The sequence below is a fragment of the Streptomyces flavotricini genome (assembly GCF_020639365.1).
Taxonomy (GTDB): Bacteria; Actinomycetota; Actinomycetes; order Streptomycetales; family Streptomycetaceae; genus Streptomyces; species Streptomyces flavotricini.
On the sequence record NZ_JAINUL010000001.1, the window covers coordinates 1 to 45,078 of the forward strand.

Genomic DNA, 45,078 nt, shown 5'->3' on the forward strand with positions numbered 1-45,078 from the left:
GCCAGGGTCCGTACTCAGGCGGAACGTCCCGTCACGGAGCTCCCGTCCGTACCCGCCACCGGATTCCGTCTACCAGCCTCCGGCGCGACCTCGCGAGACGTCCCACGCCAGCAACCGGCAACAACGTCTCCAACACGGCCCACTGGTCATCAGACAGATCCCCACGCCCCATTCCAGCAGCCTGGCATCAAGCCGGATCACTTTCTGAAACACGGGTAGGCGGCGCCCCTGGGCCGGCTCTGCACAGCTCAGTCCCGCCACCGGGTGCCACGCCATCACCGGAGCGGCGCGTGACCCTGCTCGGCGCACCACGAGACCGAGAGGCCGTCGCACTCGCTCGGGGCGTATGCACGGCCTCTCCGTCGTGCATGCGGTAGGCCGGCAGCGGCCGGTGCGCTGTGCGAAGCGCTCGCCGATCCACGCCGCCGCGGTGCGCTCCTGCTCCTGTGCCAGTGGCCTATATGTCAGGCATTTTCCGGGTGTCCGGAATCGAGTTTTGACGCAGCCGACGATCGCGGCGTGCGCGAGCCGGTTGACACCGAGCTGTTCCAGCGCCTTCGCGCGGTCGCCGAGGTCCAGGTCCCGAGGCACGCTCAACCCCTCGGTCAGCGGGCCCCAGGCACGCTTCGCGTCCGTACTCGCGGGCGGCGCCGACGCCCACGCGTCGGTCCCGCCTAAGACCTCGGCCAGCTCACGCTTCGCCCTGCGCAGGGCGGTGCTCGCCCGGCGACCGCGCCAGCGCCGCCCGCACGAACAAGTCCGCCAATGCCCAGCAGCCCAGCAAGGGCACGGGCTCCCGGCCGGCGGCATCGCGCGTCCGTCGGATGAAGAGGCGTCCGGCCCCGCCGTGCGATGGAACCGGGCGCGGTCGGCGTATCCGGGTCAGCTTGTGGACGTTGCCGTGTCCGTTGGGGTGCAACACGACCTTGGTCCAACCTCCGCGATGATGCAGGAAAACTGCTCGGCAACCTCGACCTGCATAGCGGCCAGCGGCTCAGGCACCCAGGGGATAGTTACCCCGTCTGACCTGCAAAAACGAAGTCGCGTGAACTGGCAAGTTTCGCGCGAGCCGTGGTGCCTGAGCGCCCACGTTGGCCTTAGGGGGCATGCGGCGAAGGCTCGGAGCGCTGCTGAGACCCCCAGACGCATCCCTGCATCACCGCCGTAGTGACCTCGCCTTCGAAGCCTGTTGCCGCTGTCAGCCGGTCCGTACACCAACGAGAGACGTCGTCAGCCATGCCGGATGTCAGGTCTCCTTGCTCGGCCAGAGCGGCAGCGAAGTCGTAGCCGCGCTTGTATTGGACGTCAGCAACCGATCCGGCCTCGTACGGGTTCCCGTAGACGGTAGGCGGCGACGGCTCGGAGACACCACCCCGGCTGATGAGCAGGGCGATCACCAGCACAGCGGGCAGACCGACCAAGCCCGAGGCGAACAACAGACCCATTCTCCTGGACGTCCTTCTACCGACCGCGTACGACAGCAGCGCCAGCGCAATGACCAGAACGAACGCCAGGAACGGGATGAGCGCAGCACCACCTGCCACAGGTACGCCCCCCGTTCGCGTATCAGGCCACGTCGACCCGTGCGTTGGAAATCCAGCAGTTCGACGGTACGGAGACCTCACTCACATTCGCCGCCCACGGCCCGTAGAAAGTCGCCGTGTAGGGGTAGCGATCAGAGTTGCAGGTGGCGATTACTCGCATAGGCCCGTTCCCCTGACAGTCCGCATGGGCCCAGTGGTAGTTCCAGCTCGTGTTGCAGCTCCAGCTCGAAGCAGAGGCAGGCGTAGCGAATCCCAGAAGGACCGCGAACGTTGCACCAGCGGTAAGCGCCGCTCCAGCCTTGCGAAGCATTGAGTCCCCATTCCGTGATGGACAAGCCTCTCCGACACCTCGAAGAGAGTTCTCCATCATGATCACTCCTTCCAGGAACGTCAACTTCCTTTTAAATAAGCCGGGTTACTTCTCGGTCGGGCAGATCCAGTCAGGTACCCGGCGGGTGAGCCAGGTCCGCGATCGGGTTCGCGCCACTCCCCCACTTGCAGCAAGAACCAAGCTCACTCATTCAAAAAACAGGCAGTAGCCGCGTTGCCGTAGTCGGCTCACCAGGACACCGGGACCAAGCCGCAGCAGTCGTGCCGGGCGCAGGCGCGACCGTCGGCCAGGCCGGCTAACGACACCCCGTGACCCACCACCCGCCCGCCCGGCCTTCGGCGACGGCGCCCCGTGCCGGAGCCGGCCACTCCAGCGTCACCCGCAGACCACCCGACCCCGAACAGACCCGGCCAATCACCCACACCTCCCGAGCACCGCCAACAGCCCCGCACCGGGCGCGATCAGCCGGCACAGCGACGCACCCGCCTCCCCCGCCGCCGGTGCCGGTGCCGGTGCCGGTGCCCCGAGCATGTCGGCGTCCTCGTCGGTGGACCAACCCGACAACGAGTCCTCGCCGTCGGCTGCGCGTCAGCCAGAACCAGGTGCGGGTCATCGAGGCGGAACCGGCGCGCAGCTGGCCCGGTCCCGGCCAGTGTCAGGTAGGCGACCGTGGGGCCGGTGGGTACTTCAATCTTGTCGTGGGCCAAGAGCCTCGCTCCTGGAGACAGGCGGGTGTCCGTCGGCCATGTCCATAGACGGCGTGCGGACTGGAACCCGAACGCGAGCACGTCCAGGGCCTGGATCCAATCGACCTCGGCGGCAGCGATACGGGCGCGGATCGCATCCGCGCTGTCCGGGTCGGCCGCGAGACTGCCCGTCCGGTTTGGGGCAAGGGTGGGTGGGTAGCGGCAGGCTCGGAGTCGGGCCGAGCCCGCCGGGCGGTGTAGAGGCGGTAGCCGGCCTCCACGGGTACAGCACGAGGCAGCATCGCGCGCAGCACGGTATGGACGGGCAGGGGCGGCTGCTCACCGGGTGGTCTGCGTGCAGACCGCAGGCGCTGCTCTTGCCTGGCCGAGGGTGACCGGTCGGCATTCTCGATGCGGTCACATGCCGGGGGACACGCCCAGATCGGCTCGGGCCTGTCCGTGGTAGGGCTTCGGCATCAACGGGCGATGGCGACCCGTGAGATCGATGATCCAGCGCTCACCGCCGCCGCGTTCGCGGGAGTTGAGCCATCCGGTCACCGCTAGCGGGGCACCCAGGGAACGGACCAGGCCGGCTCGCCGCAGCAGACCGCTGATCAGCCAGGCCCACGTCGGGGCGCCCCTGCGGCCCGGCCGCCAGTGCTTTGACCAGGTCGAGGGCCTGGGTCGCCTCGGCGTCGCGCCGCTCGACTACGTCGGGCTCGAAACGGATCAGCAGGCGGTCGAAGCGCGGGTCGACGTATTCGATGCCCCACGGGTGGAGCGTGGTGATCTGCCGCCAGGCCAGAGCGGCCATCACCCGCGCTTCCAGCCTGAGCTGGTCGGCATCCGGCTCCGGGATGGTAGGGAGTCGGGTACGGCAGCTTCGACCCGCGCGAGCGCGGTCTTCCAAGGTAGCCCGGTGTACAAGCGCAGCAGCTCGGCACGGGCGGGCCCACCGTGAATGCCTGGGAGGCGAAGCTGGCCGCGTACGGGACGCAGTACATGTCCATGGGCGCGGCCGACATCCAACGCCGCATGGCCGGGGAACTCCTCGTCATCCAGCAACAGCTCGACCGGCCCCGCCTATGATCGGCCGTCGCACGGCTCATGACGCTCTACGCCAAGACGATCCCCCGGCTCCGACGGGGCAGCCGCAGTCGCGGCGTCCCATCAGTGGGTGCTCTCGCCATCCGGCATCTGTCCGAACTCCTCGGCGGTCAGCCAGGTCTATGGGCTCACGAACAACGTACCGGCTTGGTGGGAGCAAGTGGTACAGGCGGTCCGGCGCCTTAAGAGGCGGGCAACGCCACGCCTTCAGAGGTCCAGAAGTTCCCGCTGCCGACGTGAGGTTTCCCACCGTCAGTAGCGTGCAACTATCCCATTTACGCACAATATTTCTATATTGCGTGTGCACTTTGATGCGGTTTGTCCCTTCGCGTGAAGGTGCGCCATTCGGACGAATCTTGTGAGTTTCCTGTGTGCACAGATAGGACGTCCCTACTGATCGTCTATGTGGGGGATATCCGTGCGCACAGCGCGACCACTAGTATTTCTAGTGGCATTTGTCGTGGCCGTTCTGGCAGGTACAGAGCAGGCCGCCCTCGCGGTGAACCAGTGGGTCATCGCGAAGACCGGCGTCGGAGCCGGAGAAAAGCCCAAGCAAGGTTGGGGATCGGCGCGCGGGAGGGGCCACAGTGCCTCCGGTGACGCCACTGATGCCGCGGCCGGTGGCGGTCGTTCCGGTGCTTTGAAGGCACCGGGCGAGCTGTCCGCCGATGTCGCCGCGTCGCCGCTGCGACTTGGTGGTGCGGCCGAGCAGGTGAAGGTTCCCTTCTCGGAGGTGGCCGCGCCGCCGGCAGCGAAGCCGGAGGGCTTCGACGCCAAGTCGAGCGCCGAGGTGGTGGACAAGCGCACCGAGCGCGGCCGGACCTTCCTGAACAAGGACGGGACGTACACCACCCGCTTCTACAACGAGCCGGTCAATTTCCGTGGGCGTGACGGGAAGTGGAAGGCCATCAACAGCAGCCTGGCTTCCGGCGCTAAGGACGCCAATGGTTCTGTCTGGCAGCCGCGGTCGGTCGAGAAGCAGGCTGGCTTCGCCGAGTTTGCAGACGCCCGCACTCTGGTGAACCTCGGAGTCGATGACGGCACGTCGATCGGCTACGGGATCGAAGGCGCGGCTCACTCCCCGGGCAAAGTGGATGGCAGCGCCATCACGTATCCGGAGGTCCGTCCTTCCGCCGATGTGGAGCTCATCTCCGGGGGCGACTCCGTCAAGGAGAACATGGTCCTCAGGAGTGCTGCTGCACCGACCCGGTGGCGGTTCCCACTGGTCCTGCAGGGCGTAACGGCCAAGCTGGACACCAACGGCGGTGTCTCGTTCACCGACGCAGGCGGCCGCCAGAAGGCTTGGATGCCGCCGGGCTGGATGGAGGACTCCGCCAAGCCGGCGAACTCCAACCAGGGAGCGGTTTCCTCGGGCGTCTCCTACGCGCTGGAGGGTGCCCCGGGCCGCCAAGTGCTCGTCGTGACGCTCGACGGGGCCTGGCTCTCGGCGCCGGACCGGGTGTTCCCGGTGAAGGTCGACCCCTCGGTCACCCGTGGTGGTGCGACGTCGGGCACCTATGTGCAGTCGCCGTACAACCAGAACTTCTCCAGTGACACCGTTCTCAAGGTCGGAACGTCCAACGGCGGCACCAACAAGGCCGCCTCGTTCCTGCGCTTCGACGGAATCAACGGCTCGCTGAATAACGCATGGATCCTGGACGCCCGGCTCCAGCTGTTCAACACCTGGTCGTACTCGTGCACGGCCCGGCCTGTGACGGTCCACCCCATCACCTCGAACTGGGCCGAGGGCACGACTTCATCGTGGCCCGGGCCCGCCACGGGTGATGCCCTTGGCTCGAAGAGCTTCGCGCACGGCTGGCGTCCCGAAGGGCAGACCGGCTATCCCTGTGGCGGTCCGGCCTGGGAGGCGATCGACCTCGGCGGCTCCGGTCGGCAGCTGATCGACGACTGGACCCACGGACGCAAGCCGAACTACGGCCTGGCCGTCAAGGCCTCCACCACCGACTCCACGGCGTGGAAGCAGTTCGGGTCGGACGACTACCCGAATGGCAATCCCAGCCTCGACGTCACATGGAGCAAGTACGGCGCCGCCTACAAGCTGGGCGAATTCGTCCAGCCCATGACGGCCACGACGGAGGGGACCTTCAAGGTCACCGTCACCAACCAGGGCCAGCAGACCTGGGGCAAGAACAGCAACTACAAGCTCCGCTACCTGCTCTACGACGCCGCCGGCAACCCGATCGGCGGTGCGGACAAGGTCCGCTGGACGCCCATGCCCCAGGATGTGGCACCGGGGCAGACGATCACGCTCGACGCGAAGATAGCTCCGCTGTCGCCGGCCACGTACACGCTCGTGTGGACCATGGACGACTACGGCACGGCCACTTTCGTCGATGACGGTATACCCGGCGCAGGTCTTCGGGTCGAGGCGGTCAACATCCCGCCGCAGCTTACCGGTGCCGCGCCCGCCAGTGGCAGCATCCCGGACACGCTGACTCCGACGCTCTGGGTGTCGGCTACGGACCGCGACCACTACCCGAGCCCGCTCGCGTACCAGTTCGAGATCTGCGAGGTGGAAGGGAAGGACACCCGGAAGAACTGCCGGACCAGTCCCTCGTCCGCTTCACAGAGCTGGACTGTCCCGTCCGGCTGGCTGAACTGGGGCAAGGCGTACGCCTGGTATGGCTATGCAAGTGACGGTCAGGCGCAGTCTGCCCGGACCGCCCCTTCCATCCTGACCATGGAAGTACCTCAGCCCGTCATCACCTCCCATTTGAGCAGTGCGACGCCCGGGCGTCGCTTCGACGAGAGGTCCGGCAACTACGCCACCTCCGCCACTGATGCGGCGGTGCCCTCTGTGGGGCCTGCCCTGGCAGTGACTCGTACCTACAACTCGCAGGACCCACGCACCAGCAGCGTGTTCGGGGCCGGATGGGCCACCCGGTGGGACATGCGCGCCCTCTCCGAGCCCGACGGCAGCATGCTGATCACGCTGGAGAACGGCAGCCAGGTCCGCTTCGGCAAGAACAGCGACGGCACCTACAGTGCGCCGTCCGGCTCCATGGGGGTGCTGGCTTCCGTCTCCGGTGGGGGCTGGACCCTGCGCGACGCCACGGCTGCCTTGTACACCTTCGACGCGAGCGGCCTTTTGATCAAGGTCACTGATGGCCAAGGGCGCGAGCAGCAGCTCACCTACACGGGCGGCAAGCTGTCCAAGGCCACCGACTCCATCTCCAAGCGGGCGCTGTCCTTCGCGTGGAGCGGTTCGCACGTCGCAACGGTGTCCACCGATGCGGTGGGCCCTGGCGCTCCCGCGCTGACCTGGTCGTACAGCTACACGGGTGATCTGCTCGCCAAGGTCTGCCCGCCGTCGTCGACGACCGAGTGCACCTCATACGAGTACACAGGCGGCTCGCAGTACCGCAGCATGGTCCAGGACGCCGGCCCGTCCGGTTACTGGCGGCTGGGCGAGGCCGACGGCGACAACGCGCTCAGCGAGGCGGTCTCGCGCATCGGCATGAACGCCGGGCACTACCGAGATGTGACGCTCGGTGAGACCGGTCCGCTGGCGGGCACAGGCAACAAGGCTGTGTCGTTCAACGGCACGAACTCCTACCTGGAGCTGCCCGGCTCGACCCTGGCCGCCTCCACCGTGCTCTCGGTCGAGCTGTGGTTCAAGACCGACAAGCCTGGTGGTGTTCTCGTCGGCTTCCAGGACAGCCCGCTGGGGCCGGTCAACCCGGCGCACTTCAACCCGGTCCTGGCAGTAGACGCGGCGGGCAAGCTCCGCGGCGCCTTCGAGGTCTCGGACGGCTACGTAACCCCGCTGGTCTCGCCGGCCCCGGTCACCGACAACGCCTGGCACCACGCCGTGCTCACCAGCACCGGCACCAGCCAGGCGCTGTACCTCGACGGACAGTCCCTGGGCAGCCGCACGGGTCCTGTGACCCACTCCGTCAAGACCTTCACTTACCTCGGTGCTGGCTTCACCGCCGACGGCTGGGACGGCGGAGGCTACACCGGAACCCGTTACTACAAGGGCCTCATGGACGAGGTCGCCGTCTACCAGCGCGCCCTCGACTCCGGCTCGGTGCGCGCGCACTACGCCGCCCGCGGCGGAGCTGCGAAGCTCTCGAAGGTGACCCTGCCCTCGGGCCGGGTCAGCGCTTCAGCCGAGTACGACGGCGACAGCGAACGCGCCACCAAGGTCACCGACGAGAACGGCGGTGCCTGGCAGATCTCCGCACCCCGCTACTCATCCGGATCCCAGGCCTACGCCGACGCCGTACGCGCGGCGGCTCCGGTCAACTACTGGCGTCTGGGCGATGGCAGCGGCGCTGCGGCGGCAGACGAGATATCCACCGGCGGAAACGGCTCCTACCGCGATGGGGTGGCCCTCGGCGGTGTCGGCGCCTTCCTCGACGGGGACGACGGCGCGGTCACCCTCGACGGCGCCAAGGGTGCGATAGCCGTACCTGCGGAGTCGGTGAGCAACGCCACCTCGCTCTCAGTCGAGCTGTGGTTCAGGACGGACAAGCCCACAGGAGTACTCCTGGGGCTCCAGGACGTGGAGGTAACCAACACCTCACCTTCCATGTTCAACCCGAGCCTGCTCATCGACGGCGACGGCAAGCTGCGCGGTCACCTGTGGGACGGCCCCGGCAGCTGGCCGGTGATGGGCGGCACCAAGGTCACCGACAACAAGTGGCACCACGTCGTGATCACCGGTGGCCCGACCGGTCAGTCGTTGTACCTCGACGGCGCGAAGGTCGGCTCCAAGGCCGGCGTGGTCAAGCCGGAGACCTTCGCCTACGCCTACCTCGGTGGCGGGTACTCCAACGAGGGATGGGACGGTCAGGCCGGCGGCGTCCGCTACTTCAACGGTCAGCTCGACGAGGCTGCCTTCTACACGAAGGAGCTCGACGCCCAGACGGTCGCCGAGCACTTCAAGGCCCGAAACCGGCTGACTGCCGGAACCGGTGACCAGTACCAGGGCACGGTGATGGCCGACGCGCCCGCCGGATACTGGCGGCTGGACGAGGCCAGCGGCACCCAGATGACCGGCAAGATCGCCGCGAGCGGGGTGAACGGCACTTACACCAGGGCTACCCTCGGCGCACCCGGGGCCTTCGGCTTCGGTGATGCCACATCGGCGCGGTTTGAGGGGAACGGCTACGCCAAACTCCCCGGCCTGGGCGTGACCACGACGGACCAGTCCGTCGAGCTGTGGTTCAAGACGACCAAGCCGGGTGTGCTCTACAGCGACCAGGAACTGGTGATGCCCGACCCGGGCGTCAGCACCTACACCCCGGTCCTCTACGTAGGCACCGACGGCAAGCTCCACGGCCAGTACTACACCGCCAACACCGCCGCCACCAACGTGTCGGCGACCACGGTGACCGATGACGAATGGCACCACGCCGTCATCACGGCCCAAGGCGGCACGCAGACCCTCTACCTCGACGGCGCGCAGGTCGCACAGGTCCTGAACAAGCCGATCAGCCTCCAGGCGAATAAGCACACCTATATCGGTGCTGGCTTCGCCAACGGCTGGCCCGCCTCCCCCGGCGCCGTCAGCTACTTCACCGGGCAGATCGACGAGGTCGCCGTCTACCGGCGGCCTCTGACCGCCACCCAGGTCAGCGCCCATTACGGGGCCCGGGCTCAGGCGAGCAGTTCCTCGATCTCCTCGACGATCACGGTCACCGACCCGACGGGCGCCAAGACGTCCAGCATCTTCGATGCGGTTCGCGGTCAGCGCCGCACCGCCACGACGGACGCGGACGGCGGTGTCACCACCTTCTCGTACGACACCGGCGGCTTCCTGCACACCGTCACCGACGCGAATGGACACGCCACCACCACCGGCCACGACGAACGCGGAAACACCGTTTCCACGACCACGTGCCGGGACGCCAACTCCTGTTGGACCTCGTTCGCCGACTACTACTACAACGCAGCGGACCCCTTGGACCCGCGCAACGGCAGGCAGGTCGCAAACCGCGACGCGCGATCGGTAGATGCGGCCGACACCCGGTACCGCACGACCACGTCCTACACGGCCATGGGCCTGCCCGACACGATCACGCTTCCGGACGGCCGAACCACCACGACCACGTACACCACGGGTTCCGAGCCCGCGGTCGGCGGCGGCCTCACTCCGCCGGGACTGGTCGCCACGACCAAAACCACCGGCGGCCTGACGGTCTCCTACGCCTACTTCGCTAGCGGTGACCGGGCCAAGTCGACCACGCCGTCCGGGCTGGTCACCACGTACGCGTACGACGGCATCGGCCGAAAGCTGACCGAGACCCAGGTCTCCGACGCCACTCCCGACGGTGCGACGACCACCTACGCCTACAACGCCATGTCCAGGGTCTCCTCGGAGACCGGTCCGGGTGTGAAGAACGAGATCACCGGGGTCACTCACACGGCGAAGATCTCCCGCAACTACGACGCGGACGGGCAGCTGCTCACCGAGTCCACGGAGGACACCACCGGCGGCGACGCCACCCGGACCAGCACCTACCACTACGACGCCCTGGGCCTGAACGACCGCGTCACGGACCCGCTCGGCAACGAGACGGCATTCGGCCATGATGCGCTGGGCCGCGTGATCCGCGAAACGGATCCCGAGGGCAACGTCGTCACGCACGCGTTCACCAAGCGCGGACAGCTGGCCGAGTCGGTCCTGAAGGACTGGAGGGGCGATCCGTCCGGCCAGACCCGCGACCTTGTCCTGGTCTCCCACGCCTACGACCCTGCCGGCCGACTGGCCACTACAACCGACGCCATGGGCGCCACGACCGCCTTCACCTACTTCGACGACGGCCTCACGGCCACGACGACCGCGAAGCAGGTCACCCAGGCGAACGGCTCCAAGAAGGACATCGTCCTGGAGTCGAACTCCTATGACGGGGCGGGCAACCTCGCCACGCATACGGAGAGCGGCAACCGCACCACCGTCAACACCGTCGACGCCACCGGACGCGTGACGCGCTCGGTGTTCGACCCCGCTGGACTCAACCGTGTCACCACCGCCGCGTACGACTCCGAGGACCGCCTCACCGAACAGACGCAGTCGATCGACGGCTCCGGCAAGAAGCTCACCTCGACGACCGAGTACGACACGGTGGGCAACCCGAAGAAGGTGACCGTCACCGACGGCACAGGTACACGGGTCACCTCCGGCACCTTCGACCAGCGGGGCCTTGCCATCACGCAGGTCACTGCTCGGGGCAATGTCTCCACCAACCGCTACGACGCACTCGGCCGTCTGGTGGAGACGACACAGCCTCAGGTGCAGGCGGAGGAGAACGGAGGAACGGCCACCGCCGTCACGCCCAGGGCTCTCACCGGCTACAACACCTTCGGCGAGGCCACCGAAACCCGCGACGCACGCGGCCTGGTGACCCGGATGGAAATCGACAAGCTGGGCCGCCCCACCGCGATCACGCTGCCGGACTACACGCCGCCAGGCGCCACAGCGGCGATCACGGCAGTAAGCCGCACGACGTACAACCAGCTCGGCAAGCCGGCATCCACCACCGACCCCCTGGGCCGCACCCGCTACTACCAGTACGACCAACTGGGCAATCTGGCACGCTCCACCGACCCGGCGGTCGGCGGCGCGCAGAGCCTGCAAGCCCCCGGCAGCAACTCCATCAGCGGCACCTCAACCGATCTGAACGGCGGCGGGGTGGCCACCTACACCTGGACGGCGACCGGCCTGCCGCTCTCCGCTACCGACCCGACCGGAGCACGCCTCGAATCCACCTACGACGAACTGGGGCGCAAGCTCACGGCCACCGACGTTGAGCGCAAGCCCACCCTCCAAAACCTCGTCTCCCGCTACACCTGGGACGACGCCGACAACCAGACCGAATCCACCACGCCCAGCGGCCGCCGCACCACAGCTACGTACAACGCGGCCGGCGAGGCATTGACGGTCACCGATCCGCTCGGTGGCACCACCCGATCCGCCTACGACGGACTCGGCCGCCTGAGCGAGTCCCAGGACGCCACCGGCCGCAAGACGGCCACCGTCTACGACGTCACGGGCAACCCCGCCTCGGTGTCCGACTACGGGACCGGAGCGACGGTCCTGCGCTCGGTGTCGACGGAATACGACAACGACGGCAACCCCACCGCCTCGGTCTCGGCCACCGGCGCCCGACGCACCTACGCATACGACGCCCTCGGCCGCCTGACCACGCAGACGGAACCGGTCACTGGCACGGACTCCATCACGACAACCTTCGGATACGACGCGGCGGGCCATCGCACGCGCCTTACCGACGGCCGCGGAAAGGCCACCTACTACACCTTCAACGCATGGGGCCTGCCGGAATCGACCATCGAGCCCAGCAGCACCGAACACCCGGCACTCTCCAGCCGCACCTGGACCAACGTCTATGACGCGGCAGGGCAGATCGTCACCGAGCTGCTCCCCGGCAGCGTCAAACGCCAAAAGACGTACGACGGCCTGGGGCGGCTGATTGGTGAAACCGGATCCGGCACCGCTGCGGCCACCCGTCCCCGCTCGCTCTCCTACGACCTGGCCGGTCGTCTGACCGGAGCCGGCGCCGACGGAGTACTCGCGGGCAACACCTACTCCTACAACGACCGCGGCCAGCTGCTGAAGGCTGAAGGCCCCTCCGGCAACTCCGCCTACGCGTACGACGCGGACGGTCAGATGACCTCCCGCACAGACCCCGCCGGCACAACGGTCTTCACCTACGACCAGGCGGGCCGCCTCGACACCGCCACGGATCCGCTCACCGGCACGGAGACCTGGACAGACTTCGACGCCGCCGGTCGCATCACCCTTGAGCAGTACGCCCGCAAGAACGGATCTGTCTACCAGATCGCCGCAAAGCGCACCCACGCCTACGACAGCCTCGGCCGACTCGCCGAGGACAGCGTTCAGCAGAGCGGCACCGGCACGGCGGTCCAGGGCTCGGCCTACGGGTACGACCTCGACAACCGCCTCGTGAGGAAGACCACCACCGGCACTGCCGGCGCGGGCACCGAAACCTACGCCTACGATCTCGCGGGTCGCATGACCTCAGAGACCAGTGGAGCAACCACCACGGCCTTCGAGTGGGACAAGGCCGGCAACCTGACCAAGAAGGGCGACCTCACCGCAACCTACGACGCCCGCAACCGCGTCCAGACTTGGGGCACCCAGACCTTCGACTACTCCGCCCGAGGCTCCGTCCAGTCGATCACCGACGGCGGCACTACCCGGACCGTCAAGACCGACGCCTTCGAGCGCACGGTCACCAACGGCACAAGCACCTTCACCTACGACTCACTCGACCGTGTCCTGACAAGCGGCGGAACAGGTTTCAACTACGACGGCGGCTCCAACAACCTCGTCAAGGACGGCACGTCCCTCTACAGCCGCAACCCCAGCGGCACCCTGCTGGCCAGCGCGACAACTGGAACGCCGGACTCTGCTCGACTCGCGGTCACTGATCAGCACAGCGACGTGGTGGCCGGCCTCTCCGCTGACGGCACAGCAGTCACCTCGTCCCGCGCCTACGACGCATTCGGCAACGTGACCGCGTCGGCGGGCACCAACCCTTCTCTCGGATACCAGTCAGGCTGGACGGACAGCTCTACCGGCGAGGTCAACATGGCCTCGCGCTGGTACCAGCCCGGCACCAGCGGTTTCACCAGCCGCGATACGGCACAGCTGGACCCGACACAGTCGGGCCAGCGAGCCAACCGCTACTCGTACGGCTTCGGGTCGCCTCTCAACGGAACCGACCCCACCGGGCATTGGTGGCTGGATTGCGGCTCGATGTGGTCGCCCTTCAAGCTGAACCCCTGGTGCGTGGGATTCAGCGCGTGGTACTCGGGCGCTGACAGCATTCGCGCCCAGGGAGACACATGCACCGTCCTCCAATGCAGCATGACCAGCATCCTCGCGCAGGTGCGGGCCCAAGCAGAGTTCGCCCGGGAAGCCGCCGACAGGCCTGCCCCCGCCTACAGGGGAGGTGGCAGTAGTTACTCTGAGCGACACTACGCTCCCTACGCCCCTCGCGGCCACGGTGGCGGCGGTGGCGGTGGCAATGGCGGCGGTGGCGGTGGCGGTGGCGGTGGCGGCAAGAAGGTGCCGCCGCGACCGACGAAGCCGCCCAAGCCGCTGATCGACACCAACCCGTACAACGGCCACAACCCACTCATCGCGCCGGACCTGCCGAACCCCATAGCTGTCGTTACGTCGATCGTAGGCACGGCTGCAACCGCCGCCGCCGGCGCAGCGGCTGCCACCGTCACTGCACAGGCACTGTTGGACACGTTGGCGATCGCCATCTTCGCGCCGGTCGTCGCCGGAGCCTCGGACCCCCGGCTCGACAAGAATCCGGGCGGCGACAACAAGTGGCGTAACCGAACAGACGGGAAATGCGACGATGGCCCGGGCAGAAGCGACAATGGCCATCAGGTCTACCTGCCGCGCGAGCGCTACTACGACACTTTTTCCCATCGGGAGGAATGCCGCGCAACTGGTGTCTATGGAATCCTGGACATGAAGGACCTCACAACCAAAGCGCATCCAGGACCTGGAAGTTCTACGGGCACAAGCCTCCGCCCTCCCGGCTATGATGAAATCAACAGTCAGCCCGGCCAGCGTGCGAACAACGGCCATCTGGTCCCCAACCTTGGCGGAGGAACCGGTACCGACCTCCGAAACCTCGTGGCCCAGTACCGATGGGTAAACTCTCCTTACATTCGCGACACGATTGAATTGGACATTCGCACCAGCCTCGAAAAGGGCGAGCGGGTCACAAACTCCATCGTTCCCCACTACGACAATGCCGGCTCAGGAATCCCCACGAGGATCGAATACAACTATTCGACCGTAGGAAGCGGGGAATGGAAGCAGTGCTTCGTACACAACACACCAAGCAAGACTGCGACAACAACAGGTACACCAAACTGCCCACAGAAGAAGTAGACGGAAAGCCATGACGGATCGATACGTGCAGGCGACAATGGATGTCCTCGGCGCGGCCAGGGATGTCTTCTCCGGGCATGACACTTGGCGCCCTCTTGAGGAAGCCATCGATGCACAACTGCCGGACGACTACAAAGCCTTGATCGACGCATACGGACCAGTCCAGGTAAATGGGCACCTCTACCTCGAACATCCCGCCAACCCCTTCTACCCTCTCAGAACGTGGATCTCTGAGACCATCGAGGACTTCCGTGACGTGGATTGGGGGGAGGAGGATTCTCCGCAATTTGGCGGGAAAGCCGGACTCATTCCAATCGCCAGCACAGACAGGGGTGAATACGCGTTCCTGGCTCCGGGCAACGATGGCGGCCAATCGCGTATCTTCTCCTGCGGCCGGGACGAGCCAGACCTGTACGAACACCGGATGACCTTTGCAGAATGGCTGTATAGGTATTTGGCAGGAGAGGAGATGTTCAGCCCCGGACACCGCGACTTCTACCCCGGGCCGGTACGCCTGGAGAGTCTGCCCACTGCCGCAGGCGACCGCAGCTCGAAATGGTACGGACAGGAGAGAAGCACCTAAGAGTCACTTCACAAATTGAATAAACAAGGGCCGTGCTCGATAATCCCGAGCACGGCCCCTCCAATTCAGTCGTCAGAGGCGCCATCGGCATTGCGTGACCGCTGACAGTCCCGGAGGCCCACGGTGGCTGGGGCCGGCATTCCTGGCAACGTCAGGCGCTGCGCCGAGAGCGGTGCGGGCCAGGTATGCCAGGAGCCGGGCCCCAAAGGGGCGCCGGCTCCGATGGCACGCTCGTGCGCCAGCACGATCGTGCGGATTTGCCCCTGAGGGTGCCGCGGTTGGAACCGGTAGCAGATCAGGGTCAGCCGCCAAGGGGGGCCCTGGCGTCGCGTTGATGGTCGCAGTCGGGCGCAGGGTAGGGCAAGGACCTGCGGGACGCGTACGAGCCAATCCCCCTCCGCCTGATCGCCCGTATCCCTAAGAGCGTGTCTCACGTGGTGATCTTTGCGAGCCTCTTGTAGCAGGTCAGGGCTGCGGCGAGGCCGAGGAAGGCAAGGAAGTGACTGCCCTTTCGTTCGTACCGGATGGTGAGGCGGCGGTAGCCGAAGAGCCAGGAGATCGACCGCTCGATCTTCCAGCGGTGCCGACCGAGCCGCTCGCCGGACTCGATACCGGGACGGGCGATCCGCGCGAGGAGGTTCCGGCTGCGGAGCTAGCGGAGGTGCTCTGCGGAGTAGTACGCCTTGTCCGCGCGGACCTTCACCGGCTTCCTCCGGCGCGGTCCGCGCCGGGAGCGGACGGCGGGGATGCCGAGAATCAACGGCTTCAACGCCTGGCTGTCGTGCAGGTTGGCGCCCGACACCGCGACGGCCAGCGCCAGGCCCTGAGCCTCGGACAGCACGTGTAATTTGCTGCCCTTCTTACCGCGATCGACCGGATTCGGCCCGGTCAGCGAGCCCCCCTTTTCGCCCGCACCGAAGCGGCATCGACGATCGCGGACGTCCAGTCCAGCTCGCCCCTGGCGCCAAGCTCGTCCAGCACCGCCCGGCGCAGCCTGCGCCACAGCCCGGCCTCGGTCCACGCGGTGAACCGACGGTGCGCAGTGGCCGGCGAGACACCGAGCGACTCCGGCAGATACCGCCATGCGCACCCGCTCGTCAGCACGTACACCACGGCCGTGAATACCGCCCGCTCGTCCACCGGGGCAGTACCCCCGCCCTGCGGACGGGACGTGAACCTCGGCATCAACGGAGCTGCCAGCCCCCACAGTTCGTCCGGCACCAGACGACGCGACAGATCAACCCTCACGGTGCAGCATCATGCCGCACCACCGAAGCACCACGTGAGACACGCTCTAGAGCCTGTGTGATGTCGTGATCAGTTTCTGGGTTCTGTCTCTTTGCGGGGTGGAACCCGGTAGGACTGATGGTCGTGACGCGCAGGCAACTCACCAATGCTCAGTGGAAGTTCATCGAGCCGTACCTGCCGATCGGTAGGTACGGGCCGTACCCGGAGCGGTTGCGGGAGCAGTTCGAGGGTGTGATCTGGCGGTTCCGCTCCAGTGCTCAGTGGCGGGAGATGCCTGCCGAGTTCGGCCCCTGGGCCACCGTCTACGGACGCTTCCGCGTCTGGCGCGATGCCGGCGTCTTCACCGCCCTGCTCGAAGGCCTGATCGCCGAGGCGGCCCTCGCGGGAAGAACAGACTTGTCACTGGTCAGCGTGGACTCCACAACAGTCCGCGCCCACCATGATGCCGCAGGGATGCGCGTCAGCAAGCACCTCATGGAAGCCCTGGAAGAAGCCGCGCAGGAGCAGGAAGCGGCCCGACAAAAAGGGGCGGACCGGAGGAACAGAACGGACAGGCCGAGCGCCGACGCATCCGGCGCAGACACAGGCTCCGGCTGAAGGAAGCCCTGCTCGGCAGGTCCCGTGGCGGACTGACCAGCAAGATTCATCTCGCCGCGGACCGCAGGTGCCGTCCGCTCGCGCTGGTCCTGACCGCCGGGCAGGCCGGGGACAGCCCGCAGTTCATCCCCGTGCTCGCGAGGGTGAGAGTCCGCCTGCCTGTCGGGCGTCCCCGCACCAGGCCCGGCGCGGTCGCCGCGGACAAGGCCTACTCGTCACGCGGCAACCGCTCCTACCTGCGTAGACGCGGCATCAAGGCAGTCATCCCCGAGAAGAAGGACCAGGCCGCCAACCGGAAGAAGAAGGGCGCAAGAGGTGGCCGGCCCGTCAGTCACGACGCCGATCTCTACAAGGAACGGAACACCGTCGAGCGGCTGATCAACAAGCTGAAGGCCTGGCGCGGCATCGCCACACGCTACGACAAGACCCCGGACAGCTACCTCGCCGGCCTCCACCTCCGCGCCGCCATGATCTGGATCGACGACCTCCTGAAAGACGCCGACTGATCACAACATCACACAGGCCCTAACCCATCGACATGCCTGGGCAGCTTCCGCGTGACCCTGACCACGTCTGTGGTCGGTGGGGGATGGAAGGGCGTTGCCATACTCGACAGTCCCATGTCGGCGTCCGACTGGGAAGGCTTTGACTTCCTGATGCAGCTCGATCCGGTCTTCACTCTGCGCTTCGCGGACGACAGTACCGTGTGGGTCGACGTTATCGCCGAAGGGGCCGACGAACCTCTCGTCCTCAGCCCCTTCGAATCGGGTGAACCCGCCGGCTCCCGGGCAGGATCGGAGTTGTAGTCAGCACGCTCGAAGCCTCCTGCAGTGCAGCCCGGTCGGGCCAGGGCGGCGGTCAGGTCAGGTCAGGTCAGGTCAGGTCAGGTCAGGGAATCCTGACGAGCGATGGCGTTTTCCGTGAACCGGTACGCCCGGCAGGCCTGGGCGTACGGCCGGCGGGGGTGACCGGCGGGGCCGGCGGCCGTTGTTGCGGGTATGGACGAGCCGCTGGACCTGCTGGACACGCTCCTCGACGGAGTGAGCGAGCCACGGCTGAAACTGATCAGCTCCGACGAGGCGCGCGCCCTGATCGTGCTCCTCGGGCTGCTCGAAGAAGGCGAGCAGCCCGAGGACGTACGCCGGGCCGCGGGCGACATGCGATTCCGCCTCGGATCCCGCCTCGCCTGACCAGCATCCCGCCGTACCGCGGCATGCCTGACAGGCGGCTGCCCGGGTCGTGGCAGCCGGATCCGTGCGGAGCGCTCCACGCCGTTCAGCAGACGCCGCGGAGAGGCATGGCCGGATGCGTGTCTCTGCGCGTCGGTTCTCACTGTTCCCCGCGGCTCCTTGCAAGGCGTCGCGGCTGGGGGCGGTTCGCCTGGGTCCAGTCGGCGAACCACCAGGCTGCGGTGACAATGGCGGCCCAGAGCAGGCCTTGCAGCACGGCTTGTGGCCACGTGGCCGACTCACCCCACCGCTCGACTCCCGTCAGCGCCCCCCAGGCCACCACGAGGACCACGGCCGTACGTACACGTCGATGCTTGAACATGCGCACAACCTGCCCCGGGGCGCCGAAGGCCAACAGAGATCAGTACGGCATTGTCAGATGAGGCCGTGGTGAAAAAGTGCGTTGGTCCCCTCGCTGGCCGCGTAGAGCCACGGATCCCGGTCAGGTGCGCGAGTGAGCGACCGACGACGTGAACGGAGGCGGAAACCGCCGTCGCAGGCTTGCTCACCGCCGCGATCGAGGACTCAGACGACGCCGTCCGAGAGAGCGCCCTCAACGCCATCTGTAACGCCTTCGAATGCAGAGACCTGTCGCTCCACCTGGTCGCCGGGCTGGCACCGTGCCTCCACACGATGACCGCACCCCTTCTCGAGCACGCCCTCGGCATTCTCGGCTCCACCCGTGACCCCGACGCCTACCCGATGATCGAGCCCTACCGACAACACCCCGTGGACTACGTCCGCGAAGCCGCCGTCATGGCGCTCGCAGACCTGTCCGCCCAGAACACTCCCGCAGTGACGGACCGCAACTCTTGAAGATTCCTCGGCACCTCGCGCACGGGCCGACCTGGGCGGGTGCGCAGGTCAGTACGGGCTGTCTCACGGGCGGCCCTCCGCCCCTTCAGCTTGGTCCGCTGGAGGGGCGGTCGTGGAAGTCCGAGACACTCCCTGGTCCGTTCCCGAGGAGTACGGGCTGACCACTGTCAGGGACAAAGCGGCGGACCCGGGACGCTGCGGGTTGAACGGGAGCGCCTCACCGTCCGGATACTCGGCCGGAAGCGTGGGGCCAGTGCCGTAGGGTGGTGTTCACCAACGCGGGGTGGAGCAGCTCGGTAGCTCGCTGGGCTCATAACCCAGAGGTCGCAGGTTCAAATCCTGTCCCCGCTACCAACGCAACAGCCCCCTCGACCACCAGGTCGAGGGGGCTGTTCGCATTCAACGCCCGCGTGTGCCGTGGAGACGGCCGGGTGCATGCGAATCGGGCGGTTCTACTCGCCGGGCCGCACCTTCACGATCTTGATGTCCGTGGCGCCCTCCGCCTCGAGATCTGCCTTGCGGTGTTCGGCGCTGGGCTGGTCGTAGCTCACCGTGGACACCATGGTCTTGCCGTCGCGCGCGCGTACCCACTTCACCCGGTAGTTGACCATCGGTACGCTCCCTCGTCCGCTCCGCACTCGTCGGCCCGGATCAGCAGGCCATGTCTTTGCATCCGGTACGGACATCCGCCCGCCCCAGGTCGACCGGATCTCATCCAACAACTTCGGGTAGTGCTCTCCGTGCGTGTTCAGCGCATGCCACACCGCATCCAGAGCTGCTTTGAGCGGGTCGGGTTCGGCAGCAGCGAGTACGGCGGGGAGAGCGAAATGCGGCTGTGAGATGGGCCCACGGACCTGCGGTGTGCTGGCAGGGAACACGAGCTCGGTGAACACCATCGGTGCCTGGCTGCCCGGTAGCCGGTCAAGCTCGTAGCTCGTCTCCCCGTCGCTCTCTTCTGCGGTCTTGACCCACATCAACCCTGCCGGCGGCTGGGGAAAGTACGGCCGCCGCTGGGGCGGTACTGCCCCGAGAACATCCGGGCCCGGTTCGAGAGGGGTGGACCGCAGAGCCTCCCGCATCCGGGCCGCGTCGTCGAAAGGGGGCGGTAGCGGATGCCCCTGCGTCAACGCGGCGAGCGCCTCAGCGACCCACGGCACATCGGTCAGGCCCGCCACCTCGCAGGCCCGCTGAGCGGCGAGCACCGCCACGGCACGCTGGACGTCGGAATCCGCGGCGCCGAGGTCGTGGACCAGGTCACTGTCGAAGTCGAGCAGCCCCAAGACGTTGCTCTCGCGGACACGGCGCAGCGACTCACTCGGCAGTCTTCCGCCCCACCGCCACCTCTCGTAGTGCAGCTGCGGATCCTCCGTGACCCCTACCCCATCTGAGACCAGCTTGTGCACAACGCCCCCCGTTCGGGACGGCCTCTGAAATCCCTATCGGATCTGCCGTCACGTCTCCCGCATCATGCCGCAGGCCACTGACACACCCGGGACACGCGCCGGGGTGACGCCGCCGGCGCTCGTTCATGTCCGGCCGCCGTGGCTCTCGCGTACGGTAACCACCGCCCACCTACTGACGCCGACTGGCCACAACGCCGTTCAGATCGGCTCACCTTGACTAGCGCAGAGAAGCCACGCTCCGACACCTGGGGACGGCACCCCGGGTGTACCGGCCCGAGGCCGGTGGACCCGGGCCCGGGCGGGGGAAGATCACGCTCTGCGCCGCGGCGGCACGAGGATTGGCCTGCGGCGGCGGTGGGAAGTGGGCCGGTATGCACCCCTGCGCAAGGGCAGGGGCCAAGGGAGGGAACTGGCATGAGCAGCACGGACGGTACGGGCGGGGAGTGGATGGACCTGGCGGATGCGATCACGCTGCTGCGCGATCAGATCGCCGAGTCTCAGCGCCGCATCACCGACCCCACGGGCAGGGGTGACAAGGGTGTGCGGTTCACGATGGGGGAGATCACCCTGGACCTCGGCCTGGAGCTGACCGGCACTAAGGGCGTCAACGGTGGGCTGAAGTGGAGCGTGATCAGCCTTGGCGGGAAGAAGGAGAGCGGCACCAAAGCCACCCACACCCTGCATGTGAAGCTGACCCCCCAGCAGACCGGCGGTGGCGACGTCGAAGTCGGCGACGAGGAGTAACCCGCCTTCGGGGCGGGGGCCAGGGGGCAAGGGCAGGAGATAGAGGGGGAGCATTCGTGGAGTTCGACCGCCGGGTGCAGATCCGGGTGGCATGCAAGGGCAAGGACACCAAGGGGTTTGGGACGGGATACCTGGTCACACCCAGGCTGGTCCTGACCGCCGACCACGTCCTGGACGATTCGGACCCGGACGGCGGGCCGGGCGCGGTGACGGTGTGTCGGCCCGATCACAGCGAGCGGGAATACCCGGCGAGCGTGCGCTGGCGCCAGCGCGACGGCGAGGTCGACGCCGCGCTATTGGAGATCGACGCCGAATGCCACTGGCCGGTCCCCGAGTCCCTGTCCGACCTGATCGCCAGGCCGCCCCAGCGCTACGGGCGCTTGATCGGCACCCGCTCCCACCAGGTGTCCCTGGCCGGCTTCCCCCGCCTGCAGAAGGACGCCGGGCGAGGCCGCTTGGACGAGCACCTGGAGGGCCGGATCACCCCGGGCACCGGGGCGCTGGCCGGCCGCTATGAGGTCACCAGCACCACCCCGGTGCCCGCTGGCGCGCCCGCCCCGGGCGGCACCCGCTGGTCCGGCATCTCCGGCGCGGCTGTCCTGGCCGACGACGGACACGGCGGCGACCTGCTGTGCGGCATCGTCCGCCACGACCGCCAAGCCGACGGCGGCACCCGCCTCACCGCCACCCCCGTCAGCCACCTCCTCACCGACCGGGACGGCCAACCCTCCGAATTCCGCCGCCTCATCGTCCGGCACACCGGATGGGAGCCGGTCCTCGAACCCGTCGAACCCGCCCCTCTCCTCAAACCAGCCACCGCCGACCGCGACCTCCACTCACCTGCCGCCCTCCTGCGCGCCGACACCGAAGCCGTCGCCTTCCACGGCCGCGACCGCGAACTCGCTGACCTGCGCACCTGGTGCACCACCGACTCCGCGAGAATCGCGATCCGCGTGATCACCGGCCCCGGCGGCCAGGGCAAGACTCGCCTCGCCCGCCACCTCACCGACACCCTCAGCCGCCAAGGCTGGGTGGCTGGACACCTGCGCTCCGATCTCACCGACCACGACACCGCACCCGACCCTGCCCCCCTCACCACCGCCCTGCCCCTCCTCCTGGTCGTTGACTACGCCGAGACCCGCCCCCGCCTGCTGCGCCGCCTGGTCACCCACCTACACACCACCCGCCACCGCGTTCGCCTGCTCCTGCTCGCCCGCTCCGACGGCGAATGGCGCACCGACACCCTCAGCGCCACCGCCCCCGTGCGCCGCCTGCTCGCCTCGGCCCCCGTGGTCCCGCTCGGCCCGCTCCAGCCCGCCGCCCCGACCACCCGCGACCGTAGCGAGGCCTTCCGCAACGCCGCCCGCGACCTGGCGCTCCTGCTGCCTCGTGTCCCCAGCCTCGCCGGCCACGACTGGACAGCCCTCGCCGGCACGCTGCGGCCCGTCGACGACCTGGCCCACCCCCGCTACGACAACGCCCTCACCTTGCAGATGACCGCCCTGGTCACCCTCCTCCAACACGGACCCAGCCCCGTCACCACCGCCCCCGGCGACCCCGCGGAGAAGATCCTGCTGGAACATGAGGAACGCTTCTGGAAGGACAGCGCCGACGCCTTCCAGCTCGGCCTCGATACCGCCACCCTCACGGCTGCTGTCGCGGTTGCCGCCCTGTGCGGCGCCGACAGCACCGATGCGGCCACCCGGGTCCTGACCGCCCTCCCTGCGGTGCCCGCCCCCAAGACCGCACGCACCGCAGCCTGGCTCGCACACCTGTACCCGGCCGACCCCGACCGCTACTGGGGCACCCTCCAACCCGACCGCATCGCCGAATACCACGCCAGCGGCGTGCTGATGAGAGGCGACATTGAGCTGCCCGCCCTCCTCACCGCCGCCGACCACAGCCAACAGGCCCAGAGCGTCACCGTCCTGACCCGCGCCGCCATCGCCCACTACAACGCCACCCGCACCACCGACACTGACTATCTACTCCACACCCTCGCCACCGCCTTCGACACCACTCCCCTCACCTACCAAGCTATCAATATCGCCACCGCCGCCCTCCCCTACCCGTCCCGCGTCCTGTCTCCCCTCGTCCTACGGCTCACCGCTGCCCTCGCCCAGGCCAACCGGCGGCTGGCGCACGCGGACCCTGCCGCGTTCGAACCCGACCTCGCCGCCTCGCTGTCCAACCTTGGTATCCGGCTGACGGAGGCGGGGCGCCGCCGTGAGGCTCTCGCCGCTGAGCAGGAGGCGGCGGAGGTCCGGCGCAGGCTGGCGCAGGCGCACCCTGCCGCGTTCGAACCCGACCTCGCCGCCTCGTTATCCAACCTCGGCGTCCAGCTGGCGCAGACGGGGCGCCGCCGTGAGGCCCTAGCCGCCACTGACGAGGCAGTAGGCATCTGCCGGCGGCTGGCGCAGGCGGACCCCGCTGCGTTCGAACCCGACCTCGCCCGCTCGCTGTCCAACCTGGGCATCCAGCTGGCGCAGACGGGGCGCCGCCGTGAGGCCCTCGCCGTCACCGAGGAGGCGGTGGAGATCCGGCGCAGGCTGGTGCAGGAGCACCCTGCCGCGTTCGAACCCGACCTCGCCGCCTCGCTGTCCAACCTGGGCCTCCGGCTGGCGGAGGCGGGGCGCCGCCGTGAGGCTCTCGCCGCTGAGCAGGAGGCGGTGGAGATCCGGCGCCGACTGGTGCAGGCGGACCCTGCCGCGTTCGAACCCGACCTCGCCACCTCGCTGCACAACCTCGGCAACCGGCCGGCGGAGGCGGGGCGCCGCGATGAGGCCCTGGCCGCCACCGAGGAGGCGGTGGAGATCCGGCGCAGGCTGGTACAGGAGCACCCTGCCGCGTTCGAACCCGACCTCGCCGCCTTGCTGTCCAACCTCGGCATCTGGCTGGCATACGCGGGGCGCCTCGATGAGGCCCTCGCCGCCGAGCAGGAAGCAGTAGGCATCTACCGGCGGCTGGCGCAGGCGGACCCCGCCGCCTTCGAACCCGACCTCGCCCACTCGCTGACCAACCTCGGCGGCCGGCTGTCGCAGGCAGGGCGCCTCGATGAGGCTCTCGCCGCCGAGCAGGAAGCAGTAGGCATCTACCGGCGGCTGGCGCAGGCGGACCCCGCCGCCTTCGAACCCGACCTCGCCCACTCGCTGACCGTCTGGGCCGTGCTCCTGACAGACGGAAGCGACCTCTCTTTGGCGCTCAGCCTCACAGGGGAAGCCGTGGAGTGCTACCGGCATCACATAGCCACAATGCCCTTCCTGCTTCCTCAGTTCCACATGGTGTTGGACCTCCAGGCATTCCTCCTGGAATCGCTCGGACGCCCGCAGGACGCGGCAGTGATCCGACGCTGGCTGGAGGAGAATCCACTGCCCCCCGATTCTCACAAGTGACCATTTGTACTAGTTCCGCGGGCGTCTGGAGCCCGCCTGATTTGTCTTGATCACCGTTCATAAAACATCTCTCAGAACTCCCGTGTTCTGAGATCGCCAAGCCGTCCAGCCTGCCGGGAGACTGGTGCCCGTGCTCTAGAGGGTGCAGGCGTCTATCCGCTGCTGTGTTACGGGCCCCCGACGGCCCGCGCGCTGCGCTCGCTCCGGTGCCTGGTCGGCAGTCGGCGTCCGGGCACCCGCGGCGGCGTGTTCCGACAGAAGATCACCGACGGTGACCGGATCCTCGCCACGATCCTCTACCGCCGTCGCATCTGCGGCCTCGACGCTCTATCCGAGCTGTTCGGAGTCTGCAGGAGCACCCTGTGGAACGCCATCCGCGACGTCCTGCCGGTCCTCGATGACCGTCGCATCGACATCGCCCCTGCCGGACACCGCCACCCCACCCAGCCGACCTTCTCACCTCGGTCGGCGCCGATAACCACCAGGTTGTTTCTTGACGACTTCACCTGACGAGAGCCTCGCTGCGGCTGTCGTCCGTGCGGGACCACCCGAAGCTGGTGCCAGCACTGAAGGCGATCTACACGGCGCCGACCGAGGCGGCCGCCGAGCAGGCCCTCGATGCCTTCGAGGCCTCTGAGCTGGGCGAACGCTACCGGGCGATCGTGCGGACCTGGCGGTCGGCCTGGCCGGAGTTCACGCCCTACCTGGCGTTCCCACCGGCCATAAGGACCGTGGTCTACTCCACGAACATGGTTGAATCGATCAACTCGCGGCTCCGCAAGGCCACCCGCAACCGCGGCCACTTCCCCTCGGAGCAGGCGGTGTTGAAGGTGCCCTACCTCGCAGTCTGCGAGCAGATCAACCCGAAAGCGCGCGACGCGAACCACGTCGCCGCACACTGGAAAGAGGCACTGAACCAGTTCTCACTCTTCTTCGAGGACCGGCTCAGCATCCAATGACACCAGACGACTTACACAAGATCGCTGACACGCCCCCATCCATCGCTCCTGAGCGCTGACAGCTGCCTGGTGGGATCACGGGTTAGCATTGGTCGCGCCTTGAGGCGTCAGCGTGACTTGCTGGCGCGCCACTCGAGGGCTTGCGGGGTTTCTGTGAACTCCACCAGGTGTTCTCCTGCGAAGCGTTCCAGTGCCGTGCGTACCTCAGCGGGAGTGATGTAGAAGAACTCTTTTCTGCTGTTGACGCGATTGACGCGTCGATCGGCAAACTCTTGGTGGAGGCGGGTCTCCAGGCCAACGGCGTCCTTGCTGAAGATCAGGGCATGAACGTCGAAGCGGAAGGGGACGGCGGCGCCGCTGAGTTCGTAGACGCGGTCGAGGGGTTCGAGGCGCCGGGTCATACCGATCTTGACAATGCTGTCGCCGAAGGCGCCGATGTTTGAGACAACGTAGACGTAGCCAGTGCGGACGTTGGCCGCCCGTGCGTCGACGTCGCTGAGTGCCTGCTGGATCTCGGCGAGTTTGGCTTCCATGTCACGTACTGCGTCGTGGTTGCCCTGAACTCGCAGGCGTTCCAGGGCAGCCTCGTAGTGATTGAGTTCCTTGTGGAGCTTGTCTCGCTCGCGGTCCAGCTCGCGCTGGGCGGCTGCCTCTTCGCGTTCGCGGGCACGTGCCTCGCGCTGGGCTTCCTTCTCCTCGTCCTTCTTCTGCAGGAAGTCGGCCGTCAGCTGCAGCTCGCGGACACGGGCGTCGTGGTAGGCGTCGGAGATGCGGATGTGCATGGTGGCACCGAGTCTGGCGATGGTCTCCCGGCTCTTGTAGAGGCGGTCGACCAGTGAAGTCAGGCGGTGAGGGCGCATGGCGCGGACGGCATAGTCGGCTTCTGCGTTATAGGCACGGAGCATCAGTTTGGAGAAGTCGCGGATCATCTTGCGACCTTCGCGCGCAGAGCCGTTGACAGTCCAGTCCGTGGCGGCCAAGACGGCCTGGTTGTTGCGTGCGAGGTCTTGTATCTCGGTTTTGAGTGAGTCCAGGCGGCTGCGGTAGGCGACTGCGTCCTGGAGCTGGTGGCGGTAGGCGTAAATGCCGGCTTGCTGCAGCAGGACGGTCTCGTCGGTGGTGACGAGCTGCGCGCGCAGCTCGGTCAGGCGGCTTTCGGCCTGGTAGATTTCATTGCGCTGCCGTTCGGCTTCGCTACGGGTATTCTCGGCGTCCTTGGCGGCCTGCTTGGCTTCGTTCTTGATGTCTTTGACGGTCTGGCGGGCTTCGTCGAGAATCGCCTCGGCCTGTTCCTGAGCCTGTGCCCGCAGCATGGCCGCTTCCTGGCGTGTGTGCTCCACCAGTGCGGCGACCTGGGCGGCGTCCGCACCGTGAGCCTGGGCGATCCACGCCCTCAGCTCCTCGAGTTCACCTGTCTGCTGGTGTCGCCAGCGCCCGAACCAGCCCCGCTTCCGGTCCGCTGGAGCCGCGGGCTGAGGGACGTACTGGTGGGGGACGGAGCCGGGGACCGAAACAGCCCCGGACAACTCAGAAAGCCACATCTGCCAGCCCGGCGGAGGCGGCGGCCACGAAGGGTCGGGCTGCCAGCCGGCCGGGGGAACCCATCCTTGGGGCAGAGGCCAGTTCGGCGGCGGGTTAAACCGGTATCCGCTCACGCTCACTCGTCCACTCCCCCGCCCTGGCACCGTCAGCTGGTGCACGCCCCACGCCTCCCGTGATCATGCCGCGCGGGCTACCTCAAGAGGGGCTGATTACGGAAAGCGGCGCAAAAAAGCACTATGGCCGGTCTGCAAGCGCCGGTACTTCGACGGTGGCCAGAGGCTGGGGACTGTCGTACTGGGTCGAAAGCCGGCCGACGGCCCCTTCGGCGGCCGAGGCCTTTGCGGTTCGTGGCATGGTCGGCGGACTACGGGACCACCGCCCGGATCCCGCACCGCCTCCACGACGAGCTCCCACCCGGCCCGGCGGGCCGGCCGCGCGGCGTGAGACCGACTCTCCCGCGGACATGGACGGCTCCTGCCCGGACTCCGCGCCCGTCGACGGGCGCAGCACGATCGGGGAGGTGTAACGGAAGACGACGCGGCCGTGCGCCTGGCGGTCACAGCCGAACACCGCCTGCCCGACCGCGTAGGTGACAACGGGCTCTGGTCCACTTTCTGTGGGCGCGTACGCAGCGTGACTGTTGATCTTCGATGGATGCCGTGCAATGTCGCCCGGAAATCGCCTGCGGTGAGTGGGGGCTGGCCAAGAGTGCTTCGGCGTGAACGAAGTACAGACAACGCTCGAAGAGGTGCTGCTCGCATCGGTTGAGGGCGTCCACGTGGTGGCGGTCGAGGTGGCGGAGGACGGTGTCCGGGTGGAGGCCCAGTCGACCATGGGCGGGGCGTCCTGCCCAAGCTGTGGACTGTGGTCAGTGCGAGTGCATGAGTCGTACCTGCGGTTTCCTCGTGATCTTCCGACCGCCGGCCAGCATGTGGTGTTGTCCTTGAGGGTCCGCCGGTTCTCCTGCACTGAGACTGCCTGCCCGCGGCGGACCTTTGCCGAGCAGATACCTGGTCTCACGCGCCGGTACGGAAGGCGAACCGAACGGCTGCGCTCGGCCCTCGCATCCGTCGGCCTTGCCTTGGCCGGCCGCGCCGGCGCCCGGATGGCCCATGTCTTCGGCGCACCGGTCAGCCGCAACACCCTCCTGCGGCTGATGACCTCACTGCCGGATCCTGAGGTAGCGGTGCCCCGCGTGGTGGGCGTCGACGAGTATGCCCAGCGCAGAGGCCGGATCTACGGCACCGTGCTCGTCGACGTCGAGACTCGTCGACCGGTGGACCTGCTGCCGGATCGCGAGGCCGACACGCTGGCAGCGTGGCTGGCGAAGCGGCCCGGCATCGAGATCATCTGCCGGGACCGTGCCGTCTTCTACGCCGAGGGCTCCACCCGCGGCGCCCCGCAAGCCCTCCAGGTCGCTGACCGGTGGCATCTGTGGCACAACCTCGGCCAGGCCACCGAGAAATGCGTCTACAGGCATCGCGGTTGCCTGCGGCCCGCACCGGTCCAACCGGCGGATCCGGACGAGGCAGAAGCGACGCCCGATTCACCCTCGCAGCCATGGCCTACGGGCCACCGGTTCGCCGAGCGCACCCGCGCCAAGCACGCGACCGTCTACGCGCTCCTGGCCGCCGGGCACAGCAAGCGGTCCATCGCCCGGCAACTCGGCATGGGTCACAGCACCGTCCTACGGTTCCCCGGCGCTGCCACGCCTGAGGCCCTGTTCACCGGGCAGTGGCAAAACCGCCGCACCGCACTCGACCCTTACAAGCCCTACCTCCATCAGCGCTGGCAAGACGGCTGCACCAACGCCTGGAAACTGTGGGAGGAGATCAAGGAGCAGGGCTACTCGCATGGTTACGCCAGCGTCCGCGACTACATCCGCTCCGTACTGCGGGGCAGCCCCCAGCCCATCGGCCCGCGGCCGCCGACGGCCCGCACCGTCACCCGATGGGTCCTCACCCACCCCGACGCGCTGCAGGAACCAGATCGTATCCAGCTCAAGACTGTCCTGGCCGCGTGCCCCGAACTCGATGTCCTGGCCGGGCACGTGCGCTCGTTCGCCCACATGCTCACCCAACTGGAAGGTCACCGGCTGCCTGAATGGATCGAAGCCGCCAGCACCCCCAACCTTCCCGCCCTCCAGTCGTTCGCACGCCACCTCGAACGCGACATGGACGCCGTCATCGCCGGCCTCTCACTGCCCTGGAACTCCGGAGTCGTCGAAGGTCATGTCAACCGGATCAAGATGCTGAAACGTCAGATGTTCGGCCGTGCAGGATTCGAACTGCTACGAAAGCGCGTCCTGCTCTACTCCTGAAAGCTTACTCAGGACGCGTCCTCGACCAGCCCGAATCCTTCCGGGAACCCTTCCAGGAACTCCCGCCGGGCCGGGTCGGGTTCGGCCCCGGCCATCGCCCTGACCAAATCGCTCAGCTCCTGCCGCTGATCAGCGGACAGTTGGCTGAACAGGTGGGCGACGCCCTCCAGGACCTTCACGGCATCGTCCGGGTCCATCTGCTCGTCTTCGCAGCCCTCGATGAACCACAGGGCGCCGACCAAGCCTCGGCCAAGGCGTGGGTCAGAGACGGACACGCGGGCATCACAGTGGCCTCCCAGCAGGTCAACAGCAGAGTCGGGCCATACCACCACACCCCACTGACATCACCGTCCGTGAGCCTCCACAGAATGTGGACCAGAGCCTGAGAGTCAGTAACACCCACCTCGGCGCCGTGCTTGCCGAGGAGCTCAGGAATGATTCCTCTGTTCGAGGTCGACCGAGAGAGGCTGTCATGGAAGACGAGCTGGGCGAGCTGATTCATCTGGCGGATCCGCCGGGGACGACTGGTCACGTTGTCTCTCTGCGTGTGTTGGAGCTTCCAGCTCCTGGCAGAGACTGCCTGGACTGCGAGTTCGTCGTCGAGACCGAGAGCGTCAAAGGCAGCTTCCCGGTCTATGTCACGGCCGATGACCTTGATGACTGGCAGGAGGCTCTTGAGGAGCTCGCCGCAGGTCGGTTCGTGTCGTGGCTGAACTCGGGGCGGACGGTCCAGTTCAAGATCAAGCCGCTGAGCCCTGGTGTGATCGGGGTGTCGGTCCATGACGGCCCGTCGTCGCAGGTGACGGTCAGCTTTCCCCTCTTCCCGGCGACCGGCTGGATCGGTGATCAGCGTGCGCGTCTCGAAAAGGTGCGGCGAGCGTTCGCTAGCTGACCGTCCCGACGTCGTTGGTGGTAAGCCGACAGCTGATTGTTCAGCGCGGGCGCGGGTGGTGGCGAGGCGGAAGGAGTCAGTGCCGGTCTCGATGATGTTGCCGCCGAAGGTGAGACGGTCGACGATGGCCGCGCAAAGGCGCGGGTCGGTAAACGTCTTGGCCCTCGAAGAACGCCTCCTGGCCGACCGAGGCAAAGATGCCATGCAGCTCCTGCCGCAGCCAGGGCCGCGGCGCCGCCGAACAGCCAGTCGGGTACGACGGCCGGGTCCTGGCAGCCCGGTGCGGCTGCGGTCACCCGGTATCGGGCCCACTCCTTGGCGGGTTTGCCCTTCTCTTTCCAGCGCACGACGTAGAGGCCGGGTTGGGCGTCGCACCGGATCCGGACCCTGGCGCTCACATGCCTGGATCCGTGCAGCACCACCGGCCGCGTGAACCCCGGGGACGGCAGCTCGACCATGCCGCCGTTGCCCATCTCCAGCCCGTCCTCGGCATGGAGTTCCCCGCCGGCCGGCACCGAGGGCACGTCCCAGGGCGACGCCGGCCACTGCGTATCTGCGGGGTAGCGCTCCTCCATGGACTCCGGCGGCCGCGCGGTCACCTGCCGCGCGCACTCCGCCCGCTCTGCCGCGTCGGCCGGCGCGGCCCGGATCCTGCCCCACAACCGGTCGATCTAAAGGTTGTTGCACAACGTCCGTGATGGGGCATTCCTCTTGCATGGGTGGGGTGTTGCGGGCTGAGGCATTGTGGGTGGAGACGTTCACTGGCTTGCGGATGGGCCGGTTCGAGAAGCTGGTGAAGGCGGTGCGGGGGCGGGGCGGGAACGGGCCCGGTGGAGGCCGTCCGTGGTGCCTGCCGTTGCCGGACCGGGTCCTGCTGGTGGCTGTGTACTACCGCACCATTCTCACGATGCGCCAGCTCGCCCCGCTCTTCGGGATCTCCCCGGCCACTGTCTGCCGGGTGATCAAGAGGCTGGGTGCACTGCTGGCGCTGGAGCCGGCCCCGCGGCCCGTCGCCGACGTCGAACGACTCTGGATCGTGGACAAAACCCTGATCCCAGTCCGCGACCGCACCGTCGCTGCGTCGTCCCGCAACTACCGGTTCTCGGCGAACGTGCAGGTCATCATCGACGCCGACAGCCGGCTGGTCATCGCGTCGGCTCGTCCGGCGCCGGGCAACAAGGCCGACGCCCACGTATGGCGGGAGTCGGACCTTCCGGCCGCGGCGGCCAGGACGACGGTCATCGCGGACGGCGCCTACCTCGGCACCGGGCTGATCGTCCCGCACCGCAAGCGAGCCGTACGCCCCCCCTCCTGCGCGGCCAGGAGGAAGACAACGCCGAACACCGACGCGTTCGCGCCCGCGTCGAGCACACCTTCGCCCGGATGAAGAACTGGAAGATCCTCCGCGACTGCCGCCAGAAAGGAGACGGCCTCCACCACGCCGTCACCACCATGCACAACCTCGCCATGACCCGGTGAAACAGCAGGTCAGACGCCATTCAGGCTTGCCCGAGACGGACCTTCTGCAACACCCTTTACTGATCTTTTCGTTGATTCAGTGGATGTGGCGGCGTTGTGGGTGGGAGGCTGTCGGGGTGTCCTACAAGTCTTCGTCTGGTGTGTCCGGTTCTCCTGTTCCTCCTTTGAAGCGGCCTGAGTTGGCGGAAGGCCGCGTACGGGTCGGGGGCGGGACCTGCGGCGCGAACCCCGGCCACGGGTGCAGGTGCGGCTCCCTGTGCGGCGGCGCCCTGCCCGGCGAGGAGGGCGGCCACCGCGCGGTCGACGCCGACGCCCTGGCCGTGCGTGGCCGTCAGGAAGGCGGCGACGTCGACACCGAGCTGGTCGAGGAGCGCCATCTTCGCGGCCATGTCCGGCCAGGCCGGGGAGGCCAGGATCGCGTCGCGCACCAGGCCGCCCGGCATCGTCTTCTTGAGCAGGTCCGCCCACCGGTCGGTGCCTTCCGCCTTCGTGCGGGCCGCGTTGGCCACCACGGCCTGGTGGACGGCGGCGGTCATGCGGCCCATCTGCGGCAGGAACGTGGAGAGGTCGACTCCGGCCTGGTGGAGGCCGACGAGCTGGCGGGCCAACCGCGGCCAGTCCGCCCCGGCCATCAGCTCGGCCAGGATGTCGTCGCCCAGGACGCCGCGCAGCTGGTCGGCCGACCAGCCCGGGGCCATCGTCTGAGCGTCCTCGCCAAGTTCCTCCTCCCGGCCGGTGATCCGTTTTTGGGTGGCGCGGCGGACGGCGTCGGTGATGGCCATCATCAGCCGGTAGGCCATCGCCGCGGTGTGCGCGGCTTCCCCGAGGGCTTCGGCGAACGGTTCGGGCTGGGGCGGGTACGTCATCGGCAGAAGGCTCCCTGGGGTGGGGGTCAGCGTGTACGGGACGGGCCCGGACGGCCGGGGTCGGGGCGCGGGCGGACCGGTACACCGGTAACGGGCGCAGCCCCGGGCAGGCCACGGCCCGCAGTGCGCACCACCCGACTGGTACGCGGCTTCGCCGTCGGGGGCCGGTTGCCGGTCAGGCCGGCTGCTTCCCGCAGCAGGACGGCCGCCTCCGAGGCGGCTTTCGCCTGCGCGCGGAAGGCCTGCGCGCGGTGCCAGGAGGCTGCGGCCTCCACCGCCTCCACAAGGGCGAGCAGCAGGGTGAGGACGACCGCGGCGCCGTCCCCGCGTGCCGCGCGCGGCGCCCGCTCCAAAGCCCTGGTCGAGGCGCGCCAGCCGGCACGGGCGCGGCCTTCGAGACAGCGGGCGCCGGGGGCGCGGGCGGCCTGCTCGAAAGCATCGGCCGCCGCCTGGACGCGGGTACGGACGAGGGCCGGGGCATGAGCGGCGGCCACGGCCAGGAGGTCGCCGAGCGCGGCGACATCGCCCGCCCCCTCGTCCTGCCCGGCGCGGCCGAGGAGTTCGGCGGCTTCGCGGATCCGGTGCTCGGCGAGTGCCCAGTCCGCGTCGGTGACGAGCGGGGTGAAGCGTTCCCGGACGCGCGGCAGGGACAGGTCATAGGCGAGGGTGGAGCCCGCGAACCAGACGGGCCGGCTGCCACGGTCGGCGCGGTCCCCGGGCAGCGCGACCGAGTACCCGACGAGCGTCCCGTCGTCGCCCAGCCGTTCACGCACGCGGACTCCGGCGTCGCGGAGCCGGTCGAGGAAGTCGGTGTCGCCGTGCGCGAGCGCGGCCGCGGTACGGACGGTGCGCTGCAGGGACTCCCGGGCGGTCTCGGCCAGGCCGCGCCGGGCGGCTTTCTCGGCCTCCCCGGTGACGGGGCGGCGGCGTGCGGTCCGGTCGAGGGGGGACATCGGAGTGAGGCCCCAGCGGGCTTCGAAGTTCCGGGCGGCGGTGTGCATCGCGGGAATGTCGCCGCGCACACGGGGGTGCCGGCCGTCCTGCCGGGCGAGGGTCGCCGCGATGTGGATGTGGTCCTCCGCGTGCCGGACCGCGACCCACCGGCAGGCCTGCTCGTCGCCGTGTTCCGCGATGCCCGCGGCGTGCACCATGGCGGCGGCGACCTCCGCCCACTCGGCGTCCGACAAGCGGCGGTCGCCGGGGGCGTTGCGGACCGAGACGTGCCACACGTGCTCGGCGGGCTTCGAGCCGCGCAGCGCTTCCACGGGGGCGTCCAGGAGCAGCGCCAGATCGGCCAGCGTCATGCGCCCGGGGGTGCGGGCCGGGCACGGCAGATCCGGGTCCCATGCGGCGACGAGGTGGGGGTCGGTGTGCTCGTCGCGCTCGCCCGGACCGAAGAGGTAGGCCAGCAGATCGGCGGTGGTCGAACCCGTCTCCGCCTTCTTCGGCATCACGACCGCGGGCGCCTCTCCCGCATCACCCGGGCCGTCGCCGTATCGACCCGGGCCACTGCCGCCAACGCCGCTTCCACCACGGCGGCAGCCGTCTCCGGAAGGCCGGCCACCGGCGGGTCGGCGGTCGTCAGCGAGCGGAGCGCCGTGACGGTCTCCCGCAAGTGAACCCGGGCCTGGACCAGCTCCCGCAGCACATCGGCGGCGTCCCGGGAGACCGGCACCAGCACATGCTGCGCGACCGCCATCACCTGCCGTCCCGCCCACGACGCGGGTGACATCCCCTCCCGCTGCGCGGCCAGCCGTACGACCTCCAGCTCCGCGTCGTTGAACGACAGATTCACCCGCCGTCCGCGTGGTGCGGACGACAGCCGCTCACGCCGTCGGCCCCCGCCGACAGGGCCCTCAATACCCATCGCGATCCGCTCCCGGATAACACCCCTTCCGGCCCGCCGAATACGCCGGGCCCTTCGGGGTCAGTCAACCCGTACTGTTCCAGTACGTACTAACTGGCTGCCAATTTCTAATGCCTGAAAAATGGTTGCAGAACCGTGCGCCCGCGAGCCGGGAAAACCGTCACGCCGACACCCGACACCCGACACCCCCCCCAGCGACCCCCCGACGCCCACCCACGCGAACCCGCACCCCCACCCCGCCACAACCACCACCCCACCCCCACACCCCCGGGCGCCACCCCCACCCCACACCACCCCCCAAACACCCCCACACACCCCCACCCCCGGACCACAAAGAAGCGACGAGCACCCCACGGTTGAAGCTCAGCTCGTTGGGTCACCGAGCAGGCAGGACGAAAACTCCGACGCCAGCATGGGCTGATCGATACGCTTCGTAGATCACTGACGTCGCTCCTGGAGCGATGTGCACATCGTGTTGGGGGCACCATGGCGATCACCTTCGCTGTCACCGAGATCATGCTCAATACGGGCCTCATAGTGGAGCCGCCGCAGGACGGGATGACGCTCTTCATCGGCTCCAACAACAGCGGCAAGTCGCTCTTGCTCCGTGAGCTCGACGCGCAGGTTGAGCTTCCCGGCACGACAGCCGGCAGGACCACGCGGTGGATCCGGCAAGCCCTTCCGCGGCACAGCGGGAGCAGCGCGGAGTTCATGGCCTGGCTGGATGAGCGCGGCTACCGGACCTGGACCCCCAGCACGGCTGAGCACTACGCCTCTCCCAACGGGGACGCGCTACTCAAGGACTCTGTCCCTCATCGCTGGACGTCCTTCGCTCTCCCTGAGCTCACCCCCTTTCTCAAGCAGACGCTGTGGGCCGACGAGCGGCTGCAGGTCGAAGCGGAGGTGGACCATTGGGACCCTTTGCTGCCGTCCCGGTCCAAGCTCCAGTACCTGTACGAGGACCGCGAAGCCGAGTCGCGTTTCGCGGAATTGGTGCATCAGGCGTTCGGCTATCAAGTCTGTGTAGATCGGTACGACGAGCGGATCAAGCTCCGCGTTGGCCGGCCTCACCCCGACCTCCGGGACGCCCTCCCGGGGGCAGCACGAGAGGTCGCCGCGGCGTACCGGAGTCTGCCTTTGGTGTCGGCGCAGGGCGACGGCTTCCGCAGCTTCGTGCAGATCCTGCTCCAGGTGATGGTGCGGCCCGCTCCGCTGGTCATCATCGACGAGCCTGAGGCGTTTCTGCATCCGCCGCAGGCCCGCCTTCTCGGCCGTCTTCTGGCCGGGATCCGGGGGCAGACGCAGCTGTTCGTCGCGACGCACAGTGCCGACTTCCTCGCCGGAGTCCTCGAAGCGGAGCAGGCCCGTCCGGTGTCGATCGTCCGCCTCGATCGGTCGTCGGGAACCCCTGCCGCCAGGCTCTTGAACCCGGATGCCGTGCAGGGCCTGCTGCGCACGCCTCTGCTGCGGTACTCGAACCTGTCCTCGGGCCTGTTCTACGACCGGGTCGTGCTCTGCGAAGCCGCCGGTGACTGCGAGTTCTACGCCGCGTCCTTCGACGTCACCAAGGCTGCTGGGACCGCACACGACAACACCCTGTTCCTCCACACCAGTGGCAAGGCGCCCCTGGCTGACACGGCCCGGCGGCTACGGCAGTGCGGTATCCCCACCGCGGTCATCGCCGACTTCGACTACCTCCGGGACAGTCTCGACCGAGCCGTCACCAGCCTCGACGGCGTCACCGAACACCTGGACGCGGACCTCAAATGCCTCCGAGAGCATGCGGCCGGATCCCGGAGCGCGGCCTCCGCAGGCGGCTTCAAGACCGAGATGGACGCGCTCTTGAAGGGCATCAAGGCCAGTGACCCGCTACCGGAGCGGATACTCGGTGAGCTCACCAAGCTGGCCAAAGGCGGGACCCGGTGGGGTGAGCTCAAGAAGTCCGGCCTGGGGGGCCTTCAGGGCGATCCGTACAACGCTGCGGAGCGGCTTCTGCGGGCGGCCGCCGACTTCGGCGTATTCGTGGTGCCCTGCGGTGAGCTGGAATCCTGGGTACGTCAGGTCCCCCGAGGCGACAAGGCGCTCTGGTCTCAGAAAGTGTTCGAGGATGGGTGGTACGCAAAGCCGACAGACGAGCTGAAAGCCTTCTGCAGCAGCATCCGCGCGTACCTCAGGGACGGAGCGGCGGACTATACCCGTGCCGCAGCGCAGGCCCTCCAGGTGAGCTCCCGCCTCGACCGCAGGCACGCTGTCGTCACCAACAGCAGTAGCGATCCCCTCACGGAAGTACGGGTCATCCGCGCTACCTACACCTACGACAGCCGTCATCACATCCAACCGCTCTGGGGCACGACCGACACCAAGACCTGCCAGGCCCTCTCGTCAGGAGCCGAGTTCTCTGTACCTCTCACGCTGCTGACCGACGGTTATGGCAACGAAGGGTTCCTCCCGTGTGACTCCACGGACCAGGCGCTGACGGTCCACTTCCGCGACCGTGTCGGCCTGTGGTGGGAACGCATCGGCGACAAGCCTCCCGTTCGACTGCTCTCCGGCCCTTCCGAACCCGACCCCGAGCCGCAGTAGCAAGAGCCGCCGGTCTCCCACACGCTGCGGACGCAGGGGACCGAGCCCGCCGGCCGCACATGTGGCGCGGCAGTGCGCGTCACCTGACCGGGAACGGGCATGGCGGCACACCCGCACCGCGCCCCGGTGGGGCCAAAGGTAATCCGCACCGCCGGGCACCCCGTCCGCGGCCGACCGACTGCGGGCATCACAGCCGCTGCGTGGTCCACGGCGACATCCTGAGCGTGCGCGGTTCTCCGCGCTCGGCGGGGGTGCAGGAGTGTTCCGTCGCTCGGTTGCGGATGTTCGCAGTGGGGCCTGGTGGGTACTTCCCCACGCAGATGAGGCGAAGGGGGATCTGGGGATGCCGATGCGGGTGGGGCAGAGAGGCGTGCGGGCAGGTGCGTGGGTTTCGGGGGCTGGTGCGGTGGCGTGGGGCGTGGTGGCGCTGGTCACCAACTACGTCACCGCGGAAGTACCTGGCTGGGCCAAGATCCCGTGGCTGGTGTGGAGCGTGCTCGCGATCCTGGTCGTAGTCGCGGTCGGTCTCGGGCTGTGGAACCGTCACCTCGACGCCGGCGCAGGATCGGCGGCGGGTCCCGCACGGCTGGCCCCCGTGGACCGGGTAGTCGCCGCGGCCGCCGCGGGATCACTGGCCGCGCCCCGGCTCCGTACCGCACTGCGCGGCCGGGACGCCGAGCTAGCCGCTCTCAGGCGGCTGCTGGACCGCCCACGGGAACGGTTCGCGGTGGTGTGCGGGACCGGGGGGATCGGCAAGACCACCCTCGCCACCGCCCTGGCCGAACACGCCAAAGACAAAGGGCAGGCGGTGTTCTGGGTGACCTGGCGCGGCCGCGCACAATTCGGCGAGGACATGCTCAGGGTCGCGGTCGCCTGCGGCCTGCCCGAGGAAACGATGGAGGCTGCCCGGACCGGTCGGGTGCCGCTGGCGGACGTGGTGTGGGGACAGCTGTCAGAGCGGGGGAAGTGGCTGCTGGTCCTGGACAACCTCGACGACCCCGAAAACCTAGGACCGCAAGGGTCAGGACCGCTCGCGGACTACCGTGGCTGGGTCCGGCCGGGCGGGGGCGGGCTGCTGCTCGTTACCAGCCGCGACACCCGCGCCCACACCTGGGGCCCCGACGCTGACCTCACCCGCCTCGAACCCCTCAACGAGCAGCCCGGCGCGGACCTGCTCCTCGATCTCGCCCCCAGCGCAGGCGACCGGCCGGATGCCGAACTGCTCGCGGCGCGCCTAGGCGGTCTGCCTCTCGCTCTACAGGCCGCAGGACGCTACCTCGCCGCCCCCGGAAGCCGATACCGCACCTTCGCCACCTACACGACGGCCCTCGACATCGAACTGGGCAGTCTCCTCGCCGCCCCACACCCGGAATCCTCCGACCCGGACGTCGCACGCACGGTCGTGCGGCATACCTGGGAATTGTCCCTCGACCAGCTCGCGCACGACGGCAACGATCTCGCCAGCCCCGTCCTGCACCTCCTGGCTCTCATGGCACCGGCTCCCGTCCCCCTGGCCTTCCTCACTCCAGAGCTCGTCCACGAGGCCACCGGGGGGCCGGCCGACCCTGTACGCATCGAAGCCGCGATCAACGGACTGCACGCCTACGGACTCCTCCAGACCCCCACCACCGACCCCACCGGCACCACCCCCGCGCAGATCAACCTCCACCCCCTCATCCGCGAAATCACCGCACACACCCGCACCAGCGAAAGCCCCAACCCCACCCCCTGGTACGACGCCCTCACCCACCAACTCGCACGTTCCGTTCAAGCGGCCGAAGCGGCCGGAACCGCCGGATGGCCTGTGGCCGTACTCCTCGTCCCTCACGCGCTGGCCTTCGCGGCCCGGCGAGACGGCGGCGACACCGTCATCCAAACGGTGTGCCAGCTCGCTGACCTCCAGAGGGCCGCTGGCCAGGCCACGAACGCACTTGCCCTCACCGAGATCGGGCTGGAACAGATCGAGTCCCGTTTCGGCGTTGATCACCCAGTTTCGCTGACCAGCCGTAACAACCTCGGGGTCGCCCTTTTCGACCTCGGGCGACACCAGGAAGCCGCCGACCTTCACACCACCACGCTCGCCACACGCGAACGCGTTCTCCACTCGGACGACCCCGACATCCTCCAAAGCCGCAGCAATCTCGCCGTCGCCCTACACGCCCTCGGGCGATACCAGGAAGCCGCCGACCTTTACACCAGCACGCTCGCCGCACGCGAACGCGTTCTCGGCCCCGATCACCCCGACACCCTCACCAGCAGTAACAACGTCGCTGGCAGCCTGCATAGCCTCCGAAGACACCAGGAAGCCGCCGACCTCCACACCGCCACGCTCGCCACACGCGAACGCGTTCTCGGCCCCGACCACCCTGACACCCTCACCAGCAGCAGCAACCTCGCCTACGCCCTCAACGCCCTCGGGCGACACCAGGAAGCCGCCGACCTCAACGCCAGCACGCTCGCCGCGCGCGAACGCACTCTCGGCTCCAACCACCCCGACACCCTCACCAGCGGCAACAACCTCGCCTGCACCCTCAACGCCCTTGGGCGACACCAGGAAGCCGCTGACCTCCACACCGCTACCCTGGCCACTCTCCAGCGCGTCGCCGGGCCCCACCACCCCCGCACCCTCAGTAGTCGCAACGACCTTGCCGAGGCCCTTCTTGGCCTCGGGCGACACCAAATGGCCATCGACCTCCACACCGCCACGTTCGTCGCACGCGAACGCGTCCTCGGCCCCGACCACCCCGACACTCTCACCAGCCGCAACAACCTCGCCGCCGCGCAGCAATGCCTGCAGGCCGGGACACAGCGAGGCCGCAGGTGGAGGGTGCGTCGCGTTCGCCCGTGAACTGTCGTCGGGCGGCCGCTCGGAGGCGGCCTCGCACCACGGCAGAACCGACTGACGGCAGAGCCGGTTGCCGTCGGCGTGGACGATGAAAGCCGGTTCCAGGACTAGCGAGCGGCGACCGGGCTGGCCGGTGAGCCCGCCCACACGTCGGTCGTACCCGCTGTCACGGTCAGGCCGTACCCGTCGACGCTCGGCCGGCCGAGCTCCTCCCACCCCCGGTAGGCGGCGGTGACTTCACCCCACAGCCGTCGGGAACCGGCCTGAGCGACCGCGAAGTCAGCACGCGGTGCGGCCGTCGTAGTCGACCGTCGCCCAGGATCCGATGGCGGCAGACCGGCGCGCCTCCCCTCCTGCGGCAGCGGTGCGGGCCGTCGCCCGGTAGAGGGCGACGGCCCGTGCGCGCGTGGTGGGTGTCAGCGTCGGCGGCCCCAGGACTCGGTGTCGACCGTGCGGCCGCGGTCGTCACGCAGGGTGGCGGTGTCGCCGTTGTTGCCCCAGATGTACTCGCGGCTGTTCTGGAACAGGTCGGTGCGGGTGTTGTGGCCGGTGCCGGTGTGGATACGGATCGTGGCGCGCCCGTTGATGCGGACGTTGTCGAACCGGTAGCGGTTGCCGTCCGCATCGCGCAGCGTCCAGCCGCGCAGGTTGATCGCGTCGCGGGTGGTGTTAGTGATCTCCACCCACTCGTTGTTCAGGGAGCGGTTGGAGTGGTCGTCGCGTCCGGGGCTGTCGGCCTGGACCCGGCTGATCTCCACCCGCGGACGCTGCTGGTGGTGACCGTCCTGGGCGGCGGCCGGCAGCGCGGCCGCGCCAACGACGGCTCCGGCGGCCAGAACGGTGGCGGCGATACGGCGCACGGAAGAGGCAGAAGACATGGGTGGCGCTCCCTCAAGAACAGCACTCCACCAGCCGAAACAAGCCGGTGAAGGCTTCTGTCGTGGTCGGCCCGGATGAGCCGAGGGCCACACTCTCGACCCGGCACGCCCTGCGCCGCAGCCCCCGCCCAATACCGGTTACCGGACACGGACATATCCGTCACACTCACCTGCACACCACATACATCCTGACCGGGCGTGCCCCTGCCATTTGGTGGCCGATACACCCACCGGCCCCGCGAACCGGACACCGGGGTCAGCGCGCTCCGGCGCACCACCGGGCGCACTCCTCCACCCGCTCACCCGGCCGGACCAGTTGACCGGGTAACAGCCGTTCTTCAGAGTTTTTCGCACATTGGTCCGTTCTTCGTGCGCGCGTCGTTTCCTGCGGCGGGTCGATGCCCCGGCCAGCACGTCAGCGTCCGCCAGGGCTGCGGGCTGCCAAGGGGACAGGTCCCGTACCGCTTTCGGTAGATCCCGGTACGCGCACGCCCGGGGCGCGGCACCCTGAACGCGTGGAGCGGCCGGTGTGCCGACTCGATCAAGGCATGGGGAGGGGTTGGTCGTGGTGGACAGGGTGCTGAAGGCGCTGGGGGCCGCGCATCAGGGGGCGGTGGGGGTGCTGCTGGCCGACGGCAGTGAGCCGGGCCCGGTCTACTTCGACGTGGGCAGCGGCCCGAACGTGCCCTCGTCAACGGAGTGGCACGCCTACGACGGCCGACGAGGGCGGCCCCGGGCCGCGCTGCTGCGGGGCAGTTGCTCGTGCGGCTGGCGCGGCGCGGCCGAGTACCCCCTCGACTGGACCACCCTCGCCGACGACGAGCCGCTATACGAGGCGGACGTCGACCTGTCCGGGCCGATCGGCGACTACGAGGCCCACGTATCGGTGGTCCGGGACGCAGCCGTCCCACTCCCCGCAGAGCTGACCGGTCTGCTCACCGAGCTCGTCCGGCAACTCGATGTCCTCGCTGTCGAGGAACCGCTGGCGGTGTTGAAAGCGCTCGCCGACCTGCGGTATGTCATCGCCCAGACCGGCCAAGAGGCCGCGTACGAACTCGCCGCCCTCGACGTGCCGCTCAAGGACGTGGCGACCGCACTCGGCACGAGCGAAACCGCCGCCCGCACCTACCTCAACGACTACCTCCACCCCTGACCCGGTGGCGGGCCTCCAGCCACGACCAGTCCTCGTGACGGTAGCGGGTGCCGAACGTCTCGTCGGAGTACAGCGGAAGGCGGTGCTCGCGCGCGCAGCCGCCGGGCCGGAGCCGCGCTGCCACCGGAACAGCCATGTGTTCGGCAGGCAGAGCGCCGGGGGCCCGGGGGCGTCAGGTTGTCAGCGCCAGTGCGCGGCCCATGCGCGGGCGGCCGTGATCGTCTCGTCGAGCTCGGTCATTCCGTGCTCGCGCCAGTCCTCCCAGGAGCGGGCCTCCGCCTCCGCCAGAACCCGTACTCCCTCGCGGGGAGCCTGGGCGAACGCGGGGATGGTGCGGGCCCAGCGTGCTGCGTCCTCGATGCTCTGCTTGCCGTCGAGGACGAGGCGGAAATCCCAGAGTGCGGCGTCGATCCATGCGGGGCCGCGCATGGCCCATGCCCAGTCGATCATCCATACCCGGCCGCTGCGCTCGACCATGAAGTTGGTGGCGGCCGGATCCGAATGCACCAGCCGGTCCCCCGTCAGGAGGCCTTCCTGGGCGGGCTCGCAGTACTCGCCCCACCGGTCCCACGGGGTCAGCCGCACGCCGTCAGGCGCGGGCAGCAGACTCAGTTCGCGCAGGGCTGCGGCGACCGGCTCCAGATGGTCACCGTCCTCGCCGAAGTACGCCCATGCGGAGGCGTGGGCGCCCTCGAAGCAGAGCAGCAGCCACCCGCCGGCCTCCTCCTGCCACAGCATCCTGGGGGCGATCGCGGGCACGAAAGGGGCAACGGCTGCTTCGGCCCGCAACTCACCGATCCGCGGGTGGTCCAGGGGGAGACCTTTGACGAACACCATCTCCGGGCCCGACTCCGGCCAGAACAGCGACGCGAGCGCGGAACTGGTCCCCGACTCCACCTCCGCCCGCGGGCAGTCCTCCCCCACCCGGGCCGCGATCGCCTGCCGGGTATCGTCAGGAAGCTCCTCGAACGGAAGCCGGTCAACGCGCATGACCAGTCAGCCTCCCGGCCGGGGCTGCTGCGGATTGTTCGGCGGGAACGGCGGGTTCTTGTCCGGACGGGTCGGCGGATCCGTCGACGGACGCCCCGGCGGCGGCTTCGACGTCGGCCCGGGAGACGACGGACGCCGATCAAGCACAGGAACGGTCATGGCGGCGAAACTACCGGCCGTCGGATCGCCGCCACCCGGCAATGGGCGAGATTGGCGCTATCGCGCCGCCACCCCGCCCACCGGGGACCCTTGGGGGCTCGATGGTGTGATCCTCCCGCAGAGGCGAGAACCACGGCCAGCCGCAGGGGGTTCCTGGGGTATGAGCGACGAGAGCGTGATCACGATCGAGATCCGGGGCCAGGAGAAGGCCGCACTCAAAGCCGCGCAACGAATCTCGGCCCTGTTCCTGTCGTCCGGTCCTTGCCGGTTGCGCCGTACCCCCGGTGAGGACGAGGTACAACTGCTCGTGCACGCGGACGTCAGCCGGGAACCGGGCGAAGGCGGTTACCTCGACCCTGACGAAGCTGAAGGAGCAGGCGCGTTTCTTCGGTGAATCCGGCCGTCCGCACGGGTGAGTTGTCTCCAGGGAGCCTGTCGGGGTGGGTGTCGGGCCCGCTACACCGGCCATTGTGATCAAGAACCTGATGCTGCGCGGCCTGCCCGCGCTCGCCCTCTGCACCCTGCCCCTGTTCACCGCGGCTCCGGCCGCGCACTCCGCACCCACCGTTACGGCGGCACCCGCGGCCGCCTTGACCGGTGGCCCGGCCGGGCTGCGGGCTCCGCTGCCGCTGTTCGAGGCCATCGATCGCCTGCCCGTCGCCGTCGAGCACCGCGAGGGCTACAAGCGGGACCTGTACAAGCACTGGAACAAGGGCCTCAACGCCGGAGACGGCTGCGACACCCGCAAGGAAGTCATCCTCGCCGAAGCCGTCGTCGCGCCGCAGGTCGCGGCCGGCTGCAAGCTGACCGGCGGCTCCTGGCGCAGCGCCTACGACAACGTCGTGGTCACGGACGCGGCCCGGCTCGATGTGGACCACTTCGTGCCGTTGGCGGAGGTGTACGACTCCGAGCAGGTGCCGTGGTCGGCGGCCCGCCGGGAGGCGTACGCGAACGACCAGGCTTCCCCCGACACGCTGATCGCGGTGTCCGCAGCCTCGAACCGGTCCAAGGCGGACAAGGATCCGGCGGAATGGCTGCCGTCGGACGGCTCCTACCACTGCACGTACGCCGCGACCTGGGTCGGAACCAAGCTGCGCTGGGACCTGGCCGTCGACGAGAACGAACGACAAGCCCTCCTCGGCCTCGCCGAGGACTGCCCCACCACCACCGTCGTCTACGAACCCGCACCCTGAATCCCGGTCGGCCGGCTGCGGTCGTTGAAGGCCACGGTCTTCACCGACCGCAGTCAGGCGTCCGGGTCGAGGCGTGCTTGGCGGGCGGCATGGCGCCGGACCTCCTCGGACACCGGGATCCGGGGCGTGGCCGGGCTGCGGGTGAGGACCAGGCCGTCCATCACCGTCCGGTAGGCCGTGACGAGCACGATCAGCAGACTCGTGCAGAGCAGGAGCTGTGAGGTGCGGCCGTATTCATATGTTCCGGCGACCCAGCCGGCGACCGCCACGAGCACGGCGAGCAGGAATCCGTCCACCGCGATGCGTTCACGACGGCTCAGCATTTCCAGATCCTTCCGACGTGTCCCGCGGGCCGGTCAGAGCCTGCCACCAGCCGCGACGGCCCATGCGAACCTTGAGGGTGACCTGCTGAAAGTGTGTCCGGCCAGCCTCGACCGAGAGCTCGCGTGCGTCCAGGGACCGGCCCGGCTGCCTTTGACGCGTCGTCGGCACCGGGCGCCTGTTGCGTCCCCCACCCCGGCCCGGCTAGGCCGTGTTTCAGAAAGTGATCCGGCTTGATGCCAGGTTGCTGGAATGGGGCGTGGGGATCTGTCTGATGACCAGTGGGCCGTGTTGGAGCCGTTGTTGCCGGTTGCTGGCGTGGGACGTCCCGCGAGGTCGCGCCGGAGGCTGGTAGACGGAATCCGGTGGCGGGTACGGACGGGAGCTCCGTGACGGGACGTTCCGCCTGAGTACGGACCCTGGC

At 68.5% G+C, this 45,078-nt stretch carries 28 protein-coding genes, 1 tRNA gene and 6 pseudogenes; 21 read left to right on the forward strand and 14 right to left on the reverse strand.

Features of this window, described 5'->3' with window-relative positions; all coding sequences use genetic code 11:
* Positions 1-31: 31 nt before the first annotated feature.
* The 3 genes from K7B10_RS00005 to K7B10_RS00015 form a co-directional block, all read right to left on the reverse strand.
* Positions 32-172, reverse strand: a complete 141-nt coding sequence (locus tag K7B10_RS00005; RefSeq protein ID WP_229333890.1) for a transposase — start codon at positions 170-172, stop codon at positions 32-34.
* A 925-nt stretch (positions 173-1,097) separates the two neighbouring features.
* The gene (locus tag K7B10_RS00010) at positions 1,098-1,445 is read right to left on the reverse strand and encodes a hypothetical protein (protein WP_229333891.1); all 348 of its coding nucleotides are present in this window, start codon (positions 1,443-1,445) and stop codon (positions 1,098-1,100) included.
* A 1,633-nt stretch (positions 1,446-3,078) separates the two neighbouring features.
* A complete protein-coding gene (locus tag K7B10_RS00015) occupies positions 3,079-3,375 on the reverse strand; it encodes a hypothetical protein (protein ID WP_229333892.1) in 297 nt (98 codons plus the stop codon).
* Positions 3,376-3,518: 143 nt separating this feature from the next.
* Here K7B10_RS00015 and K7B10_RS40615 point away from each other — a divergent pair, with 143 nt between their 5' ends.
* The 3 genes from K7B10_RS40615 to K7B10_RS00025 all read left to right on the forward strand — a co-directional run bounded on the left by K7B10_RS40615 (position 3,519) and on the right by K7B10_RS00025 (position 15,178).
* Positions 3,519-3,650 (forward strand): hypothetical protein, encoded by a 132-nt coding sequence (locus K7B10_RS40615; RefSeq protein ID WP_267501296.1) that lies wholly within the window; start codon positions 3,519-3,521, stop codon positions 3,648-3,650.
* 421 nt (positions 3,651-4,071) lie between these two features.
* Entirely contained in the window at positions 4,072-14,595 is a 10,524-nt protein-coding gene (locus K7B10_RS00020) for a LamG-like jellyroll fold domain-containing protein (protein WP_229333893.1), read from the forward strand.
* Between the two features lie 10 nt (positions 14,596-14,605).
* Positions 14,606-15,178: an SMI1/KNR4 family protein gene (locus K7B10_RS00025; protein ID WP_229333894.1), complete on the forward strand. Its 573-nt coding sequence runs from the start codon at positions 14,606-14,608 to the stop codon at positions 15,176-15,178.
* Between the two features lie 430 nt (positions 15,179-15,608).
* Here K7B10_RS00025 and K7B10_RS00030 read toward each other — a convergent pair.
* Positions 15,609-16,426, reverse strand: a pseudogene (locus K7B10_RS00030) (IS5 family transposase).
* Positions 16,427-16,549: 123 nt separating this feature from the next.
* On the opposite strand from K7B10_RS00030, the pseudogene K7B10_RS00035 reads away from it, so the two are divergent.
* From K7B10_RS00035 to K7B10_RS00055, 5 genes and pseudogenes are all read left to right on the forward strand, one after another.
* Positions 16,550-17,529 (forward strand): annotated as a pseudogene (locus tag K7B10_RS00035) (IS5 family transposase).
* Between the two features lie 51 nt (positions 17,530-17,580).
* Positions 17,581-17,829, forward strand: coding sequence for a hypothetical protein (locus K7B10_RS00040; protein WP_229333895.1), 249 nt, complete (start codon positions 17,581-17,583; stop codon positions 17,827-17,829).
* A gap of 192 nt (positions 17,830-18,021) precedes the next feature.
* Entirely contained in the window at positions 18,022-18,213 is a 192-nt protein-coding gene (locus K7B10_RS00045) for a hypothetical protein (protein ID WP_229333896.1), read from the forward strand.
* 672 nt (positions 18,214-18,885) lie between these two features.
* The gene (locus K7B10_RS00050) at positions 18,886-19,068 is read left to right on the forward strand and encodes a hypothetical protein (RefSeq protein ID WP_229333897.1); all 183 of its coding nucleotides are present in this window, start codon (positions 18,886-18,888) and stop codon (positions 19,066-19,068) included.
* A 277-nt stretch (positions 19,069-19,345) separates the two neighbouring features.
* A tRNA-Met gene (locus tag K7B10_RS00055) sits at positions 19,346-19,422 on the forward strand.
* 98 nt (positions 19,423-19,520) lie between these two features.
* Here K7B10_RS00055 and K7B10_RS00060 read toward each other — a convergent pair.
* Positions 19,521-20,348: a DUF8636 domain-containing protein gene (locus K7B10_RS00060; RefSeq protein WP_229333898.1), complete on the reverse strand. Its 828-nt coding sequence runs from the start codon at positions 20,346-20,348 to the stop codon at positions 19,521-19,523.
* 537 nt (positions 20,349-20,885) lie between these two features.
* Here K7B10_RS00060 and K7B10_RS00065 point away from each other — a divergent pair.
* The 4 genes and pseudogenes from K7B10_RS00065 to K7B10_RS00080 form a co-directional block, all read left to right on the forward strand.
* Entirely contained in the window at positions 20,886-21,215 is a 330-nt protein-coding gene (locus tag K7B10_RS00065) for a trypco2 family protein (RefSeq protein ID WP_229333899.1), read from the forward strand.
* 56 nt (positions 21,216-21,271) lie between these two features.
* A complete protein-coding gene (locus K7B10_RS00070) occupies positions 21,272-24,607 on the forward strand; it encodes a tetratricopeptide repeat-containing serine protease family protein (protein ID WP_229333900.1) in 3,336 nt (1,111 codons plus the stop codon).
* Positions 24,608-24,823: 216 nt separating this feature from the next.
* Positions 24,824-25,104 (forward strand): annotated as a pseudogene (locus tag K7B10_RS00075) (helix-turn-helix domain-containing protein); the annotation flags it as partial.
* Between the two features lie 3 nt (positions 25,105-25,107).
* Positions 25,108-25,566, forward strand: a pseudogene (locus K7B10_RS00080) (transposase); the annotation flags it as partial.
* A gap of 107 nt (positions 25,567-25,673) precedes the next feature.
* Here the strand turns inward: K7B10_RS00080 and K7B10_RS00085 are convergent.
* The gene (locus tag K7B10_RS00085; RefSeq protein WP_229333903.1) at positions 25,674-26,879 is read right to left on the reverse strand and encodes an SNIPE associated domain-containing protein; all 1,206 of its coding nucleotides are present in this window, start codon (positions 26,877-26,879) and stop codon (positions 25,674-25,676) included.
* Between the two features lie 947 nt (positions 26,880-27,826).
* On the opposite strand from K7B10_RS00085, the gene K7B10_RS00090 reads away from it, so the two are divergent.
* Positions 27,827-29,428: an ISL3 family transposase gene (locus K7B10_RS00090; RefSeq protein WP_229333904.1), complete on the forward strand. Its 1,602-nt coding sequence runs from the start codon at positions 27,827-27,829 to the stop codon at positions 29,426-29,428.
* A gap of 8 nt (positions 29,429-29,436) precedes the next feature.
* Here the strand turns inward: K7B10_RS00090 and K7B10_RS00095 are convergent, their stop codons facing one another.
* Positions 29,437-29,703, reverse strand: a complete 267-nt coding sequence (locus K7B10_RS00095; RefSeq protein WP_229333905.1) for a hypothetical protein — start codon at positions 29,701-29,703, stop codon at positions 29,437-29,439.
* Positions 29,704-29,900: 197 nt separating this feature from the next.
* Between K7B10_RS00095 and K7B10_RS00100 the strand changes: the two genes are divergently transcribed.
* A complete protein-coding gene (locus K7B10_RS00100) occupies positions 29,901-30,320 on the forward strand; it encodes a DUF5959 family protein (RefSeq protein WP_229333906.1) in 420 nt (139 codons plus the stop codon).
* 30 nt (positions 30,321-30,350) lie between these two features.
* On the opposite strand, the pseudogene K7B10_RS00105 reads toward K7B10_RS00100, so the two are convergent.
* Positions 30,351-30,479: pseudogene (locus tag K7B10_RS00105) on the reverse strand (IS21-like element helper ATPase IstB); the annotation flags it as partial.
* 556 nt (positions 30,480-31,035) lie between these two features.
* Between K7B10_RS00105 and K7B10_RS00110 the strand changes: the two are divergent.
* A pseudogene (locus K7B10_RS00110) lies at positions 31,036-31,799 on the forward strand (transposase).
* Positions 31,800-31,855: 56 nt separating this feature from the next.
* Here the strand turns inward: K7B10_RS00110 and K7B10_RS00115 are convergent.
* Genes K7B10_RS00115 through K7B10_RS00125 form a run of 3 tightly spaced genes read right to left on the reverse strand, consistent with a single transcriptional unit; the run spans position 31,856 to position 34,460 of the window.
* On the reverse strand, positions 31,856-32,665 hold the full coding sequence (locus tag K7B10_RS00115) for a hypothetical protein (RefSeq protein WP_229333907.1): 810 nt from the start codon (positions 32,663-32,665) through the stop codon (positions 31,856-31,858).
* Positions 32,666-32,691: 26 nt separating this feature from the next.
* Positions 32,692-34,119, reverse strand: a complete 1,428-nt coding sequence (locus tag K7B10_RS00120; RefSeq protein ID WP_229345764.1) for a relaxase family protein — start codon at positions 34,117-34,119, stop codon at positions 32,692-32,694.
* Complete coding sequence (locus K7B10_RS00125; protein ID WP_229345765.1) at positions 34,116-34,460, reverse strand: hypothetical protein; 345 nt, start codon at positions 34,458-34,460, stop codon at positions 34,116-34,118. Before K7B10_RS00125 ends, K7B10_RS00120 begins: the two co-directional genes overlap by 4 nt.
* Before the next feature lie 558 nt (positions 34,461-35,018).
* Between K7B10_RS00125 and K7B10_RS00130 the strand changes: the two genes are divergently transcribed.
* Both K7B10_RS00130 and fxsT read left to right on the forward strand, forming a co-directional pair.
* Positions 35,019-37,115 carry an ATP-dependent nuclease gene (locus K7B10_RS00130; RefSeq protein ID WP_229333908.1) on the forward strand — a complete coding sequence of 699 codons (2,097 nt, stop codon included), beginning with the start codon at positions 35,019-35,021 and terminating at the stop codon, positions 37,113-37,115.
* 406 nt (positions 37,116-37,521) lie between these two features.
* Positions 37,522-39,963, forward strand: coding sequence for an FxSxx-COOH system tetratricopeptide repeat protein (gene fxsT, locus K7B10_RS00135; RefSeq protein WP_229333909.1), 2,442 nt, complete (start codon positions 37,522-37,524; stop codon positions 39,961-39,963).
* 413 nt (positions 39,964-40,376) lie between these two features.
* On the opposite strand, the gene K7B10_RS00140 is transcribed toward fxsT, so the two are convergent.
* Entirely contained in the window at positions 40,377-40,838 is a 462-nt protein-coding gene (locus K7B10_RS00140) for a lamin tail domain-containing protein (RefSeq protein ID WP_229333910.1), read from the reverse strand.
* 565 nt (positions 40,839-41,403) lie between these two features.
* Here K7B10_RS00140 and K7B10_RS00145 point away from each other — a divergent pair.
* On the forward strand, positions 41,404-41,991 hold the full coding sequence (locus K7B10_RS00145) for a hypothetical protein (protein WP_229333911.1): 588 nt from the start codon (positions 41,404-41,406) through the stop codon (positions 41,989-41,991).
* Positions 41,992-42,171: 180 nt separating this feature from the next.
* Here K7B10_RS00145 and K7B10_RS00150 read toward each other — a convergent pair whose 3' ends face one another.
* Positions 42,172-42,981 carry a protein kinase family protein gene (locus tag K7B10_RS00150; protein WP_229333912.1) on the reverse strand — a complete coding sequence of 270 codons (810 nt, stop codon included), beginning with the start codon at positions 42,979-42,981 and terminating at the stop codon, positions 42,172-42,174.
* 319 nt (positions 42,982-43,300) lie between these two features.
* On the opposite strand from K7B10_RS00150, the gene K7B10_RS00155 reads away from it, so the two are divergent.
* Together K7B10_RS00155 and K7B10_RS00160 are read left to right on the forward strand one after the other, a co-directional pair.
* Positions 43,301-43,534: a hypothetical protein gene (locus tag K7B10_RS00155; RefSeq protein WP_229333913.1), complete on the forward strand. Its 234-nt coding sequence runs from the start codon at positions 43,301-43,303 to the stop codon at positions 43,532-43,534.
* 91 nt (positions 43,535-43,625) lie between these two features.
* Positions 43,626-44,333, forward strand: a complete 708-nt coding sequence (locus K7B10_RS00160) for an HNH endonuclease family protein (RefSeq protein WP_229344657.1) — start codon at positions 43,626-43,628, stop codon at positions 44,331-44,333.
* Positions 44,334-44,386: 53 nt separating this feature from the next.
* Here K7B10_RS00160 and K7B10_RS00165 read toward each other — a convergent pair whose 3' ends face one another.
* On the reverse strand, positions 44,387-44,656 hold the full coding sequence (locus tag K7B10_RS00165; protein WP_229333914.1) for a hypothetical protein: 270 nt from the start codon (positions 44,654-44,656) through the stop codon (positions 44,387-44,389).
* A 250-nt stretch (positions 44,657-44,906) separates the two neighbouring features.
* Between K7B10_RS00165 and K7B10_RS00170 the strand changes: the two genes are divergently transcribed.
* The gene (locus K7B10_RS00170) at positions 44,907-45,047 is read left to right on the forward strand and encodes a transposase (RefSeq protein WP_229333915.1); all 141 of its coding nucleotides are present in this window, start codon (positions 44,907-44,909) and stop codon (positions 45,045-45,047) included.
* Positions 45,048-45,078: the final 31 nt, after the last annotated feature.

Coding starts and splice junctions, on each gene's coding strand:
- K7B10_RS00005 (WP_229333890.1), bottom strand. CDS start 172: ATGGGGCGTGGGGATCTGTCTGATGACCAGTGGGCCGTGTTGGAGACG.
- K7B10_RS00010 (WP_229333891.1), bottom strand. CDS start 1,445: ATGGGTCTGTTGTTCGCCTCGGGCTTGGTCGGTCTGCCCGCTGTGCTG.
- K7B10_RS00015 (WP_229333892.1), bottom strand. CDS start 3,375: ATGGCCGCTCTGGCCTGGCGGCAGATCACCACGCTCCACCCGTGGGGC.
- K7B10_RS00020 (WP_229333893.1), top strand. CDS start 4,072: ATGTGGGGGATATCCGTGCGCACAGCGCGACCACTAGTATTTCTAGTG.
- K7B10_RS00025 (WP_229333894.1), top strand. CDS start 14,606: ATGACGGATCGATACGTGCAGGCGACAATGGATGTCCTCGGCGCGGCC.
- K7B10_RS00045 (WP_229333896.1), top strand. CDS start 18,022: ATGGACGAGCCGCTGGACCTGCTGGACACGCTCCTCGACGGAGTGAGC.
- K7B10_RS00050 (WP_229333897.1), top strand. CDS start 18,886: ATGACCGCACCCCTTCTCGAGCACGCCCTCGGCATTCTCGGCTCCACC.
- K7B10_RS00065 (WP_229333899.1), top strand. CDS start 20,886: ATGAGCAGCACGGACGGTACGGGCGGGGAGTGGATGGACCTGGCGGAT.
- K7B10_RS00085 (WP_229333903.1), bottom strand. CDS start 26,879: ATGCTGCGGGCACAGGCTCAGGAACAGGCCGAGGCGATTCTCGACGAA.
- K7B10_RS00100 (WP_229333906.1), top strand. CDS start 29,901: ATGGAAGACGAGCTGGGCGAGCTGATTCATCTGGCGGATCCGCCGGGG.
- K7B10_RS00115 (WP_229333907.1), bottom strand. CDS start 32,665: ATGACGTACCCGCCCCAGCCCGAACCGTTCGCCGAAGCCCTCGGGGAA.
- K7B10_RS00130 (WP_229333908.1), top strand. CDS start 35,019: ATGGCGATCACCTTCGCTGTCACCGAGATCATGCTCAATACGGGCCTC.
- K7B10_RS00140 (WP_229333910.1), bottom strand. CDS start 40,838: ATGTCTTCTGCCTCTTCCGTGCGCCGTATCGCCGCCACCGTTCTGGCC.
- K7B10_RS00150 (WP_229333912.1), bottom strand. CDS start 42,981: ATGCGCGTTGACCGGCTTCCGTTCGAGGAGCTTCCTGACGATACCCGG.
- K7B10_RS00155 (WP_229333913.1), top strand. CDS start 43,301: ATGAGCGACGAGAGCGTGATCACGATCGAGATCCGGGGCCAGGAGAAG.
- K7B10_RS00160 (WP_229344657.1), top strand. CDS start 43,626: ATGCTGCGCGGCCTGCCCGCGCTCGCCCTCTGCACCCTGCCCCTGTTC.
- K7B10_RS00165 (WP_229333914.1), bottom strand. CDS start 44,656: ATGCTGAGCCGTCGTGAACGCATCGCGGTGGACGGATTCCTGCTCGCC.
- K7B10_RS00170 (WP_229333915.1), top strand. CDS start 44,907: ATGGGGCGTGGGGATCTGTCTGATGACCAGTGGGCCGTGTTGGAGCCG.